Here is a 57,671-nt window from a genome sequence, read left to right on the forward strand (position 1 = left end):
GGAATCTTGGCTCTCCCACCTGGGCTCGAACCAGGGACCTGCGGATTAACAGTCCGTCGCTCTACCGACTGAGCTATGGGAGAATAGATTGGCTCTCCAACCTGGGCTCGAACCAGGGACCTGCGGATTAACAGTCCGTCGCTCTACCGACTGAGCTATTGGAGAATCTGCAAGCGATTATAGAGAGATTTAAAAAGGGGTCAAGGCACTTTTATAAAAAAGCTAAAAAAACTGAATCAAGTGTTTTAAAAATAATCAAAAATGATTGTAGTTCAAAATGTTATGTTTATGTAAACCTAGATTAAAGGTAGAGGGGTTGCGTGATTATTCGCTGCCATGGTTGCGAGTCGCTAAAACTACAAACAGGACTCATATAAATATTTAATCCAAAATGCAGACATAAAAAAACCCACTTCGCAATGAGTGGGTTTTTCAGAATCTTGGCTCTCCCACCTGGGCTCGAACCAGGGACCTGCGGATTAACAGTCCGTCGCTCTACCGACTGAGCTATGGGAGAATAGATTGGCTCTCCAACCTGGGCTCGAACCAGGGACCTGCGGATTAACAGTCCGTCGCTCTACCGACTGAGCTATTGGAGAATCTGATGCGCATTTTAGGCAGGAAAACAAAGACCGTCAATCAATTCCTGTAAAGAAATGAATCATTTGCTTTTTTAATATGCACCTCAGGCCTAAAAATAAAAAAATCACCCATAAAGGGTGATTTTTTAAGCTGGAAATAAAAAATTATTTCTCAACACCAGCAGGTTGACCTGCATATTTCGCGTTTGCGTAGTCCCAGTTCACCAGGCTTTCTAGGAAAGTAGAGATGTATTTAGGACGAGCGTTACGGTAATCGATGTAGTAAGCGTGTTCCCAAACGTCGATTGTCAACACAGCGATTTTGCCGTGCGCCATCGGAGTGTCAGCATTTGAAGTTTTAAGGATAGACAGGTTACCGTTTACTTCATCAGCAACTAACCAAGCCCAACCTGAACCGAACTGAGTTGCAGCAGCAGTTGCGAACTCTTCAGCGAATTTTTCGTAAGAACCGAAAGCTTCGTCAATTTTTGCAGCCAAAGCGCCAGTTGCTTTACCGCCACCGTTTTTAGTCAAGCAGTTCCAGTAGAATGTGTGGTTCCATACTTGCGCAGCGTTGTTAAATACACCTGCTTTAGATGAATCACCAGCAGTTGCTTTGATGATTTCTTCTAGAGTTTTGCCTTCAAGCTCAGTACCAGCGATCAGGTTGTTCAGGTTAACCACATAAGTGTTGTGGTGTTTGTCGTGGTGGTATTCTAAAGTTTCTTTGCTGATGTGTGGAGCAAGAGCGTCGTAGTCGTATGGTAATGGTGGTAAAGTAATGGTTGTCATGTTTTCAATTCCTTGCATTTTGCTGGGTTTTGACAATAAGTGGCGTTATTGTAATAGATTCTTAGGCAAAAATGGGCACTGTGTATAAATAACAATACAGAATAAAGCCTGAAAATTTAAAGATAAAGCCACTCATCTACTTGCCAATCGAAATTAAATCGGATTGTTTAATTCGAAATAACTATACTTAATATTAAATTGTTCTGAAATAGCTTTAGCCAGACGTTGTACACCATATTTTTCAGTGGCGTGGTGGCCGCAGGCATAATAATGCACATCCAGTTCCTGAGCATCATAAAAAGTACGCTCACTGACTTCGCCAGAAATATAAGCATCACAGTCTTGTGCCGCCGCTTTATGAATATAATCCTGTGCACCACCGGTACAGAAACCAACTTTTTGAATCAGGCTTTTTTCGGCAGGTAAATGTAGCGCATCATAACCGAGTCTTTCTGAAACATAGGCTTTGAATCCTTCTGGCTTCATGGCCTGTTTTAAATAACCAATATTCCCAATTGGACGGCGCTCATTCGGATCAAGCTGTTCCAGGTTTTCCAGTTCCAGCAGGTCTGCAATCGCAATATTATTTCCCAGCGTTGGGTGGCTGTCTAAAGGTAAGTGATAACCGACAAGCGAAATATCATGTTGGATCAGGCTTTTAATGCGTTTACCACGCATCCCGGTAATCGGATAGGCTTCACCTTTCCAGAAATAACCATGATGTACCAGTAACAAATCAGCACCTTGTTCAATCGCAGCTTCGATCGCAGTTTGGGAGGCAGTAACGGCACATAAAATTTTATTGACTTCAGCTCGGCCTTCGATCTGTAAGCCATTCGGTGCATAGTCCTTAAATTCGGAAGATGCCAAAGTCTGATCGCACCAGCGGATAATATCGTTTAAATTCGCCATAAAATTCCTGTCAGTTTATAAACTTGCCAATTCTTATTTATATGTCCAATTGTAACTAAAGCAGCACAAATCTCTGTGGATTTTTTTGTGTTTAGTTATGTATTTGGCATTACAATAGGATACAAATTACTTAGTCATCAACGAATTAAAATATTTTAGAGGATAGCAAAGTGCGCCGCACCTTTACATGGTTACCTTGGGTGTTACTGATTTTAGTCATTATCGGTTTTTTGGGGTGGCAGCAGCTGCAGAAACCTAAATCACCGATTGCGCCGGATGGCGTAAAAATGCCTGCTGAAAAAGTAGAACCGTTGATTGATACTTCGCGTTCTGGAGGGGTTGTCTCCTATAGTGCCGCCGTGAAAGTCGCAGCACCTGCGGTGGTGAATATCTTTACCACACAAAAAGTAAAACAGCAGGCGCATCCTTTACTGACAGATCCAGTCTTCCGTGAATTTTTCGGTGATCAGTTGCCAGACCAGTTTGGTCAAAGTCCAAATGAAAACAGTTTGGGTTCAGGTGTAATTGTACGTCCTGATGGTTATATCCTGACCAATAACCACGTGATTGCACAGGCAGACCAGATTGTGGTGGCCTTGCATGATGGACGTCGTGCCGAAGCCAAGGTCGTGGGTACAGACCCGGATACGGATTTGGCTGTAATCAAGATCGAACTTGAACAATTACCAGTTTTGCCATTCAAGCTGAGTGGTAATGAAGTCGGTGATGTTGTTCTGGCTATTGGTAACCCGTTCGGTGTCGGTCAAACCGTGACTCAGGGGATTATTTCTGCAACGGGCCGTTCTGATCTGGGCATCAATACCTATGAAGATTTTATTCAGACAGATGCTGCAATTAACCCGGGCAACTCGGGTGGTGCATTGATTGATGTGGCTGGTAACCTGATCGGGGTCAATACAGCAATTTTCTCGCAAACAGGTGGCTCGCTGGGGATTGGTTTCGCGATTCCAGCTAAAATCTGTCAGCAAGTGATGAATGCAATCCTGAAAGATGGCCGTGTCGTTCGTGGCTGGCTGGGTATCAGTCTGTTGCCGACAGAACGTAATGATGTATTGCAACCTAAAGAATCAGGTGTAGTGGTCGCTGAAGTGCTGGAAAATGGACCTGCAGCAAAAGCTGGCATCCAGCGTGGTGATAAAATCATTAAGGTGAATAATGAAGTGATTACTTCTGCCTCACATCTGATTAATTTTGTGGCTTTACAGGCACCAAACAGTACCGTTCAGATCGAAGTAGAGCGCGCTGGAAAAACCATGACACTGGATGTGGTGATTAGTGAACGTAAAACGCAAAGTAGTTCTTCACAATATATTCCTTTACCAGGCCAGTAATTTTTTTCTTAAGAAAAATCCCTCCATGTGAGGGATTTTTTTATGCACGATTGATTTACTTTAGATACAAAACAAAAATATTTTATGTGAATTAAATCATTTAACTTCATTGAATAAAAATCAAAAAGAGTAAAGAACAATGAGTTTTATGACTGCAGATCAGGCCAAAATTTTATCGGACGTGGCTAATTTAAATATTGAAATGTACAAGCCACGTTTGGCTCAACTGATTGAAGACAATGCCCGACTAGGCAATACCGCTGTGCTAACGGTATTTCCAAAACATTTACCCTTGGAAGAGATTCGCGGTCTATCGGCAGAGTTGACTGACCTGGGCTATAACGTACGCTTTGAGGTAGAGGAGTTCTATTACAGGTTCAATGTGTACTGGCTATAACTTTATCAACTGTTCAAAAATAGGCTTATTCAGGCATATATCTTGCTGTATTCATCTCATAGTTCAAATGTGAGAGTTTTATGTCTTTGTTTATTCACTCTGCAGCACAGGCACATGCGCCTTATGTAGTGCTTTCCTCCGGCTTGGGCGGACATGCCAGTTTCTGGAATCCTCAAATTAGAGTTTTACAGCAGCATTTTCATGTAGTCACTTATGATCAGGAAGGCTGTCATTCAGATTCTGAACTCTTGCCCACACCTTATTCGATTGACCATATGGCCTGCCAGATTCTGGATTTATTGATCAATGATGGCATTCGAGAGTTTCATTTTATCGGGCATGCGTTGGGCGGACATATCGGCATGCAACTGGCGACCTATCAAGCTGAAAGAAAGTTTAAGCTGCTCAGTCTGACCATGTTAAATGCCTGGGGAGAGCTTGATGCCCATACGCAGAAATGTTTCGAGGCACGGACTTCGTTATTGGTGAATAGCGGAGCAGAGGCATATGTGAGAGCACAGGCTTTATTTCTTTATCCGCCGCAGTGGATCTCAACCCATATTGATCAGTTAACCGAAGCAGAAAATAAGCAGTTATTAGACTTTCCACCGATCCAAAATGTTCTGGCGCGTCTACAAGCCGTGCAGGCTTTTAAACTAAACGAAGAGCATCAGCAAGTATTAAAAGATGTTCCAATCCATCTGATTGCCAATCAGGATGATTTTCTGGTGCCTTATCAACGGTCACAGCAATTACAACAATGCCTGCCTCATAGCCACCTCAGTTTGCTTGATACAGGTGCACATGCATCTACCGTGACCGAAACGGATCAGGTCAATCAGCTGATCCTTTCCTTCTTGATTTCCCCTTAGTTTGAAGATTTTTTTAAAGCCAGACCTCGTGTCTGGTTTTTTATTTTTTCTAATCAATTATTTTTGTAGCATCAGCATGGTTTTTACTTCGAATTGATGCGTGAACTGCAAATGCACAAATTGCTACGAGTGCACTTCAATGAAACAGTATGTGCAAAATTGACTCATAGGTAAAAATGGTTATTTTACTAAAAATTCAAAAAATAAAATATTAAGTATTTGATATATATTAATTAAATATAGTTGGCACACGCTTTGCAATGTTTATCTTGTAAATAAAATTCCTGAAGTGGAATCAGAAATTTGAATAAGTGTTAAAAATAATGAGGTGTGAAAATGAAAATAGGTGTCTTCTGTCCAATCGGAAATAATGGCTGGTTACTCTCTGAAAATGCACCGCAGTACATGCCGACTTTTGAGTTAAACAAACAAATCGTACAGCGTGCTGAGCACTATGGTTTCGATTTCGCACTTTCTATGATCAAGCTGCGTGGCTTTGGTGGCAAGACTGAATTTTGGGAACATAACCTGGAAACGTTTACCCTGATGGCAGGTCTTGCGGCTGTCACCAGCAAAATTAAAATTTTCGCAACTGCCGCAACTCTGGTGATGCCACCTGCAATTGTCGCGCGCATGGCATCAACCATTGATTCGATTTCAAATGGCCGTTTTGGTCTGAATGTCGTAACTGGCTGGCAGCCACCTGAATATACCCAAATGGGTATGTGGCCAGGTAATGACTATTTTGGCAAACGCTATGAATATCTGTCTGAATATGTACAAATTCTGCGTGAACTTTGGGCGACTGGTAAATCAGACTTTAAAGGCGAACATTTCCAGATGGAAGATTGCCGTGTTAGCCCACGTCCACAAGCCGACATGAAGATTATCTGTGCAGGTCAATCTGATGCAGGTTTAGAGTTTTCTGCACAATATGCTGACTATAACTTCGTGTTTGGTAAAGGCCTGAATACTCCAACAGCTTATGCAGAAATTAATGACCGCCTCAAAGAAAAAACAGATGTGACTGGCCGTGATGTACAGACTTATGTGCTGTTTATGGTGATTGCTGCAGAAACTGATGAAGAAGCGCAAGCCAAATGGCAGCACTATAACGATGGTGCTGATATGGAAGCGATTAACTGGCTGATGAATCAAGGCGGTAAAGATACCACTTCCGGTGCAGACACCAATATCCGTCAAATGGCTTCTAGCGTATCTCCAGTGAATATCAATATGGGTACGCTGGTGGGTTCTTATGAAAATGTGGCACGAATGTTGGATGAAATTGGTGAGATCAAAGGTACGGAAGGCGTACTACTAACTTTTGATGATTTTATTCAAGGGGTTGAAGACTTTGGTCAAAAAATCCAGCCGCTAATGAAATGCCGTGATCATATTGTCATTGAAGATGAAGCCCCAGTTTTGGAGAAAAGCGCATGAGTGAATCAGTCGTAACAGCCGGTTTTACGGAAAAACTCGGCACAGGAAAAACGCTTAAAGCGGAACCCGAAGCGATTTGTCTTGCACCAGAACAGACAGCCTTGATTGTGATTGATATGCAAAATGCCTATACCTCTCAGGGTGGCTATCTGGATCTGGCGGGCTTTGATGTCTCGAAAACCAAGCCCGTGGTTGAAAATATTAAAAAGGCCGTTGATGCCGCACATGCAGCCGGTATTCAGGTGATTTATTTCAAAAATGGCTGGGATGCAGAATATAAGGAAGCGGGTGGTAAGGACTCTCCAAATTTCCATAAATCCAATGCCTTAAAGACCATGCGTAAACGTCCTGAATTACAGGGGCAATTATTAGCAAAAGGTGGTTGGGATTTTGAGCTGATTGATGAGTTAAAACCACTGCCACAAGACCTGGTGATCGAAAAGCCACGTTATAGCGGTTTCTTTAATACCGCGCTGGACAGCATGTTGCGTGTAAGAGGAATTCGCAATCTGGTCTTTGTGGGGATTGCCACCAACGTGTGTGTGGAGTCGACACTACGTGATGGCTTCTTCTTAGAATATTTTGGTATCGCACTTGCTGATGCCTGCCATCAGGCCGGTCCAGTCGAAGCGCATGAAGCCAGTCTGTATAACATCAAGACTTTCTTTGGCTGGGTATCAGATACCAAAAATTTTGTAGAGACCTTTCAAAAAGAAAGTGAGTCACTAAAAGAAACTAAATTAGCTGTAAGCGCATAAAGAATTAAAGAACAGAATTAAGGAAAAAATAGTATGCCTAAAGAAATCATTATTCCAGCAGGAACATCGAAACCATTAGCACCGTATGTACCGGCAACCAAGGCAGACAATATCGTGTATGTATCCGGTACATTGGCCTTTGATGAAAACAATAATGTGGTGCATGTCGGTGATGCCGCAGCACAGACCCGTCATATTCTGGAAACTATCAAGCGTGTGATTGAGGAAGCAGGCGGCAGTATGGATGACGTGACCTTTAACCATGTCTTTGTCAAAGACTGGGCAGATTATGCTGCGATTAATGCAGTTTATGCAGAGTATTTCCCGGGAGATAAGCCGGCACGGTATTGCGTACAGACAGGTTTAGTCAAACCTGATGCGCTGGTCGAAATTGCTTCGATTGCCCATGTATAAGTCGATCTACCTGATTCAATCTCATTACTAGATGCCCCAGGTCTGAAACTGAATATTGACTTGGGGGCGGGAGAACAGCATGAATGCCAAACTATCTAAAATCATCACAGAAACAGTTGCAGAAAATAACGCATTAAATAAGGTTTTGGCGACTAACGCATCAGATGACATCTTTACCCAAGTTGATCAGCAGATTTTCCGTCAAGGCATGTCCAATCTCGGGGCTGCAGTCAATGTCATTACCACGCAAGGTGAGGCAGGACAGGCAGGATTTACTGCCTCAGCCGTATGTAGCGTGACGGATACACCACCAACGTTGCTGGTGTGTCTGAACCGTTCTGCTTCAGTTTATGAAACCTTTAAAAAGAATCAGGTGTTGTGTGTGAATACCCTGGCATCACATCAACAACATCTTTCCAATCTGTTTGGTGGAAAAACACCAATGGCAGAGCGTTTCAGTCAGGGGAACTGGAAAACTTTGGTGACCCAGTCACCTGTACTTGAGGATGCCTTAGTCAGTTTTGACTGCGAGGTGGTCCAATGTTTATCCGTAGGCAGTCATGACGTGCTGTTCTGTGAGGTGAAAGCGATGTGCCAGAGTCAAGGCAATGCGCTGATGTACTTCAACCGTTCTTACTGTGAGCCACACAAAATGTGCTAATTCAATTCAATCCTAATCAAGGAGGGGAAGCCGATGCAAGAAAAAGAAACGTGGTTTCCAAAATTTAAGCCTTACCAAGGCAATCTCGATACCACACCCGTGCAAACAGATGAATATCTGCCTGCTGGAAAAAGTATTATTCTCGGGTTGCAGCATGTGTTTGCCATGTTTGGCGCAACCGTGCTGGCACCCTTATTAATGGGGTTTGATCCCAATCTCACGATTTTCATTACTGGGATTGGGACCATTTTATTTTTCCTGATCACGGGCGGTCGATTGCCTAGTTATCTGGGATCAAGCTTTGCCTTTATTGGTGCGGTCGGAGCAGTGACGGGTTATTCAGGGGTTGGAGCCAATCCAAATATAGGATTAGCCCTTGGCGGTACGATTGCTTGCGGTATTGTTTATGCCTTGATTGGTCTGCTGGTGATGAAAACTGGCACCAACTGGATTGAAAAACTGATGCCGCCAGTAGTGACAGGCGTGATCGTGATGATCATCGGTTTGAATCTGGCACCCGTCGCGATTAAGAGTGTTTCAGCGAATCAGTTTGATTCGTGGATGGCATTAATCACCATTATCTGTATCAGTGTGATTGCTGTGTTTACCCGAGGAATGGTACGCCGTCTGTTATTGTTGTTGGGCTTATTATCTTCCTACCTGATTTACTTTCTTTTCACCAACGTGATGGGCTTCGGACCTGCGATTGATTTTACCAAGGTCAGTGAAGCAGCATGGTTTGGTTTGCCGAATTTCCAGAGCCCGGTCTTTGAAATGAATGCCATGCTGATGATTGCACCAGTAGCGATTATTTTAGTGGCAGAAAATCTGGGGCACTTTAAAGCTGTATCTGCGATGACTGGTAAAAACCTGTCGCCATATATGGGCCGTGGTTTCTTTGCTGATGGGGTGTGTACTTCATTGTCAGCTTCTGTCGGTGGTACAGGCATGACCACTTATGCCGAAAATATCGGTGTAATGGCAGTCACCAGAGTTTATGCAACCACTGTATTTGTCTTTGCTGGTATCTTCGCAATTTTACTCGGACTTTCGCCTAAATTTGGCGCAGTGATCAGTACCATTCCAGTGGCTTTATTGGGTGGTGCATCGATTGTCGTATTTGGTCTGATTACGGTGGCTGGTGCGAAAATTTGGGTAGATAACCGTGTTGATTTCACCAAGAACAGTACGCTGATTATTGGTGCCGTGTGTCTGATCATGGGTACAGGGAACTATAGCTTGCAGATCGGTGGTTTTGATCTGGGTGGTATTGGTACCGCAACCTTAGCCGCAATTCTATTGAATCTATTCCTGAATCGTGGTGAAGATAAAGAATTACCAGCATCTGAACCAGCTGAAACTGTAACCGAAGTTGAGGCTAAGCCAGTCGTTTAAAATGAGGAGCATTTTTTGAGTCATACAATTGCATTTTTAGGACTCGGGGCAATGGGCTGGCATATGGCCTCCCATTTGCCAAAACTCGGACATCAGGTGTGGGTCTGGAACCGTACTGAACAGAAAGCTGTAGCGCATGCCGAAACTTTTGTAACGCAGGCAGTTGGTATTGAGCAGGCGGTTCAGGCAGATTTTATCTTTTCCTGTTTACCGACCAGTCAGGATGTAGAAGCATTGATTGCAGCTCATCCACCCAAACAAGGTGCAATCTGGATTGACTGTACCAGTGGTGTACCGGAATCAGCACAGAAACTGGCGAAGCTCTTGGAGCAACAAAGCAGTTTTTATCTGGATGCACCGGTTTCTGGCCAAACCATTGGAGCGGAACGCGGTACTTTAACTGTGATGGTCGGAGGCAATGAACAAGCCTTTGAACAAGCCAAACCGATTATTGAAGCCTTTGCTGGTCTGATTGAATATGTGGGAGAAAGTGGTTCTGGTTTTGCGGTAAAAGCCGTGAATAATACCCTAATGGCGACTCACTTGTGGGCCCTGGCTGAAGGGCTGACTGTACTGAAAGGACAGGGCGTTGATTTAAGCAGTGCACTAAACTGTATTAATCATTCTAGCGGTAAAAGCAGCATGTCGGAAAATATCATGGCGCAGCGTGTACTGAACCGTGAGTTTCACAAGACCTTTGCACTGGATTTGTTGCAGAAAGATATTGGCATTGCTTTGGAGCTGGCACAACAACAGCAACTGGATTTAACGGTGATGTCTTTGGTTCAGCAGGAGTTTCAGCAGATTTCCAAGCCACAGGCCAGCCAGCTGGATTTCTCCGCTGCGGTGCAAGGCTTGGAGCAACGTACTCAAATTGAATTAAGAGGATAATCTTTTCAAACAATATTAAAGACAGTGTTAAAGAAGTTATAGCTATAGATATATCAGTTTAAAATTTAAAAAGCCGGGAATTTTAATTCCCGGCTTTATTTATTCATTAAGCAGCTCAATAGCCTAAGTAAATCTTAATTCTGCTGATTTGCCTGATATTCCTGAATCACTTCAAGCGCTGCACGGAAGGCTTCCTGAGTAGCAGGGGCACCGCAGTAAGGCAGGCTATGCAGTAGCACTTCCTGAATTTCTTCAACTGTTGCACCATTATTCAAAGCGCCACGAACATGGCCTTTCAATTCAGTTGGGCTTTTTTGCGCGGTAAGAAAAGCAATGGTAATTAAAGAACGGTATTTACGTGGTAAAATCCCTTCACGTTGCCAGGTCGAACCCCAGGCATGTTCATTAATCCAGTCCTGTAAAGGTTGGGTAAAAGGAACTGTATTGTTCTGAGCGCGCTTTACAAAGCTTGCACCCATCACTTCAGTACGGACTTTCAAGCCATTTTCATAATCTTGTTGTGACATCATTGACCCTCAATTTTATTATGAGTCTAGCTTAACGTTTTATCTCTTAAATACCATCGTGCAATAGTCGTAAAAAAGTGGCTGAATAGCCACTTGTGATATTCCAAAGTGAAATCAGGAAATAACCTCACTTTGGCAAGCAAGATCCGATTTAGATAAAAGTTCTATCTAAGGACTGGTTGAATGTGAAGGTGCACTTTGAACTGAAGTATCAGTACCTGTTGCATCTGCTTTCGAAATATGAGGATTTTCAAGTTCCAATACTTCCTGTAAATGCAGATCGAAGACATCAGTCAACATGCTGTCGTAGCGACACGCATTATAGTCCAGCAACTTATTGGCTTCTTCTTCATTAATAAAGCCTTGTTCATGCGCATCAGCCACATGATCAGCAAAACTGAGTCCTTTAAATTGACCTTTGTTTTCGGCTTTTTTAAAGCGATCCCAAAGTTGCTCAATCTCCAGTAACATGGTGAAGGTTGATTCCATACGACCATTCACATCATCTTCCGCTGTGCTATAGAAAACATGCTTTTTCAGTACTTTCCGGAAAGCGTTATCTTCCATCATGACATTTGCGACTTCCTGTTTAAGTCGGTCAGATGGCTTCGCGACAGGGCGGCCAAATGGGAAACAGATAAGTTTGACCATGCCAGCAGCAACACCCACCGGGAAATTTGCAAACAGGTCATAAAACGCTTCCTGAGCCGTATATAAAGATTTCTCAATTGCCAATTGTGCATGCAGACGTTCAGCTTCAGTTTTTTTGCTATGTTCAAAGAATTTCAGGATTGCCGTCGCAATAAACAGATGGGCATGAATATCAGCCAGACGGCCAGAAAGCATTTCCTTGCGTTTAATATCACCGGCAAGTAAACCCAGACACATATCTGCAGTCAGGGCAAAGTTGGCACTGAGCCGGTTAATAATCTTGTAATAAGGACGGGTAAAATCAACTGCACTTTGTGGCGCAGCACTTGAACCACCGCTAAAAGCATAGGCAAAAGAGCGGGCAGTCCGGTTAAAGGTATAACCCAGATGCTTAAATAACATAATATCGAATGGATTCAGAGCGGCTTTTGGGTCTTCAGCTTGCAGAAGCTGTAATTCTTCATATAGATAAGGATGGCAACGCATTGAGCCTTGACCAAAGATCATCAATGAACGGCTCAGAATATTGGCGCCTTCGACTGTAATCGATACTGGAATGGCCTGATAGTTGAGAGCCAGGAAGTTACGAGGCCCCATTTGAATAGCACGACCGCCCACGACATCCATACCATGATTGACGATTTTACGCATGGTCTCTGTGGCATAGTATTTGGCAATCGCGGTCATAACTGCCGGCTTACCACCTTGATTCAAGCCACAAGTCACTAAATAACGGAATGCTTCCAGCATATAGGCATCACTGGCAATTTCACTATTGGCTTCCTGTACGCCTTCAAATTTACCCACTGAAATCTTGAATTGCTGACGGATTCGCGAGAACGCACTGACATTCAGATAAGTCATTTCAGCACTGGAGGTAGACAAAGCCGGTAGGGAGATACCACGACCAACCGCTAGACATTCCATCAGCATACGCCAGCCTTTACCGGCATTTTTCACGCCACCAATGATCCAGTCTAAAGGAATAAATACATCCTTACCTTCAACAGTACCATTCATAAAAGGGGAGCCAGGATTATGACGTGGACCGACTTTTACCCCTTCATGATTGGCCGGTAGCAAGGCACAAGTAATCCCATAATCCGTTTTATCACCGAGTAGATGGTCAGGATCATACATTTTAAAAGCTAGACCGACGACAGTAGCAATCGGTGCTAAGGTAATCCAGCGTTTGGAGAAATTCATTCTCAGTCCCAAGACTTCCTGACCTTCAAACTGTCCATAGCAGACCACACCGGTATCTGGAATCGCACCGGCATCTGAACCGGCTTCAGGACTGGTCAGACCAAAACATGGGATTTCTTCACCTTTGGCCAGACCGGGTAAATAACGATCTTTTTGCTCATCGGTACCATAATGTAGTAACAACTCACCCGGCCCAAGTGAGTTAGGCACCATACAGCTCACAGCAGCAGTGAGAGAGCGTGAAGAAATTTTGCTCATCACCCGGCTTTGAGCAAATGAACTAAAGGCACGACCGCCGTATTCTTTGGGAATAATTAGTCCCAAGAAGCCATTATCTTTAATATATTGCCAGATATGTTCAGGCAGCATTTTCTTCTCATGAATTTCCCATTCATCCAGCATGCTACACAGCGTTTCGACTTCGTTATCCAAGAATGCCTGTTCCTCAATGGAAAGTTTTGGATAAGGATAGCTATTAAAGGTTTCCCAGTTCGGCGCACCCATAAAGAGTTCTTTTTCCCACCAGCTGGTGCCGGAATCAAGGGCCTCACGTTCTGTCGGGCTAATGCTCGGCATAGCATCCGCTAAAGCTTTATAGGCTGGCCTAGAAATGAAAGACATACGTAAAGGTTCGATCATGACGACCAGACTGATCAGAATCAAAGGAATACCCAGAATCAGTGACCAAGGACTGATAAAGGCACAAACCACTGACATGACAATCAGGGTAATTGCCCCAGTGGTACGGGAGAGTTGAAAAAAGAAAATCGCCCATAAACTGGCAATGAGAAGAAGTACGGCGAAAATAAATAGCATTGTTATATTTCTCCAGGGTCATACAATTGTGATGCTGCCGATCTCCCTAAGGTGTCTTCATAAGACTTGATCAATTTTTTTACATCGCTTAAGCAACTGGCAAATTCACAATTGTTGTTGTGAGAACGATCGTTATTAAATATTTCAACGATATATTGAAGTGTTTTATCTGTTTTTGAGATTGTTTGAAAAATGCACAGTCTTCAAGTGAGAACACGCAAAGAAATGTGAAGATAAGTAATAACTTAATCTTTAAGAGAGGGTAGTTAAAATAATTAAAAAGTGAACAAATATAAATTTAGTTAGGCATAAAAAAGCCCTCTACTTGAGAGGGCTTTGATCTAAGTCATTTTAAGCTTCAATTGCCTGTACAGCGATTTTCTTCGCTGGATCAACTTTACGGCGTACTTCTGGAACCGGTTCGCCGTAGTATTGACGATCCGCAAAGTAACTTGAACGTACCATCGGTGCTGACCAGATATTCTTAAAGCCAAGCTTACGGCCATGTTCTGCATAACGTTCGAATTCTTCTGGTGTTACAAAACGGTCGATTGGTGCATGCTGTTTAGATGGCTGTAGATACTGGCCAATGGTTACATAATCTACGTCATGCGCTTTCAGGTCATTTAACAGAGCGAGAACTTCTTCTTCAGTTTCACCGATACCGACCATCAAACCACATTTGGTTGGAATTTCTGGGCAATAATCTTTAAACATTTTCAAAAGATTTAAAGAGTGCTGATAATCAGAACCTGGACGCATGGCTTTATACAGACGTGGCACAGTTTCAATGTTGTGGTTAAACACGTCTGGTGGACATTCAGTCATGATGCGTAGAGCAATGTCCATACGACCACGGAAATCAGGTACCAGAATTTCTAGCAAAGTCTTTGGACTCAAAGCACGAGCTTCTTTAATACAGTCTACAAAATGCTGTGCACCGCCATCCAATAGGTCATCACGGTCTACTGAAGTGATGACTGCATACTTCAGACCCAGGTTGGCAATTGTTTCTGCCATATGACGCGGTTCATCTGGATCGAGCGCATTTGGACGACCATGTGCTACATCACAGAACGGACAGCGACGCGTGCAAATATCACCCATAATCATAAAGGTTGCTGTACCCCCACCAAAACATTCAGGCAGGTTCGGACAGGCAGCCTCTTCACATACGGTATGCAGTTTTTGCTGACGAAGTGTAGTTTTAATACGCTGAACTTCCTCGGGAGCGGCCATTTTCACGCGGATCCAGTCCGGTTTACGTGGCGTTTCAACCGTAGGAACAACTTTTACAGGAATACGGGCGACCTTTTCTGCGCCGCGAAGTTTGATACCCTGTTCAGGTTTACGGTTTTCAGACATATATAACTTTTCCACTGTTTTGAAGGAGGGAGATAAATCAAAGTTAACACTTTTTTAATTATAACGAAACTCGGGTGAAATAGGGCGAAAAGGATTATTCATTTAAAAAATGTTCTTATCACACAATATATGTAAGTTAAATACACCAAATTGGCAGCAATTACGTCATAATATAGCGTAGATTAAAGCAAAATTTTTTAATTTTAAGGAGCGTTGAATGCCACGTAAAAAAGAGGTCGTTAGTGGGACTTTCGTTAAGTACGATGCGGTAGTTCTAGGTTCAGGCCCTGCGGGCGAAGGCGCGGCAATGAAACTTGCCAAATCGGGTAAGCGTGTTGCAATTGTGGATATGCGTGAACAGCTGGGTGGTAACTGTACTCACGTAGGTACGATTCCAAGTAAGGCATTGCGTCAAACGGTATCCAGCATTATCCGTTATCAACGTGATCCAATGTTTCAAAAAGTAGGTGAATGGAAACAATTCACCATGAAACAGGTACTGCGCAATGCACATAAAGTGATTCAGCAGCAGGTGGATACTCACTCACGTTTTTATGACCGTAACAAGATTGATATCTATCATGGTCGTGCTTACATTCAAGACGCAAATACGATCTTTGTATTTACACCAGATGGCATAAAAGAAACTATTATGTTCCAGCAACTGGTGATTGCAACTGGTTCACGTCCATACCGTCCAGAGATTCTTGATTTCAATCATCCACGTGTATTTGATTCAGACAAAATTCTGGATCTGGATTTCTCAATCCAAAAAATCATTATTTATGGCGCAGGTGTGATTGGCTGTGAATATGCATCGATCTTTATTGGATTGGGACATAAAGTTGACCTGATCAACACCCAACCAAAACTGCTCAGCTATTTAGATGATGAAATTTCTGATGCATTGTCTTATCACTTACGTGAACAGGGTGTATTGATCCGTCATAATGAACAGATCGATTTCCTTGAAACTTCTGATGATTATGTGGTTCTGCATACACAAAGCGGCAAGAAAATTAAGGCAGATGCGATTCTGTGGTGTAACGGCCGTTCAGGGAATACTGACGGTTTAGGTCTTGAAAATATTGGCCTGAAACCAAACAGTCGTGGTCAATTAACCGTAAATGAGCAGTATCAGACTGAAGTCGAAAATATCTATGCGGCAGGTGACGTGATTGGCTGGCCATCACTGGCTTCTGCTGCCTATGACCAAGGTCGTTGCGCAGGTGCCAACATGAGCGGTGAACAAGACGTTGCACCGGTGACTGATATTCCGACTGGTATTTATACCATTCCGGAAATCTCTTCAATCGGTAAAACTGAGCAGCAGTTGACTGAAGAAAAAATCCCGTATGAAGTGGGTCAGGCTTCTTTCCGTCATCTGGCGCGTGCACAGATTACTGGTGATACGGTTGGTGAATTAAAGATCCTGTTCCATCGCGATACGCTGGAAGTTCTGGGTGTGCATTGCTTTGGTAATAATGCATCAGAGATTATCCATATTGGTCAGGCAGTCATGAACAGCCCGAACAATACGATCAAGTATTTTGTGGAAACTACATTCAACTATCCAACGATGGCAGAAGCTTATCGTGTGGCAACATTGAATGGTATGAACCGTTTATTCTAATTTGATTTATTCAGGTTAGATCAAAAACCCGCAAGTTCGATTTGCGGGTTTTTTATTTTATAGATTGAAAAAGTTCAATCTGGTCAGTAAGTCTAGTGATTAAGCTGCCATTTTGCGGCATTCTTCAGCACAGCGACGGCAAGCTTCGGCACATTGCTGGCAATGATCATCCTCATGATGGCCACATTCTTCTACACAATAATCGCAAGCTTTAGCACATAGCTCGCAAATCTCTTTGATAAATGGAGATTGCTTTTGTTGCATGCGGGCGCAGAGCTGACACAGATCAGCACAGTCCAGACAGCGCTGGATACATTCCCGCATCATTTCTAAATGTTCTTCTTTCAGGCAGGCACTGGCACAGTTAGTACAGGCCAGAGAGCAGGTCATACATGCGCGAACACAATCTGAAAACTGAATCTCGTTCATTTTCTTCTCCTTTTTGCAGCTATAGCAATGGCTTGTTTTTTTAATACGCTAAGCAGAAAAGGAAAAATACACTAGGCAGTTTGAGTGAGAAAAAGTAATCCGATTGCCGGTTTTGTTAAAAGCTGTATTTTTAAAAAATTTAATTTAAAACCTCTATCCTGATATTCCCAAAATAGGATGACTAAAAATTTAAAAATAAAACCATTGAGGCGGTCATTCCTCAATGGCGGAAAATCTACATGATGAGTCGTTATTGTCGAAGGCTTAAATGACCTTTCTCTTTATTATATTTTTATGGTGATTAAAATGGACGACTACCTGCCAGGCTGATACGTTTTAATAAACGGCGCTGATCAGTAGGGAAAGGACGGCGTGAATGTAGAGTAACCTGATTGTCCCAGAACACGATATCGCCTGCTTCCCAATGGTGCTCATAAGCGAATTCAGGTTTTAAGATATGCTCACGTAATTTTGCAATCAGTTCACTACCTGCCTGATCGTCATAATTCACTAATTCAACTTCAGTATGGGTATTTAACCAAAGTGCTTTACGGCCAGATTCAGGATGGGTGCGTACCAGTGGGTGCGGATAGGCATGACCTAAAATTGGCTGATCTTTAAAGCGATATTTTGGCATATTTCCCGCATACGCATTACCACCTTTATTGCTCTGGAAGCGTACAAATGGATTATAGGTAATGAGCTGTAACTGATCGATTTTTGCTTTGGTTTTTTCATCTAAGGCTTCATAAGCCTTGATGGTATTGATCCAGGACGTCTGGCCACCGTCTTTTGGCAGTTCAATGGCATAGAGTAAAGAGCCAAAAGATGGTAGGGGTGTCCACTGGTGATCGGCATGCGGTGCAAGTTCACCATGACCGGTGTAATCCCCTTGACCGACTGCATTGGAAACTGGTACGACATCAGGTGGAGTGCCCGTATCTGTTTTAGAAGCCAGCACTGGCGTGTCGGCATCTGGACGGAAAATCGAACCGAAATAGGTGGCAAATGCCAGATACTGTAGATCATCCAGACTTTGATTCTTAAAGATCAGGATCAAATGTTCAGCCAGAGCCTGCTTCAGACGCAGGATGGTTTCGCCAGATTGGGCTTTGCGGGCATCGAGGCCATAAACCACTGCGCCTAGGGCCTGATTTGCCTGCGGGACAATTTTGATTTCATCAGTATTCTGGAACTGATCTTGCTGATGCCAGCGTGGTGCATCGTGAATGGCTTGTGAAAGTTGGGTCAAGCTTGTCATTGGAAAGTCTCTGAATTTTCTTGTTGCAGAAAATCTAAAAAAAACCAGAGCAAAAATAAAATCAAAAGAATTGCTAAACTTATGAAAAAATTAATAAAAATATCTAAATGATTGATTTGATATCTTTTAATTAAAATGGCAAAACAAAGTCCTAAAGCTGCTGAAAAATGTCAAATATTTGACAATCAGTGTGCGCAAAAAGCCTGATTAAAGTACTCAAACAGTTCTGGAGTCTGGCTCCAGAGCAATAGAGAAATAGCGAGGAGAAGTACCATTGCTATCGCAATGGAAAGCTTGAGCAGAAAGGTGGAATCAGTCATGTACGATTTGCTCCTCATTTACCCATAAGTGCACCAGTACGCCAAAAATACTTAAGGCAATCGACAGCATCCATACCGCATTATAATTGCCACTCATGTCATGGTTTACACCGCCGAGCCAGCCGCCAAAGAATGAACCGACCTGATGGGTAAAGAATACAATCCCGCTGAGCATGGTCAGATATTTCACGCCAAACATATTGGCAACAATACCGTTGGTCAGTGGTACGGTAGAAAGCCATAATAATCCCATGATGACACCAAACGCATAGACCGTCCAGGTGCTTAAAGGCAGCATCAGAAAGGCGATAATCGCAAGCCCGCGCAGACCGTATAAGCCCATTAGCAGACGTGGTTTGGAATACTTTCCACCGAGCCAGCCAGCCGTATAGGTACCGACAACATTAAACAGGCCGACCAGCGCCAGGAAAATGGTGCCAGTTGTAGCATTAAATCCATGATCAATCAGATAACCCGGCAGGTGAATCCCGATAAAGACCACCTGAAAGCCACAGACAAAAAAGCCCATCGCCAGAAACCAGAACGGCTTATGGTTTTTGACTACCACTAAAATCTGTTTAAAACTAAGTGATACCTTATTCGGTGCACGGACTGCATTTGGATCGACATACATCGGGGCTTTTAGCATCCAGGCCAAAGGTACAATCAAAGCGATTAAAATTGAGCTAACGACAAGTGCTGCTGACCAGCCGACATTCTGTAAAAGTAATAATGTTGAAGGCAGCATAATAAACTGGCCGAAGGAGCCTGCTGCACTAGCAATCCCCATTGCCAGACTGCGTTTTTCAGGTGGTGCAGCTCGTCCAACCGCAGACAATAAAACCGGGAAAGAAGTGGCAGACAAAGCCAGACCTAAAATCAGTCCGACGCTGAGATTCAATAATAATCCAGTCGAACTGACAGCCATCAATAACAGGCCAAGCGCATATAAGGCACCGCCAATGGCAACGACAATCTTGCTGCCATATTTATCAGCGAAGGCACCAGTAATGGGCTGAACAGCACCCCAGATCAGGTTCTGCATGGCAATGGCTAAACTAAAGACATTATGACCCCAGCCAAATTCTTCACTCATTGGCACCAGATACAGGCCAAATGCATGACGAATCCCCAAAGATAAAGCCAGAATAATGGCAGCGCCAATCAGCATAAAAATCAGGGTTCTGGAAAATTGACTGTCAGCCATAAGTCATTCATGCATATAAAGTTGATAGGTATAGTATTCGATTCAACCTAGAGAGGCGATAAAATAAAAATTAATCAAACGATAAATTTTTTTTATAGCTATATAAAATGCCTAAACGCAGAACAACGGCCGTAGCCGTTGTTCTGAAGCATTCAGTTTTTTAATGAAAGAATTAATTGATTAAAAGCGCATCCCGAATCCGGCATAGGCCAGAATTGGATTGACTTCAATATCGGCTTTGGAGCGAATCAGTTCACCTAGATTTGCATCTGTTACCGTAATCGTGGTGTCATTTTTCAGATGAGCATAAGATACAGAACCTACCGCGAACCAGGTATCATTAAAGTCATAAGTGAAGCCGACAGTCGCGACAGGAGCAAAAGCATCAGACGCTTCCAGATCAACTTTTGGATTAGCACTACTTTCTATCCCATCTAGAGAAGCGCCAGCTTTGCCTTCCTTAATGTTGGCAATCATATGACCGGCTTTAATCAGGTCTTGTTCAGTACTTGAATTGATTTCCAGTTCATTGAAATAGGCATACATGAGTCCAAGCCCGACATAAGGACGGAATTTATTGACACCTGTTTTGCCAAAATGGTACTGAAATTCAAAAGCCGGGGTCCAGGCACGTGCAGATGCTGCCGGTCCATATGCTTCCAGATCCGTAATCGGGATGTCATTTTTTAAGTCAATACTCGGTAAATCAATGCCACCCGGTATTTGAGGAATTAAATCAATACTTGGCGTTGCCATTGCAGAGAATGGTGCATAAATCTTGCCTTTACCTTGCAAGTCGACTTTGGGAGGAATGCCGGCTTTTATTTCCAGTGAGACATTGTCGGTAAAGAAATAGTTGGTCATGATCCCGAGTGTAGTGACATCATCAGCTTCCAGACCTGTTCCAGCATTATTCCAGCTTTCCAGGCCATAAATCTCTGCACTGCCACTTAAATTGCCAGATAAAGTTTTTCCGCCTAAGCCATCGATGAGGTTAATGAAGCCGGTTGAAAGATTCGACTCCATAGCAGGATCAAGATTGCCTTTGACTGCAGCGATCGAGATGTCACCAACTTTAGCCGTTTCACCATCTTGAACTGCTGTATTTACCGCAAATGGTTGTGCTTTTCCTTGTGGCATGACATGCAGTGCACCGACTGAAACGGAAAATCGCTTAAAGCCATCGCCATCCTGTAGGCTGAAATATGGGGATTCTGCATGTGCAAGCAGGGGTAATGTGGCTAGACCTGCCATGCATACCATGATTGTCTTCATTGTTCAGAGGACTCCTTGTCCGTGCTAGTTATTTGTTTTTCTATTGAACAATTTAGTTAAATCTCATCAATTTACACAGTTACAGAACGAGTAGTGAAAAGTTAACAGAAAGTAAAAAATGCCAAAATTTGTATAAATTGTATTAATAAAATATATATTTATGTAAAAATTATTATGAATAGTGAAGATAAATAGGATATTAATTTTTATAAAATTTTCAGTTTTATCGAAGTAATAGAATAATAAGTGGGTAACATTTTTCTCATTAATCTAAGTTTTAAATAATGATTTAAGCTTTCTATCCTGGACGCGATTTGTACAAGAAATCAGGAAATTTTGTGCTCAAAACCTACTAGAAAAAGCTTGAATAAATTTAGCTAACCGATGGTACACAGCAGATAGAGTTTTTTTGTACAATAGCCGCATAAATTATTGAGTATTGCGCATGAGCTCCCAAAATTCTCCCAAGAAAAAGCCACTGGTTAATTTACCGTTTCCATTAAAACAGGCAGAGCAATCTGCTTCAGATGAAGTTCTGGAAGATCTGCGACCTAAACCGCAGCGTTATGCCGACCGGACTTGGATGCCACCTCGTGGTACACGCCGTTCAATGGGCAAACGTTAAAAAATAAAAAAGCCATGAAGTTCATGGCTTTTTTATGAGTAAAATTTGAGATTTTCTTAGCGAACTGTTTTACGCGCCTTATTTTCAGGTTTTGGCGGGGCAATCTCACGATCGCCTTTCCAGACATCAATAAAGTCTTTTTCATTAATATTATAAAGTTCCAGTAGCGCCAGAATTACGGCACCAAACAGCATGGAACCTTCAGAATTGTTCTGGAAATCAAAAATCTTGCCATTCAGGTTATGCAGAATATCTTCAATCTCGAATACACGATCACGACCATTGCTGTCGACCGGATAAATCTGAGTGTTAAGCAGAATCTTGGCCAGACTCTTTTCATTGTCGGTCAGTGCCAGAACATCAATCAGCTCATCTGTTGCCGGAGTAAAAATCACTGAATCCCGGAAGATGGTATGCAGGAATTGCGACGTAATTTTCGGAAGCGCTTTTTCTACAAAAGGCCGGAAAGATTGCGGAAAAATGACATTGTGAGAAATGCCTTTGAACATTGGAGCGATCTCTTCGACTTTATAACCAGCAATGCCACAACCGACCGAAGTAATAAAATATTTAATTTTAGGATGGTTCTTGGTGTAAATCTTGAAGTCATCAATATAGTGCTGGATTTGTGAGAGAGGCATCTGTTGCAAATGCTCATTCATAGTCGGAATGGCATAACTTTGACCTGCCCAGCCACGACCAACCCCCATGACCGCCCCAAAATGCTCATAAGCTGTTCTGGCTGCTCCTCCGGCATGTTGTCCAGCCAAGTTGCTTCCGAAAACAAATACCGTATTTTCTGGCAGAGATTTAACAATACTTTCATCGTGATAATGGTAAGTCATGGCTTTTTTATTCGATGTCCTGATTAGCTTCATGTTGCCTTTGAATTGAATAAGGGTCAAGGTATTATTATGCAGGACTAGCCAAACAGATAGGACAATATTCCACCCATGATCCAAAACAGCATACCGAGTAAACCTAAATAAAGTTGTTGTCTGAAAATGCTTAATTTATTCTTTTGCACAAGTGATACTCATGGGTGAGTTTTAAAAAAAGTGTTTTTGAATAAGAAAGTAAATAACGCTAACTAAATAGAAAAGGCCCAAACAAAATATGATTGTGCCCATATAGCGAAACTGATTCTTAGTCACGATTTCACGATACTCTTTATCTTTCATTATCCTGTCAATTTTTTATAATTTTTAAAGATCTCAATTTTATATTGATTGTTGCATAATTCAAAATTGATTTGGATTGATCTGTACCTTATTCATTAAATCTAAGTAAAGTAAAGCACTATAAAATAATGACAATGATACTGTTTTATTTTACCAAACAGAAACCTGGATAGGGATTGAGTAATTCAGTTTTACCCCCATAATAAATTGAGTCGATATCCGCAGTGAAATGATTAAAGCTATGAGTGATAAACAACCCTTTGAACTGGTGACCAATTATCAACCTGCTGGCGATCAGCCACAGGCCATTGAAAAGCTGGTCAAGGGTATAGAAAAAGGCTATCACGATCAGCTTTTGCTGGGGGTTACCGGTTCAGGTAAAACCTATACTATGGCCAATGTCATCGCGCGTACCCAGCGTCCGACTATTGTCATGGCCCATAACAAAACGCTGGCTGCACAGCTCTACGGTGAATTTAAAGCATTTTTCCCGAATAATGCGGTTGAATATTTCGTCAGTTATTATGACTACTATCAGCCAGAAGCCTATGTGCCATCTTCAGATACCTTTATCGAGAAAGATGCGGCGATTAATGACCACATTGACCAGATGCGTCTTTCGGCAACGCGTGCCTTATTAGAACGTCGCGATGCGATTATTGTCGCTTCGGTGTCTGCAATTTACGGTCTGGGTGATCCGAATGCTTATATGAGCATGTTGCTGCATGTGGTGGAAGGTGACCGGATTGGCCGTGATGATATTATCCGTCGTTTGGTCGAAATGCAGTATTCCCGTAATGAACTGGAATTCCTGCGCGGTACGTATCGTATTCGTGGTGAGATTATTGATATTTTCCCTGCCGAATCGGATCAGGATGCCATCCGGATTGAGCTGTTTGATGATGAAGTCGACTCCATTCGCTGGTTTGATCCTTTAACCGGGAAAATGATCCGTAAAGTGCCGCGTGTCACGATCTATCCTAAAAGTCACTATGTAACACCGAAAGATAATCTGGCTCGCGCGATTGAAACGATTCGAGATGAGTTAAAAGAACGTCTGGTCTTTTTCCGTGAAAATGACAAATTGCTGGAAGCACAGCGGATCGAGCAGCGTACCCGTTATGATCTGGAAATGATGCAGCAGCTCGGTTATACCAACGGGATCGAAAACTATTCACGTCATTTATCTGGCCGTCCGGCAGGCGAAGCACCGCCGACTCTTTTTGATTATGTACCCGATGATGCCTTGCTGATTATCGATGAATCGCACGTGACTGTTCCACAAATTGGAGCCATGTACAAAGGTGACCGTTCCCGTAAAGAAAATCTGGTGAATTACGGTTTCCGCTTGCCAAGTGCGCTGGATAACCGTCCGATGAAATTTGAGGAATGGGAACGTATTGTACCGACGACCGTGTACGTCAGTGCCACACCTGCAAGATATGAACTGGAAAAATCTGAACAGGTGGTCGAGCAGGTGGTTCGTCCAACCGGTCTGATTGATCCGGAAATTGAAATCCGTCCAGTCTTGACGCAGGTCGATGATGTATTGTCTGAAATCAATATCCGTAAGGAAATGAATGAACGTGTGCTAGTAACGACATTGACCAAGCGTATGGCAGAAGACCTGACGTCCTATTTAAAAGAATATGGAATCAAGGTTGCCTATTTGCACTCCGATATTGATACTGTTGAGCGTGTGAAAATTATTCATGAGCTGCGTACCGGTGTGCATGATGTGCTGGTCGGCATTAACCTGCTGCGTGAAGGTCTAGATATGCCAGAAGTTTCACTGGTTGCTATTCTGGATGCGGATAAAGAAGGTTTCCTGCGTTCAGAGCGTTCACTGATCCAGACCATTGGTCGTGCAGCGCGTAACTTGAAAGGTAAAGCGATTTTGTATGCGGATCGCATTACCGATTCTATGCAAAAAGCTATTGATGAGACTGAACGCCGTCGTGCCAAACAGATCCAGTTTAATGAAGAGCATGGCATTACACCACGTAGTGCAGTACGTCAGGTGATTAAGGAAATTGATACAGGCGAAGTGCTGGATGATGAAACTATTGAGCTGAAAGCTTCCGATCAGGCCCGTGCGATCAGTGCAGATGAACGCCATATCATGGCCGATCCAAAGATGTTCGCGAAGCATATCAATAAACTGGAAAAAGAAATGCTCAAGGCTTCAAAAGAACTACAGTTTGAGCAGGCTGCACGTATACGGGATGAAATTTTACGTTTAAAAGCGCAGATGTTAAGTTAGGTCTGTGTGTAAATTACAGATTTAAATTACGTAAAATCAATCACAAACCTAACATAATGCTACAAAATATGTCTGCGGATACCGCTATTGTAAGTACGAAATATTCATGTTGAAAATTTTGTCCTGATCAAATAGGTATCGTATGACAACTAAAAATAATCTCCCTCATGCGGGATTGAAACTTGCAAAAATTGCATTGGGTAGTGCAGTTCTACTTGGACTCGGGGCTGCAACCATGGCTTATGCCAAGAACGATTCTTTACCCACTGTAGAGAAAGTTGAACTGGACCGTTATTTGGGCACCTGGTATGAAGTGGCTCGTAAGCCACTTACATTCCAGAACAAGTGTGATCGTGACGTTACGGCGACGTATACATTAAATGAAAATGGTAACGTTAATGTAGATAACCGCTGTATCCAGAAAAATGGTCAGGTGACTCAATCCGTAGGTGAGGCATACATTCAGAATGCACCTTATAACACCAAGCTTAAGGTAAGTTTCTTGCCAGAGTTTATTCGCTGGTTACCAGTGGGCCGTGGCGATTATTGGGTATTAAAACTGGACGATAATTATCAAACCGTACTGGTCGGCGAGCCTAAACGTAAATATATGTGGGTATTGTCACGTGATCCTCAACTGGATCAGAATGTGGTGAATGAATACCTGCAATATGCGCAATCTGTGGGTTATGATTTGAGTGATGTAATTCATACTAAACAGACCCAACAGGCAAGAAAATAAAAGGCCACTCGGGTTATTTATAAAAACCATGCTTCGGCATGGTTTTTTTAATCCTTCTCTTTTTTAAATTATGTATTTTGCCTTGTAATTACCTTTGGCCTTTGGGCAGATGAATCTTCAAGCTTTATTTTAGACTAATCGTTATAATGCGCTGGAATGATCTTGGGTTTGAAGCATGTATAAAGGCATTGCATTATCGGTATTGGCATCAGTAGTATTTGGTGTTCTTTATATATTCACGCCATTTTTGCAGCCTTTAGACAGTGAACAAACCTTTGCCTGGCGGATGTTGGCGACCATTCCATTTTTGACTGCGTTCATGTGGTGGTCAGGTGACCTCAGCCATATCACTCAAATTTTAAAACGCATTCTCAAACAACCTGCTTTTCTGCTCTGGTTGATCATCAGTTCCCTGTTATGTACGACACAGTTGTGGCTCTTTTTATGGGGACCAATTAATGGCCGCGGTTTACAGGTATCCCTAGGATATTTCCTGTTGCCCTTAGTCATGGTGCTGGTCGGATGTGTGCTTTATAAGGAAAAACTATCGCGCTGGCAGATGGCAGCAGTCGCACTGGCCATATTAGGTGTGGGACATGAAATCTGGCGAATCGGTTCGATCGCCTGGGAAACGGTCTATGTGGCTTTGGCTTATCCACTGTATTTCTTCCTGCGCCGTCGCTTTGGTACGGATCACTTGGGTGGATTCTGGTGGGACTTGTGTCTGATTCTGCCAGTGGCTTTCTATCTGGGCTTTGTACATAGCGATTCTCTCAAGCTTATGGTCAGTTTCCCTCATCTCATCTTGGCAGTGTTGGGTTTGGGCTTCTTAAGTGCTTTAGGCTTAGGTAGTTATATTCTGGCAAGCCGTTATCTGCCTTTCGTAATTTTTGGTCTGCTGAGCTATCTGGAGCCAGTACTTTTGGCTTTTGCGTCTATGGCATTAGGGGAGCGGGTTGAAGCCGGCGAATGGCTGACCTATCTTCCGATCTGGCTGGCCGTCGTATTGTTGGTAATTGAAGGTATACTACACATTATTGAACAACGAAAAAGACGCCTGACACTAGCACAAAATTTAGAGCGTTATCAGAAACGTTTAGATTCTTGAATGATAAATTTGGCTGAATAAACAACATTTAACAAAAATCTGGTTTTTACAGGGAATAGATGATTTTTCAAATTTTAAATGCAAAATCATCTGACTAATTACAATTATTTTCAAAATTTATAGTGAATATATCGGATTTTCGGCCAGAGTTAATCAGCTTTTGATTCAAACTTGCGGCCAATTCCATTACAATTATCGGGTTTTGAAATTTATGCTTAGATTTACAATTAATTAGAGGACGTATCTGTGAGCAAAGACACTATCGTTGCCCTCCATGCAGAGCACCAAGGTCGTTGGAAAAACCGTGAAGAACTTGCGGAACGTATGATTGCCCTAGTAGGTCAGTTATATCGTGAAAAAAATATCGTAGCTACAGTTTACGGTCGCTCTTTAATTAACCGTTCTGTAATCCAGATCCTTAAAGCGCATCGTCGTACTCGCGTATTAGACGTTGAGCTTTCTGTTGTAGACACTTTCCCAATCCTTGAAGCATTGGCAAAAGTGGAAAACATCGGTACTGCTGAAATTGATCTAGGCAAACTTGCTGTTGAATTCAAAGCAAAAGGTGGTGATGTTAACGCATTCGTTGCTGACGCTGTGAAATCACTTGAAGGCAATGCAACTTCTGTAGAAGGTAAAGACGTGGTGCTTTACGGTTTCGGTCGTATCGGTCGTATCCTGGCCCGTTTGATGATCAGCCAGTCAGGTCTAGGCCGCGGCTTGAACCTGAAAGCAATCGTAGTTCGTAAATCATCTGACGGTGACCTTGAAAAACGTGCGTCTTTATTACGTCGTGACTCAATCCACGGTCCATTTGCGGGTACGATTTCTGTAGACGAAGAAAACGAAGCAATCATTGCAAACGGCCAGTTCATCAAAGTGATCTATGCATCTAATCCATCTGAAGTGGATTACACTGCATACGGTATCGAAAATGCTTTAGTGATCGACAACACTGGTAAATGGCGTGATGCTGAAGGTCTTGCTCAACACCTGAAATGCCCAGGCGCTGCTCGCGTAATTCTGACTGCACCTGGTAAAGGTGACATGAAGAACGTTGTATTTGGTGTGAACCAGGCTGACATCCTTGATGAAGACCAAATCATCTCTGCTGCAAGCTGTACTACCAATGCGATCACTCCAACACTGAAAGTGTTAAACGACAAATACACAGTGATCAATGGTCACGTTGAAACAGTTCACTCGTTCACAAACGATCAGAACCTGATCGACAACTACCATAAAGCTGACCGTCGTGGCCGTGCTGCAACATTGAACATGGTTATTACTGAGACTGGTGCTGCTAAAGCAGTTGCGAAAGCACTTCCTGCGCTGAAAGGCAAGTTGACTGGTAATTCTGTACGTGTTCCTACACCAAACGTATCTCTTGCAATCCTGAACCTGACTTTAGACAAAGAAGTTGATCGTGATGAAGTGAATGAATACATTCGCCAAATCTCAATCAATTCTAACCTTCAAGGTCAAATCGGTTATACAAACTCTACTGAAGTTGTATCTTCTGACTTTATCGGTTCTCGTACTGCAGGTGTATTCGACGCTCAAGCGACGATCACTTCAGGCAACCGTTTAACTTGCTACGTTTGGTACGATAACGAAGTGGGTTATAGCTGCCAGGTACTTCGCATTGCTGAACAAATGGGCGGCGTAAGCTATCCAAAAGTTCCTGCTGAAACAAATGCATAATTTGTAGAAGTTATCTAAAAAAGAGCCTTTTTTGAGGCTCTTTTTTATTGTGAAAGATAAAGGTGGCAAATCAGCTTTATCAAATCATATGTATTAATTGATGGAAAATTCACCTTGATACGCCCATATGAATCTGTTAGCTTACAAATGGTAAGTACATTAAAAATAGTAAGTAATAACTAAAAACTGTGATCAAGAAAGGAACTCTTCAATGACCAAGTATGCAATCAGTCCATTACTGGGACAGGTGCTATCTAATGAATGTCCATCCCGTGAAATACTGGAACATCTCACCAATAAATGGTCAGTGCTGGTATTACGCTGTTTAAGTGAAGGCGTACATCGCTTTAGTGAGCTGAAGCAGCGAATTGAAGGGGTCAGTGAAAAGATGCTGGCACAAACCTTAAAAATGCTGGAGCAAGATGGTTTTATTTTAAGAACGGTTTATCCGGTTGTGCCACCCAAAGTTGAATATCAATTGACGATTACAGGTTCGCAAGCAGCAGAAAAAATAAATTATTTGATTGGCTGGGTAGAACGGAGTTTGCCAGAGATTTTGGAAAATAAAGAGCGTGTTACTAAATAAAAATTAAATTGCTTTTGGGGCTTAGGATATGAAACCTATCAAGTTAGCCTGTATTTTAATAATGGCTTATTTTTTTCTTTTTATCTTTAGCTGTGCTGTCTTTGGATTATCAAAGTTTAGTATTGATAATGAAAATATCATAATTATAGCTATGAATTGGTCAGCAACTATGTTTGCTCCAGTTGCTTTGTTAATTACATTTAATCTTTGGAAATCGCAAAAGAATACAGAAATAATAGCTGAACAATGTAAATTGATAGTAATAAAAGTGATTGAGCTTGAGCATGTTTATCTTAGATTGAGAGATGGAGTTATTAGTTCCAACAAGACATTTGAGAATGTCAAATTACAGCTAAATAAATTTCGAGAACTAAGGGCGATAATTAAAGAAGAAAATAAGTTTTTGCAAGAATGTTTTCGAAATAGTAATTTTAAAAATGAAATACAAACATTCGATAAGGCAATATTTTCATTACAAAGTCAATTTAGTAATCTAGTTAATAATTTTGAAAATATTAAAGGAAATACTAAGGTTCCTATCTTGGATGAAGAGACTAACCCTTTTATTCGATTTAAGAGAGAGCTAATGAAATATGCGCTTTATGAAAAATAATATAAAGAAACCTCTTAGTTTGCTCATGGTCTTCTGAATATCTGTTGATCAGTTAAAGCAACTCCAATTGAAAAAAGTAAAACTATAAAAATAAAGATGACTAAGCTATAAGAAGAATTACCGTGATTCTGAAATAAGTGAAAACATTTTTATAATTCTTATTTTGTATAAGTTCCTCACAATAATTTCTTGATAAATCGTCAATCTGTATCAGCTTTTTGCTTGAATATTATAAAATAATCTTAAATTGGGTCTTCTTCATGGAAAGCCCAATAAATATAGTCGAGAAATGCTTTAAAATATGGCAGAATAGGCGGTTTTTAAAGTTTTTAGAGGATTGGCATTATGCGCTTTGTTGATGAAGCAGTCATTACCGTAGAGGCTGGCGACGGTGGCAATGGCGTAGCCAGTTTTCGCCGTGAAAAGTTCGTACCATTTGGTGGTCCAGATGGTGGTGATGGTGGTCGTGGCGGCAGCATTTATATTCAGGCTGACGACGACACGAGTACCCTTGTAGATTATCGTTATACCCGTAAATTTCGCGCTGAACGTGGTAAAAACGGTGCTGGCGCAAACTGTGCTGGTCGTGGTGGCGAATCAGTTATTTTAAAAGTTCCTGTGGGAACAACTATCGTCGATTCAGAATCTGGCGATATTATTGGCGATCTGGTTGAAGACGGCCAGAAAGTATTAGTGGCACATGGCGGTCAAGGTGGTTTGGGTAATACCCACTTTAAATCATCAACCAACCGTTCTCCGCGTAAATGTACGCATGGTACCAAAGGCGAATTCCGTGAAATCCGCCTTGAGCTGAAAGTACTGGCAGACGTGGGCTTGCTCGGCATGCCAAACGCAGGTAAATCAACCTTTATCCGTGCAGTATCTGCAGCAAAACCAAAAGTGGCAGATTATCCGTTTACGACCATGGTACCTAACCTGGGTGTAGTGGATGCGGATCGTCACCGTTCATTTGTAATGGCGGATATTCCAGGTCTGATTGAAGGTGCGGCAGAAGGTGCAGGTCTCGGGATTCGCTTCCTGAAACATTTGGCACGTACCCGTATTCTGCTTCATATTGTAGATGTTCAACCGATTGACGGTTCAGATCCAGCTTACAATGCCAAAGCGATTTTGAATGAGTTGCAAAAATTCTCCCCAACACTTTCAAAATTACCGGTGGTATTGGTTCTGAATAAGGTCGATCAGCTTGCTGTAGATACTCGTGACGAATGGTGTAATCACATTCTTGAAGAATTACAGTGGGAAGGTCCTGTCTTTAAAACTTCAGGCTTAACGGCTGAAGGCACTAAAGATGTGGTGTATTACCTGATGGATCAAATCGAGCAGCAACGCGAACGCGAAGTTGAAGATCCTGAATACGCAGCAGAGATGAAAGAATTCCGTGACCAGCTTGAAGCTGAAACACGTGAACAAACGATTGCTGCGAAAGAAGCTTATCGTGAAATGCGTCGCGCTCAACGTCTGGGCGGCGATGACTTTGATGATGAAGATGATGACGACAGCGACGTAGAAGTATATTACGTACGTTAATCTTTTAAAGATAAGTCTGAGGACAAGATGATAGAAGTGGTAGATGGGCAACGTCAGCTCAAGGGTTGTAAACGAATCGTTGTTAAAATCGGATCATCTTTACTCACAGCAAACGGGCAAGGTTTAGATTTAGATGCCATCTCGCATTGGGCGGGACAAATCGCGGATCTACACAATGCCGGACACGAGATTATTCTCGTTTCTTCCGGAGCTGTGGCTGAAGGTATGGTTCGAATGAAACTTGAGAATCGACCCACCGATCTACCCAGTCTTCAGGCTTGTGCTGCCATTGGTCAAATGGGTTTAATCCAGACCTGGTCAAGTGTGCTGGAAAAACACAGCATTCAAACCGCTCAGGTATTATTGACTCATGATGACCTGGCAGACCGTCGTCGTTATCTGAATTCTTGTGATGCTTTACAGCACCTGATTGACTGGCATGTGATTCCAGTCATTAATGAAAATGACACAGTTTCTACTGACGAAATTCGTTTCGGTGATAACGATACCTTAGCTGCGATGGTCGCAGGTCAAGTTCATGCAGATCTGCTGATTATCCTGACTGATCAGGAAGGCATGTTTGACTCGGATCCACGTTCTAATCCGGATGCCAAACTGTTTCATACCGTGCGTGCCATGGATGAAAGCCTGTTTGATATGGCAGGCGGCGGCGGAAAATTTGGTCGTGGCGGTATGCTGACTAAAGTTCGTGCTGCACGTCTGGCTGCGAAATCTGGTTGCCCAACCTTGATCGCTAGTGGTGATAGTGACAATGTTTTATCGCGCTTGATGGCAGGTGAAATGTTGGGTACGTTATTTATCACTGATGATGATCGCATGACTGCACATCAGCAATGGTTAGCAGCGCATCTGCAAACTGCAGGTCGTTTGGTAATTGATGATGGTGCGGTTAAAGCCATCAAAGAGAATCACCGTAGCCTGTTGCCGGTCGGTGTTAAAGCGGTAGAAGGACATTTTGACCGTGGTGATGTAGTGGAATGTGTCGATCGACAAGGTCACCGTATTGCTGTAGGACGTGTCAACTTCAGTTCGCGTTCAGCGGAAATCGTCAAAGGTCTGGCATCAGATAAAGTCCATCAAGTCTTAGGTGAAGCACGTTCTTTAGAGATGATTCATCGAAATCATATGGCGATTTACTAAGCTATCAAAATATAAAAAAATCCCGCTTCGAGCGGGATTTTTTTATATCTGGAAATTTACTTCACCCAGCCTATCCGAATAAAAGGCTTAAACAGGAATTGATGAATATTGAGAATAAAGTTCATGATCTTATTCTCATATTTCCACCAGAGCGGTAAGCCAGCAAGATTGACTGCCAAAGCAATCACGAATGCTCCCATCATATCAATCGGAAAATGTACACCCACATAAACCCGCGACCAAGCGACAAGCCAAGCAGTCCAGAGCAGGATTCGTCCCAAATCACGTTGTGCTGAGAAATAATAGGCAAAGGCAATCCCGCTAAAAATACTCATGTGATTGCTTGGGAAGGAACCTGTAGGCGCATGTTCAATCAGGGTTTGACCAACCTCCATGACAAAAGGGCGGGGTGTGTTTAGAACGGCAGATAATACTTCGCTAATCGAAAGGGTAATTGCGGTAAAGATCGCAGCTTTAATAATCCCTGTTTTGATTTCACGACTACCACGCAGCCAGGCAACAGCAAAAATCAGCAGAAATAAATACACCAGATCATGTGCAATCAGACTGGCATAGTTAATCATCCAGATCGAGGCTTGGTCAGGTACATTGAGAAGATGAAACAGATACAGGTTCAGTTGATCGAGTGACATGAGGAGAGAGGGTTGACACAAATGTCCGTTACTCTAAACCGATCAAAGCTCAATTCATATCTGAGTTTGTATGAATTTGTAGCATTGATTTTTCAGAGAATATTCAAGTGATAAAAAACCACCCAAAAGGGTGGTTTTTAAACATCTGAATAATTTTATTAAGACTTATTTAAACTGAATAGAGCCATTGGCACTGACGGTCATTTTGGATTCTCCTGCTGCCATTTCCTGTTCTGGAACTGCTTCGGCATAAGCAGATTTGGCCATCGCCATGCGTGGCACAGGTGGATAACCCGAATTATTGGTATTGATATTCAGATTCACCAGTTGATAGCCTGGTTTGTTCCAGGCTTGAGCCAGACTTTGCGCACGTTGCTGAAAGTTTTTCGAAGCTTCAAGCATCAGCTCGTTTTCGACTTTCTTACGTTTTGCTTCAGATACTGTGAAGTTAATCGATTCAGTCTGGAAGTTTTGCTGTAGCTCAGCAATCAGTTGCGAGGCGGCTTTAAAGTCAGTCGATTCAATTCGTACCTGCGCACGAGCACGCCATTCTCTTAGCTTACGGTTGTCGTTGTTATAGACCGGATAGGTATGCTGTGAACCGGTTTCAATTTTTACAGTAGGATATTTTTTAGCAGTATTAATGGCCTGCGTCATCAACTGATTGATTTGTGCTGCAAGCTCAGCCGGCTGTTTATTAGATTTTTCAACAAATAAATTGGTATTCATCAGGTCATTGGAAATATCGCGGCTGGCTTCTGCCGAGATATTCACCACATTATAATTCAAGGTTTCTTCAGGAGCTGCGAAAGCGGCAGAAGATAATGCGCCGAGCAAAGCAAGCGCTGAAAAAGAAGAAAGACGCATGTTGTTGTCCTGTTTTAGTGAAATTGTTGGCCTTGTGCTGATCATAAAATACTAAGGTGAAAATGTGTTGATATTCCGAAATTATTGTCGTTGGATTGTTAAAAATATATTTTATTTATTGTAGATATATCGGAACTAAATGTGATGAAAATTATATGCTTATTGAGATAATTGTTTGATAATTACACTGTTGTATTCATGACAACAAAATTGCATAAAATATTCAGGTTTCCTTGTCATTGTTATACGTTCCGTTGATAATTTAGACAGCAACATTACTTGATATATTTTTTCAATAACTGTAGAGGCAAATTGGTACTAAAAGTTGTTTATTTTCTTGAAAAAAACTGTATCATCCGCCTCTCCTAGTTACAGAATAGAAAATTGTCTAACTAGATTGTATAAAGCACCGAGTCAAACGACCGCAAGTCACCAGACTTATTTCTTTCAACCCATATCAGAGATGGTAATTCGATATGAGCGTTTCTTCTGTAAATCCTGCCACCAATTCCACAAACGAATACTACTTGACTCGCCAAAGTCAGATGGAATCGAATGTGCGTAGTTATCCACGTAAATTACCGTTAGCGATAGCGAAAGCACAAGGTTGCTGGGTTACCGATGTTGAAGGTACGGAGTACCTTGATTGTTTAGCTGGGGCAGGGACATTGGCATTAGGCCATAATCACCCTGCGGTCATTCAAAGTATCCAGGACACACTTGCAAGCGGTCTTCCATTGCATACGCTGGATCTCACCACTCCTTTAAAAGATGCTTTTACTGAGGCACTTCTTGCTTACCTGCCAGGTGGTAAAGAAGAATATTGCTTACAGTTCTGTGGGCCATCTGGTGCAGATGCGACTGAAGCAGCGATTAAACTTGCTAAAACCTTTACTGGCCGTAGTTCAGTGATCAGCTTCTCTGGTGGCTATCACGGTATGACTCACGGTTCTTTGGCAATGACAGGTAACCTATCTGCGAAGAACTCAGTGAATGGTTTAATGCCAGGCGTTCAATTCATGCCATATCCGCATGAATACCGTTGCCCATTGGGTCTAGGCGGTGAAGCGGGCGTTGATGCTTTGACTTATTATTTCGAAAACTTCATTGAAGATGTCGAAAGCGGTGTAACCAAGCCAGCAGCTGTAATTCTTGAAGCGATTCAGGGTGAAGGCGGTGTGGTAACAGCACCAGTAAAATGGCTGCAAAAAATCCGTGAAGTAACAGAAAAACACAACATCGTGTTGATTCTGGACGAAGTTCAAGCAGGCTTTGCGCGTTCAGGCAAAATGTTCGCATTCGAACATGCGGGTATCGAACCTGATGTGGTTGTCATGTCTAAAGCCGTTGGTGGTAGCTTGCCACTTGCAGTACTGGGCATCAAACGTAAATTTGATGCATGGCAACCTGCTGGCCACACCGGTACTTTCCGTGGTAACCAGCTGGCAATGGGTACAGGTCTTGCGACTCTACAAACCATTAAAGAACAAAACCTTGCGCAAAATGCACAAGAACGCGGTGATTTCCTGCAAGCTGAACTGAAAAAACTGGCTGCTGAATTCCCATGTATCGGTAATGTACGTGGTCGCGGTCTGATGATCGGTGTTGAAATCGTGGATGAGCGTAAACCAGCGGATCATATGGGTTCTTTCCCTGCTGATGGCCAATTGGCTGCAGCAATTCAAACCGCTTGTTTCAACAACAAACTGTTGCTGGAAAAAGGTGGTCGTAACGGTACAGTAATCCGTTTACTTTGCCCATTGATCATCACTCAAGCTGAGTGTGAAGAAGTTCTGGTTCGCTTCAAGAAAGCGGTTGCTGAAGCTCTAATCGCAGTTCGAGGCGCATAATTCATGGTAGATTTTGCAGAACACCGTAAAGCGTTACTCTGCAATGATGCTGCATCTATCGCTGACTATGAGTCGGCGATGGATCAGGCGACCAAAGCGGTTGCAGCATGGTTGCAAAACGACAAGATGTATACCGGCGGTAGCATCAAGGAATTGCGTAGCGCAATTGCGTTCAATCCTTCTAAAGAAGGCTTGGGCGTAGAGAAATCTTTAGAGCGTATGGTTGAGCTATTCCTCAACAAGAGCTTGAAAGTACATCACCCGCATTCGCTTGCGCATTTGCATTGCCCGACGATGGTAACCAGCCAGATCGCGGAAGTGTTAATTAACGCCACTAACCAGTCCATGGACTCTTGGGATCAAAGCCCAGCGGGTTCTTTGATGGAAGTTCAGCTGATTGACTGGTTACGCCAAAAAGTCGGCTATGGTTCAGGTCAGGCAGGTGTGTTCACTTCTGGTGGTACGCAATCCAACCTGATGGGCGTATTGCTGGCGCGTGATGCCTGCATCGCGAAAAACTGGAAAGATGAAAACGGTAATCCGTGGTCGGTTCAGCGTGATGGTATCCCAGCGGATGCAATGCGTAACGTCAAAGTCATCTGTTCTGAAAATGCACACTTCTCTGTGCAAAAGAACATGGCGATGATGGGCATGGGCTTCCAGTCCGTTGTGACTGTTCCTGTGAACGAAAATGCGCAGATGGATGTTGATGCTCTGGAAAAAACCATGGCGCATCTTCAGTCTGAAGGTAAAATCGTGGCATGTGTGGTGGCAACAGCGGGTACTACTGATGCTGGTGCAATTGATCCACTGAAACAGATTCGTGAAATCACCAATAAATATGGCGCGTGGATGCATATCGACGCAGCATGGGGTGGGGCACTGATCCTGTCGAATGACTATCGTTCTATGTTGGATGGTATCGAGCTGTCTGATTCTGTGACACTGGATTTCCATAAGCATTACTTCCAGACCATTTCATGCGGTGCATTCTTGCTGAAAGATGAAGCGAACTATCGTTTCATGCACTATGAAGCTGAATACCTGAACTCTGCGTACGACGAAGAGCACGGTGTTCCTAACCTGGTATCGAAGTCACTACAAACCACTCGTCGTTTCGACGCGTTGAAATTGTGGATGACTGTAGAAGCACTGGGTGAAGAGCTTTATGGTTCGATGATCGACCATGGCGTGAAATTGACTCGCGAAGTGGCAGACTACATCAAAGCAACTGATGGTTTAGAACTTCTGGTTGAGCCACAATTCGCATCAGTATTGTTCCGTGTAGTTCCAGCAGGCTATCCAGCTGAATTTGTGGATGCTTTGAACCAGAACGTCGCGGATGAACTGTTTGCACGTGGTGAAGCAAATATTGGTGTGACTAAAGTGGGTCAAGTTCAATCACTGAAAATGACGACTTTAAGCCCGGTTGCAACCCTTGAAAACGTGAAGAACCTGTTGGCACTCGTGCTTGCAGAAGCGGACCGTATCAAGGATTCAATTGCGGATGGGACTTATACACCGCCAATTGCTTAATCAATTGCAGGTGAAAAAAAGGAGATCGTTAAGATCTCCTTTTGCTTAATCAATTGCAGGTGAAAAAAAGGAGATCGTTAAGATCTCCTTTTTTATTGGAATTTGGCTGACACATAGATAATGATTTTTAAATAAAATTAAGCTGCAAATAAAGGACTAAAGCCTTTTTTCCTTAACAGTTTACGGTACATACTGGAGCTGCGATCTGCCGGGAAATGTGCTTCCAGAGATAAGTCTAGCGGTAAAAACTCAGGCTTCTGGTTTTCGACAATCAGGCGATCTTCTTCAAAAATCTTCAGATTAAAATCGTAGGCTTCTTCAACGGGTAAGTCTTTATCATAATTACGACAGATAGGAGCAAACAGTCGGGTCTGACGGGCGGTGATCGGTGAAGCAGCATTCATAATCACCTGTTTGGCATCATTAGGGAAATGGATGGTCAGGGTTGCGGTAAAGGGCAGACTAATTTCAAAATGCCGTAGCCATTTAAAATCTTCCTGACCGCGCTGATCTAACCCAATCGGATAACGGCCGACACTGCTGATATAGTCGGCATTAAAACCATATTCAGTTTCCATTGTGGTGTAATCCGGGACTTCGACATCATTCGGATCACCAAAGGTATCCGGATGTACCCAGGCAAAATGGGCGACATCAATAAAGCCTTCTAGCTGTCTGCCAGCAAAACATTTGATGTCGACTTGTGGGCAAACCAGTTGCTGATAATCTGCATCATTCCAATAAGGCATCACTGGAATATTCGGTTCAGCATCTTTGTCAGCTGTCAGTGAACACCAGATCAGACCATAACGTTCAACCGCGGCATAGGTCCGTAAATGAAAACGATCTGAAATTTTATGCTGTGGATGGGCAGGGATACGGTTGCATTTACCTTGTGTACCAAAATGCAAGCCATGATAAGGACAGACGATGCCTTGACCATCATTTTTTCCCAGACTTAAAGGCACACCACGATGCGGACAGGCATCTTTGGCCACAACTAGTTCATCCTGCATCTTGTAAATGACCAGTGGCATATCTAACAACATTGTCCCTAGCGGCTGTTCAGAGACATCACGGGCTAAGGCCACTGGATACCAATATTGAGCCAGGAGATGCCAGTCATGTTCTTCAAATGTCATGTGAATTGGTAAATCTGGATTGAAAACTGGAATGGTTGTGCTATTCATGACGCTATCACTGTGATTCTTTATTTCCAATATAGGCCAGTGTGATGTTCTACGAAATTTCAAAGATCAGGACATCCTGTTGCATAAATTCGAACAGGATGTAAGGAAGAATGAGCTATAGGCAAAAAATTAAAGGAAGCAATATTTAAAGTTCCAAAAAAGCATCCCGAAAGATGATTCTTCTATTTTCCATGCACAAAATGTGCATTCAGGACTTTATGCCTAATGTGATATGCAAGCTCCATTCAGACAAAATCAGCTAATGTCAGGGAACAACAAAAATATCTGATTCAGGATGAAGAGATGACTAATTTGCATGTATCCCAACCCGTTGGCTGTATTATTCAAGGAAAAATGGTACAAGGCGCTGCCGAAAGTTTTGTAGTGATCAATCCTGCTGATGAGCAGGTATTGGCACTGTGTTCCTCTCCCTCGGAAGCACAAATTGAAGACACCATCCGTAGTGCCGAGCAGGCTTTTCACCAATGGAAAAATATGGATGATGCTGCGCGACAGGCAATCCTGCATCGTATTGCAGATCGTATTGAAGAACACCGAGAAGAATTAGCGCGTTTAGTGGTGCAGGAGCAGGGCAAACCCTATGCACTGGCTGAATTTGAAGTCGATGGGGCCATTGCCTGGACCCGCTATCAGGCAGAACTCAAGATTGAAACTGAAATCTTACAGGATGATGCCAACAAGCGGATCGAACTTCATCATCGGCCTTTAGGGGTCGTGGCATCGGTTACCCCATGGAACTGGCCTTTAATGATTGCTGTCTGGCATATCATGCCGGCAATTCGCGCTGGCAACGTGGTGATCAATAAACCTTCAGAATTTACCCCATTGTCGACACTTCGACTCGGTGAGCTGATTCAGCAAGAAGTTGCACCTGGAGTGGTCTCTATACTTACAGGAGGCGGAGAAGTTGGGGCTAAGCTGACCAGTCACCCTGCAATTGCCAAAGTAGTATTTACCGGTTCGACCGTAACTGGGCAAAGAATCATGCAAAATGCAGCCGCGACTTTCAAACATCTGACACTGGAACTTGGTGGCAATGATGCAGGCATTGTTTTGCCAGATACCGATATCCAGGCAATGGCAACCCGAATCTTTAATGGAGCTTTTATCAACATGGGCCAGACCTGTGCAGCGTTGAAACGGCTGTATGTGCATGACAGCCAATATGATTCACTGGCACAGGAATTAGTAAAAGTCGCACAGCAACAATCTCTGGGAGATGGTTTAGCCGAGACGACTACTTTTGGCCCAGTGCAAAACATCAAGCAATACCAAAAAGTTCAGACCATGATTCAGGAAGCTCAGGATGAAGGTGCAATAGTCATGACATCTGGTCAGAATCTACCGGATACAGGCTATTTTATTGCACCAACAATTGTGACCAATGTAAGCCCAGATAGCCGTCTGGTGCAGGAAGAGCAGTTTGGTCCGGTGTTACCTTTGATTCGTTATCACGATATTGAAGAAGTACTGACTGAAGCCAACAATACGGATTTTGGCTTAGGTGGTTCGATCTGGTCATCCAATCTGGAGCAGGCGCAGCAGTTTGCTCAACGACTGAGTTGTGGTACGGCGTGGATCAATACGCATGGTGAGATTTTCCCGCATGTACCTTTTGGTGGATGGAAACATTCGGGCATCGGCGCACAGTTTGGACTGAGTGGGCTGCTCGAAAATACGATTCAGCAGGTTGTTCATATTAATAAAACTTAAATCAAAAAAAGCTCAAGTTTAACTTGAGCTTTTTTCTTTTACTTTAAGATATATCAACGTAATAAAGGGCGGGCAGCCTGAAAATCAAAATGTAATTGCTTGAATTTATTTAAGACAATATAAGATTTGATATGGCCGATAAAATTACAGCTTAGTAATTTTTCAGTCACAAAATTTGCCAGCATTTCCAGATTTTTAGCGCCTACTTTTAACATGAAATCTGCATCACCACTTAAAGAAAAAGCTTCCTGAATAGCTTCTTCTTCTTCAATCAATTGTTGAAAAGCGATCTTCGCTGCTGCGTCATGTGTTTTGAGATTGACCTGAACCATAGCCAAAACTGCAATTCCCAAAGCTTCAGGATGAATGCAGGCGCTATAACCCAAAATAATTCCTTTTTGCTCTAGCAGCTGACGCCGTCTAGAACATTGAGAGGCTGACAAACCGATTAAATCTCCGATTTCCTGATTTGTCAGGCGCCCATTTTTTTGCAAAGCCTGGATGATTTTCCAGTCAAATTTATCCATTGCATCCATTGCATTGAATCCTTATCCGATACACGTTTTATGTGTTTTTGAATCATTGTGACTTGCATTATGCACGAAATCAGAAAATGAAATGCAATATTCTGTAATTGAAGCATAATAAGTGATAGGGAAAATAATAATGTTTATGGAAATTGGTCAGTACCTTAATCAGCGCCTGCAAGAACTAGGAATTCAGCATATTTTTGGTGTGCCAGGTGACTTTAATCTCTCCTATTTAGAACAGATCGAAATTGATCCAAAACTGGAATTTATCGGTAACTGTAATGAGCTAAACGCAGCCTATGCAGCAGATGGTTATGCACGTCTGCATGGTGTCGGTGCTTTACTCACCACTTATGGTGTGGGTGACCTGAGCGCGATTAACGGCATTGCAGGTGCATATGCCGAGCAGGTTGCCATGGTGCATATTTCCGGTATTCCGCCTTTACATGCCGTAGAACAGGGTGCTTTGTTACACCATACCCTGATCGATGGTGATTATGACAATATCATGAACTGCATGCGCGAATTTACCGTGGCACAGACGCGTTTGACTCCAGCCAATGCAGTGAGTGAAATTGACCGGGTATTAAAGCAATGTATTTTGATGCGTCGACCGGTTCATATCCAGCTCCCTTCAGATATTACCCATCTCCAGATTAAAGTGCCAAAGCAGCCTCTAGATCTGAGCCGACCCCAAAGTGATCCAAAACTTCTGCAAGAAACTGCGACACGGATAGCCAAACGCATCAAACAGGCACGTCAGCCAGTTCTGCTCATTGACAATGAAGCTGAAATTTTCCAGCTTACCGATATGCTGCAAAATTGGGCTGAGCGCATGCAGATTCCCTATACCTGTCTGTCTACTGCCAAAAATATCATGAATGAAAGTCACCCCTTATATGCGGGCGTTTATGCAGGTGCAGCAAGCGCAGCATCGACTTGTCAGTTGGTAGAGCAGTCAGATTGCCTGATCGCTATTGGGCCACGTTTTACCGATGTTGCCACAGCATTTTTCTCACATCGTGTATCCGCACAAAATATGTTGTATCTGGCAGATTCCTGTCTTTGTCTGGATGGGCAGATGATTAGTGGACTGGATTTAGCTCAATTGATCCAAGCCATCTCAAAACAGACTTTAGATGATCAGCCACGTACTTTTAATCCTGCACCAAAACCACTTTTACAAACTCAGCAGCTCGAAGAAAATACTGCGCTTAGTCAAACCGCACTCTGGCAGCAGATTTCTGAGTTCTTACAGGAAGATGATGTGATTGTGGCAGAAGTGGGCACTGCCAATGCAGGTTTATCAGGATTGACCTTGCCGGTGACTGCCAAATATCTGGTTCAACCGATCTGGGGTTCAATCGGTTATACCTTGCCTGCTTTGCTTGGCAGTATGCTTGCTGCACCGAAGCGCCGTCATCTGTTATTTATTGGGGATGGTTCGATTCAGCTGACCATTCAGGAGCTTTCTACCTTATTAAGAGAAGGCTTAAAACCTGTAATTTTTATTTTAAATAATGGCGGCTATACCATTGAACGTTTGATCATGGGTGAAAATGCCAAGTACAACGATATTCAGAACTGGCAATACAGTCAGTTTGCCCAAGTCTTTTCTGCTGATACTCCGCATCAGGCTCATATAGTGAAAACCCCGGCAGAATTAAAGCGTACACTCGCACAAGTTCATCAGGCTGAGGAATTATGTCTGATTGAACTGCAACTCCCACGTATGGATGCACCACAACGTTTAAAACAGTTTGCTGAAGTCGTGGCACGCTATGACTATGGTGAATATGGTTATAAGCAGCTGGTTGAGCAGAATACACCTCCCTACAAAAAGGCAATCTAGCAAAATGTAGAAATTAAAAAAATTGTTCACAAGGAGTGACAATATGGATGTTGAAGATCATCAATTAAAAAAACAGCTTTCCAACCGGCATATCCAGCTAATCGCCTTAGGTGGAGCGATCGGTACAGGATTATTTTTAGGTTTATCACATACAATTCAGCTGGCAGGCCCATCAGTGCTTCTGGGCTATGCCATCGCTGGCATCATTGCATTTCTGATCATGCGCCAATTGGGTGAAATGGTGGTGCATGAACCGGTCAGTGGTTCATTCAGTTATTTTGCCAATAAATACTGGGGCAAAAAAGCAGGCTTTATTTCAGGCTGGAACTATTGGGTGCTCTATGTCTTAGTGAGTATGGCTGAGTTGAGTGCAATTGGTACTTTTATTCAGTTCTGGTGGCCGGAGATTCCGACCTGGCTCACGGCACTGGCATTCTTCCTGCTTATGAATGGGATCAATCTGGTCAATGTCAAATTTTTCGGTGAGAGCGAATTTATATTTTCCATGGTCAAGATCATTGCCATTTTAAGCATGATCGGATTCGGGATCTATCTGCTGTTTAGCGGTTCTGCAGGAAGTCAGGCCAGTGTGACAAACTTGTGGCAGCATGGCGGATTTTTCCCTGAGGGCTGGTCGGGTTTTATGATGGCACTTGCCGTGATTATGTTTGCATTTGGTGGGCTGGAGCTGATTGGTATTGCTGCTAGTGAAACCAAAAATCCAGAAAAGACCATTCCAAAAGCAGTCAATCAAATTGTCTACCGTGTACTCATTTTTTATATTGGCGCCATAGGTGTGTTGCTATGTCTCTATCCATGGAATCTGGTGGCGCAAGGCGGTAGTCCGTTCGTAATGATTTTCCAGTCATTGAATAGTCACGGCGTGGCCAATGTCCTTAATTTTGTAGTTCTAGTTGCTGCACTTTCGGTCTATAACAGCTGTATTTATTGTAATACCCGTATGTTATTGGGTCTGGCTCAGCAGGGTAATGCACCGGCATTCTTAAAGAAAATTAACCGCCGTGGTATCCCGGTGAATGCTGTTCTATTCTCGGCAGCAGTCTCCGGTATCTGTGTATTAATGAATTACCTCATGCCGGGTGAAGCTTTTGGTATTCTGATGCTACTGGTGGTTTCAGCTCTGGTGATTAACTGGCTGATGATTTCACTGACCCATCTGAAATTCAGAAAAGCCATGCAGGAACAGCAGCAGACGACCGCATTCCCAAGTCTGTTTGGCCGCTGGAGTAATTACCTGACGATTTCATTTATCATCATGATTTTAATGATCATGAGCTTTACCAAAGAAATGCAGATTGCTGTTGCATTGGTGCCGGTCTGGTTGCTGTTTTTGACGGTGATGTATGTGATGAAATATCGCAGGAAACCTGTGCTCTTGCCTGAATCTACTGAACCCACCACTTAAATAAAAAGGCCCTGAACAGGGTCTTTTTTCTATTATATTGTCTTAATCAGGTGACGGATTAATTATCATAAAACCGTCATAAAGCTGTAACCCGGCTGTCATATTCCAAAATCAAAATGTAAGTATCGAAAACAGGTACTCAACTGAATCAAAAGTGGTGTACTCGAAATTTTAATAAATGAGAGAGATCCAGAATGCGCTTAACAAATATAGCAATCTTAATTGCAGCGGGGGTAGCGGCATCCACGACAGCGAATGCAGCACGTGACACTATTCAAATCGCAGGTTCTTCTACTGTTTTACCTTATGCCAGTATTGTCGCTGAAGAATTTGGCAATACTTTCCCTCAGTTTAAAACACCAGTCGTTGGTTCAGGTGGTTCATCTGGCGGCCTAAAACAGTTCTGTAATGGTGTAGGGGACAATACCATTGATATTGCCAATGCCTCGCGTCAAATCAAAAGTGCCGAACTGGCAGAATGTAAAAAGAATGGTGTTAACAAGGTACTAGAAATCAAGATCGGGTATGACGGGATTGTCTTTGCATCTAATTCGAATAAAGCCGCTTATAAATTACGACCTCAGCATGTTTATGCTGCTTTAGCTGCGCAGTTACCTTCTAAAGGGAAAATGGTGGCTAATCCATATACCCGCTGGAACCAGATTGATCCAGCTTTGCCGAATGAACCCATCACTTTAGTGATTCCGGCTTCAAATCATGGCACACGTGAAGTCTTCCAGGAGAAGATGGTGGATGCAGGCTGTGAAACGTATGCTGCAATTAAGTCTCTAGATAAAGATGCCAAGAAAAAGGCGTGTAGCACCTTCCGTAAGGATGGACGCGTCATTGAAATATCAGGTGACTATACTGAAACCCTGGCACGTTTAAAGACCTCACCAAGTGCAGTCGGTGTCTTTGGTCTGGGCTTCTATGACCAGAACCGTGATCGTCTGCGTGTAGCTACAGTCAATAACGTGGCACCTTCTGAAAAGACCATTTTAAACGGTGCTTATCCGGTATCTCGTCCATTGTTCTTCTATGTCAAAGGCGAACACCTGAAATCAATCAAAGGTTTGCAACAGTTCACAGAGTATTTCCTGAATAAAAAGGTATCGGGTAAGGGTTCCAAGCTGGAAAAAGCCGGCTTGATTTCAATGTCAGACAAAGAACGTGCAGCAGTGCTGGCAAATTTTAAGGCTGCAAAAGCCGTAGTAGTGAAATAAAACAGGATTTAGGGAAATGCTGGTGACAGTCGACCTGTCATCGGCTTTTCATGGCAAGCAAGTTTTTTCACAGACTAAAATCCTGAAAAGAACCATGGAGAATACATGAATCTGCTACTTATAGGTGTGTTACTGGCTTTAATTGCCATCGCCTATCAAATCGGATTAAGTAAAAGCCGGAAACTAGCAGGTCAGGGCAATAATTCTGCGATGCTACATTCACGTCCTGGATATTATGGCGCGCTCGTAGCTTTGTGGTGTGGACTTCCTGCATTTTTGATTCTGATGGCATGGAACATTGTTGAACCTAGCCTGCTGGAACAGGTCGTAATTAAACACCTGCCTCATGATGTTTTGACTCATCTGGATCAAGCCAGTCTGAGTGTGGTCATAGATCGTGTACAGGCATTGGCTTCCGGTTTCGGTGTCAGTGATCAGCCGGCTGCTTATGAACTTGCAGCAGCAGAACAATTAGCTAAATTTTCTACCATCGGTACTTTTGCCAAACTGGCAGTTGTCATTTCTGTGGCTTTGGCCGGTCTGGTCTGGGCAAAAAAACGGATCAGCCAGAATTTTCGTGCACGGAATCAGGTCGAAAAGATCATGAATATCGGGCTGGCCTTGTGTTCTGGAGTAGCCATCCTGACCACACTCGGCATTGTGATGTCGATGTTTGGCGAAGCCATGCGATTCTTCAGCTTTGTCAGTCCACTGGATTTCTTCTTTGGCACCGAATGGGATCCGGGTTTTAGCACCACGGGTCATGCCGAAGGCAGTTATGGATTATTGCCATTGCTGTGGGGAACATTGATGGTCAGCGGGATTGCATTACTTGTTGCAGTCCCCTTAGGACTGATGATTGCGATTTATCTGGCCGAGTACGCATCACCACGCTTCCGAGCTTGGGCAAAGCCGACCATTGAGGTTTTGGCTGGAATTCCAACGATTGTCTACGGTGTTTTCGCCTTAATGATTCTGGGGCCATTTCTTAAAAGTCTAGGTGCTTTGGTCGGTATTGATATTAATGCCACCAGTGCGCTTACTGCTGGCTTCGTCATGGGCATCATGATTATTCCATTCGTGTCATCTTTATCAGACGACATTATTACCCAGGTACCACGTGCCTTGAGGGATGGTTCTTTAGGTCTGGGCGCGACCAAATCTGAAACGATTCGTCAGGTCGTATTACCAGCCGCTTTACCCGGCATTATTGGCGCTTTTTTGCTGGCGGCATCGCGGGCCATTGGTGAGACCATGATTGTGGTACTCGCAGCAGGAAACAGTCCGCAACTGCATGCCAATCCGCTGGAAGCAGTCTCAACAGTGACCATTACTATCGTCAATCAGCTTACGGGTGATACTGACTTTGCCAGTCCGCAGGCGCTGGTGGCTTTTGCGTTGGGTCTTACCCTGTTTGTCATTACATTAGGGCTGAACATTGTTGCACTGTACATCGTGCGTAAATATCGAGAGCAATACGACTAATGAGTACTTCAAATACAACGCCTGTAGATCAGCCTATTGATCCATCTGTGGCTGCTGAGCAACGTGAAAAGCGCAGGAAGACCATTCAAAGCTCTCTGGCACGACGTCATCGCAAAGAAAAAACCTTTCGTGTCATGGGGCTTTCTGCCGTATTGGCTGGTTTGTTCTTTGTGGTAGTTCTTTTCGGCAGTATTTTGGGCAAAGGTTTGCCGGCATTCTGGCAAAGCAGTATGAGCTTGCCGATTCATTTTGATCCAGCCATTGTCAATATTAATCCTAAACCTAAACAGGCTGCGGGAGAATCCCAGGCACAATTTGAACAGCGTATGGTGGATTGGCAAATGCAGGTCGGTCTGGTTGACTGGGATGCCTTGATTGTAAATGGCATGATTGCCAAAGACAGTAAGCTGGAAAGCCAGCGTGATGAACTGGGCTATTTATATACCAGTTCAGAAGCGTATCGTCTGCGGGATATGGTACTGAATAATCCGGCTCTGGTCGGTCAAACCAAAGACGTAAAAATTCTGGCAGATGCCAATGTTGATGTCTGGCTGGCTGGCAATATTGACCGCGATCTGCCCGATGAACAGCAACAGCTCAGTCCTGAAGTCCGTCAGCTTGCGGATGATATGAAAGCTGCCGGAATCATAGAAAGTAGCTTTAATACCAATATCTTTACCAGTCCGGACTCGCGCAGTTCACCTGCTACCTCAGGTCTCGCAGGCGCATTTATGGGCTCATTGTTCATGATGCTGATCGTGATCTTTATCTCGATTCCGATCGGGGTAGCATCGGCCATCTATCTTGAAGAATTTGCACCAAAGAACTGGATTACCGATGTCGTAGAAGTGAATATTAATAACCTTGCAGCAGTTCCTTCCATTGTCTTTGGTTTACTCGGTGCAGCGATTTTTATTGGCTGGATGCATTTACCACTGTCAGCACCGTTGGTGGGTGGTCTGGTATTAAGTTTGATGACACTACCGACTGTGATTATTACTACGCGTGCATCACTTAAAGCCGTACCGCCATCCATTCGTCAGGCAGCATTAGGCTTAGGTGCATCACGCTTGCAAACCGTATTTCACCATGTTTTACCGCTTGCACTACCAGGTATTTTGACGGGGGCGATTATTGGTGTGGCACAAGCACTGGGTGAAACGGCCCCGCTATTATTGATCGGGATGAGTGCTTTTGTCGCAAGTGTACCGGCTTCACCATTTGATCAATCCACAGCATTGCCGGTGCAAATTTTCCTGTGGCAAGGCAATGAGCTACGTAACTTCTTCGAAGGACGTACTGCAGCAGCCATTATTGTACTTCTGGCCATGATGATCAGCCTGAACAGCTTAGCCATCTGGTTACGTAAGAAATTTGAAGTCCGTTGGTAAGGAAGAGCAGAATATGAATACAGCAAATCCAACTATAAATGCCTTAGAAAAGGATCCGTCTGTGAATCCACAACATACACAATTTACCCAAGATTCTGTGACCCAAAAGCCGGCGACTGCTTTTGTTTCCCAGTTTGATACTCAGGCTGAAAACAAAGCACCGAAAAAGTCAGATCAGGTCAAAATCAGTACCTCAGATGTACATGTTTACTATGGTGAAACAGAAGCAATTAAAGGTATTGATCTGAACATCTATGAAAATGAAGTGATTGCTTTTATCGGTCCTTCAGGTTGTGGTAAGTCAACATTCCTGCGTACTTTAAACCGGATGAATGACACGATTGATCGCTGTCGTGTAACCGGTAAGGTGTTGCTGGATCATCAGGATATTTATGACACGAATCTGGATGTGGTATTGCTGCGTGCGCAGGTGGGGATGGTGTTCCAGAAGCCAAACCCTTTTCCAAAATCGATTTTTGACAATGTCGCTTATGGGCCAAAATTGCATGGTCTGGCACGGGATAAATATGATCTGGAAGAAATCGTAGAAAACAGCTTGCGTAAAGCGGGATTATGGGATGAAGTCAAAGACCGTTTAAATCAGCCGGGTACGGGGCTGTCGGGTGGTCAGCAGCAGCGTTTATGTATTGCACGGACGATTGCCGTTTCTCCTGAAGTGATTCTAATGGATGAACCTTGTTCAGCACTCGATCCGATTGCAACAGCCAAAGTTGAAGAACTGATCTCCGAGCTTTCAACCCAATACACCATTGCTATCGTGACTCACTCCATGCAGCAGGCAGCGCGAGTCTCTGATCGGACTGCTTATTTCCATTTAGGTGATCTGATCGAAGTCAACTCGACCGAGAAAGTCTTTACCCAGCCAGATCATCAGCTCACTGAGGCCTATATTACCGGGCGTTTTGGTTAATCAGTCTTATCTCAAGAAAGAAGGGCTAAAAAGCTCTTTTTTTTATATCCAAAAGTAACCAAAGAATAGAAGATATATCAATTGAATCAGTGAAATGTGGAAAAATAAACCGAATCCTATTGTGCCCTAAATTCTTATAGAATATGCCGTCTTTGACATGGCAGAGCTGTCAAAAGATAGATGTTAAGAAAAGGTTGCATCCGCTATGGAAACACTCAAAAAGATGTCAGTTTTTCTGATGCTGCTGATTGCATTAAGTTTAAGCATGGGTGGTCTGTGGCATCAATTACAAGGCGGCAGCATGTTTTATACACTGATTGGATTGCTGTATGGACTCAGTTTGAATTTCTATTTTAAAAAGCAGGAAAAAGCCTTATATGCGAATTCTGCTGTATTGCTGGGTGTTATTCTCTGGGCAGGTTATCAGCATGGCATCAATCTTTTATAGTACAAATTATTTTTGCTCTACTAGAGCCCCATGGATACTGCTCTGTTTCAGCAATTAAACAACAATATTCTATTGAAAAAAAATCATTTGACCTTATCTTAAATTGAAACCTATATAAATAATTGAGACCCGATTTTTATGTTATTTCATACCCCCAAATTACCCGCTGAAATCCGTATTAGTCACTTGAATGCGCGCATTAATGAGCAACGAAAAAAAATAGCGCAAACAACTTCATCTAAACTGGAACTTTTGCAATTGAGCCAGCAATTGTCAAAAGAAGCGCGTGCGCGTAAGAAAACTAACCAGAAAATCTATGTGCTCGATTTTAAAGGTGATATGGCTGCGTCTGCAGTAGAAAGCCTGCGTGAAGAAATTACCCTGATTCTATCTACAGCAAAAGCTGGTCGTGATCGTATCATTGTACGTTTAGAAAGTCCGGGTGGTATGGTACATGGTTATGGTCTTGCAGCTGCGCAACTGGTGCGCTTACGTGAAGCGGGTTTCCATGTGACCATCTGTGTCGATAAAGTGGCAGCCAGTGGCGGTTATATGATGGCGTGTATTGCAAATGAAGTGATTTCTGCGCCGTTTGCGATTGTGGGTTCAATTGGGGTAGTGGCACAGGTGCCGAACTTTAACCGTCTGCTGAAAGAAAACAAGATCGATTTTGAACTTTATACTGCGGGTCAATACAAACGTACGGTGACCATGTTTGGTGAAAATACCGAAGAAGGCAAAGCCAAGTTTGAAGAAGAATTGCAACAGACACATGCCTTGTTTAAACACTTCGTGGAAAAATATCGTCCACAGTTAAATGTTGAAAAAGTGGCAACGGGTGAACACTGGTATGGTCAGGATGCCCTAGACCTGAATCTGGTAGATAAACTGCAAACTTCCGATGAATATCTGCTAGGCCTATTACCACAACATGATGTGTATTTAATCCAGACCCGTAAAAAACCAACGCTGGGCGAAAAACTAGGTTTGCAAGCAGCACAAATTGCAGATTCTTTTATCCCTGCGGTGATGAATAAAGTAGTAGATACATTAACCAAAGCCAATTCAAATCTGGTACAGATGCGTGATCCTAAACTTTAATTGGTTATTCAGTTATGAATCTAAAAGCTCACTTCGGTGGGCTTTTTTTATGATTTAAAATCAAAAAATTGTGCTATAAGTAACTGACTTATAGAAGTTTCTCATTTATATGCTCACGTTTCTTTTACTATTCGGCTTATTCAGTATCATTTTTATTCCGATGCTATTTATGCTCTATTCTGAAGCGAAATTAACCACTGACGAATCGAAGAAGATTTTATTTTGGCTCAGCTTTCTTCCGGGCACTTCAATCTTTTTACTTTACGCATTTTTAAAGCCAGATGCTCCACCAGTTAGTCCTTCGAAGGACTGTGGCGTGATTCAATTTTACCAATTCAATGCTCGTCGTGGTGGTTACTTTGAGCGTGTCAGCATCCGCTTTGATGGTGCTCAATATAATCGTCATCTATTTTTTGATAAGCATCTAAAGAAAATTCCTCAAGGTCAAAAAGCCTGCTTTGAATATTTAGATAAGTTCAAATATCCGCATTTGGCAGAATCTAAGCTGGTTAAATGGATTGAACCTTCATAAATATCAGCCATGGTTACTGCTCATCAGCTAAAATGAAGCATATTTCCATTAAGAGCAGAAAGATGACCGTGGCTGAAGCATTTTTAGCAATCCAAAATTGTTATTTTAACTATGAATTTGAGGAACTGAATTTAGCGGATGACTTCCCAGAAGAGTTGCCTGTTTCTCTACGTGGAATTATGTACAGACATGAGATTCAATATCCCGATGCCACCTATTATATTTATTACAGCGAGATATTGACGGGTAATGAATTGCAAAAAATGAAAGATGATTGGCAGCGATATTGCCCACTTCCATAATTTAAAATAAGAAAATATAAAATCTAAGTCTTTAATTCCAGCAAATAAAAAAGCTCACTTTAGTGGGCTTTTTTATTTGCTGGAATTAACATCAATCCACCAGTAAACATCGCCCCAACTGTCGCTAATAATATATCTTTATGGGCATCCCACATATCACCTTGCTGGCCGTTATAACTTTCCGCCTGTTCAGGTGATAAGCCAATGGCGATCAGCCATTCAATCCATTCATAAATCAGGCTGGTTGCCATCACAAATTGAATGACTAAAAGAAAAATGGTGAATGGTTTTTGCTGGGGTAACCAGACCTGAAACAGTCGATAAAAAACAGGATAGAGCAACAGGCCAAAAACCAGATGCACAAAACGGTCAAACATGTTGCGAGACCAGCCTATGAGAGCATTTAGGTCAAAGCCAAACAGTGTCTGAATCCAGTCATTATAAGGCACATAAGAATATAGATAATGTGCTGCAACGATATGGATGAATAAAAACAGAATATACAGATTAAAACTAAGAAAACTGAGTCCGATTTTATACAGGCAGAAAATCAGCATACCGATCATAAATAGGGTACCGGTCTGATGCAGTAAATAGGATTGCATTTCCAGAGGCTGAATGCTGGCAACAATGATCGCAGCCACCAAAACCCCCAGGCTGATCAAATGTTTGCCGCTCAATCGATGATCTATCATCTTGTTATCTGTCGTTTTGTTTTAAAGTTGAAAATAATTATAAATAAAAAAAGCGAAGCCGGAGCCTCGCTTTTGGTCTTAATTATCTAAATTAGATTTTAGAAATTAAGTCTTTAATTTGTTTTGCCTGGTCAGCAGCATTACCTGTATAAGTTGCAGGGGTCATTTCAGCCAGACGTGCACGGTCTGCAGCAGGAACTGCTTCAAGCTCATTACCATTCACGAAGCTCACCATCATGTCACGAGTCATCGCTTGACCACGAGTCAGTGCTTTCAGTTTTTCGTATGGTTTTTCAACGTTGTAACGACGCATTACTGTTTGGATTGGTTCAGCCAGAACTTCTTGTGCGTGGTCAAGATCTTCAAGAATACGAGCAGCATTCAGTTCAAGTTTACCGATACCTTTTAAGCAAGCTTCAAATGCGATCAAGCTTTGTGCAAAACCAACACCCATGTTACGCAGAACAGTAGAGTCAGTTAAGTCACGCTGCCAGCGAGATACAGGCAGTTTTTCGCCCAGGTGAGCCAATACGGCATTTGCAATACCCAGGTTACCTTCAGAGTTTTCAAAGTCGATTGGGTTCACTTTATGCGGCATGGTAGAAGAACCCACTTCGCCTTCTTTCAGTTTTTGTTTGAAGAAGCCAAGAGAGATATAACCCCAAACGTCACGGTTAAAGTCGATCAGGATGGTATTGAAACGACGCAGTGCATCAAACAGTTCCGCCATATAGTCGTGCGGTTCGATCTGAGTGGTGTACGGGTTGAAAGTCAGACCTAAAGATTCAACAAATGCTTGTGAATGAGCAGGCCAGTTGATTTCTGGGTAAGCAGAGTAGTGCGCATTGTAGTTACCTACAGCACCGTTAATTTTGCCTAGAAGTTCAACTTGTTTGAACTGTTTGATTTGACGAGCCAGACGGTAAGCCACGTTCGCCATTTCTTTACCCAAAGTGGTTGGGCTGGCAGTTTGACCGTGAGTACGAGACAGCATTGGCTGTTCAGCGTGAGTCTCAGCCAAAGCCACGATTGAATCGATAATTTGTTGCATAGACGCGATTAAAACATCACGGCCATTTTTCAGCATTAAAGCATGAGACAGGTTATTGATGTCTTCAGAGGTACATGCAAAGTGAATGAATTCACCCGCATTTTTCAGCTCTTCAATCCCTGCAATTTTTTCTTTCAGGAAATACTCAACCGCTTTCACGTCATGGTTTGTAGTACGTTCGATCTCTTTAATGCGGTTGGCATCTTCTTCAGAGAAGTTTGCAACAATCGCATCAAGTGCAGCATTGGTTTCAGATGAGAAAGCTGGCACTTCAGTGATTTCAGGACGGTTGGCAAGCGCTTGTAACCAACGCACTTCAACAGTCACACGAGCATGGATCAGACCAAACTCAGAAAGAAAAGGGCGCAGCGCATCACATTTGCTAGCGTAGCGTCCATCTAATGGAGAAAGTGCAGTTAAAGCGTTCATATCGATTCCCTAAATTTTGGAATTAAACGAAAAACGGTGCGCGTACAACAACATGGTTTAGATCACCTGAAACTGTAAGCGCGCGAGATTTTGGATATCCTGTAGCAGCTTGCGCTTGCCAAAAATCATGCCCCATGAACTGCCACCAAGCTGACGCCATAAGTGCGCCATCTGCAGTCCAGTAAAGAGTGAAGCACGGATGCGGTTGGTATGACCGGAATCTTTAAATGCTTCAGCATTGCCACGCACCATGATCCGCGGATTGATCTGTCCGGCGGTATCGACATAGGTCTGAGCGAGATTGGCAATGATGCTGGGGTGCATGTAATTGTTATCGAAGAAGGAGAGCTGTCTGAGGATTTTTTGCTGGGATTGTTCGATGATTTCAACAAACTTGGGATTACTATAGACCTTCTTTTCTAACTGAAGAAGTGCCATGGCATAGGACATTGGAAGTTTGGTCGATGAAAGTTTTGGAAGTCTGGATTTTGGAGACGTATTAAAAGGTTGGGTAATGCTGCTTTCCAGGGTTTTTAAACCGAGGGAAATATCGGCCAGCTGATTAAAGAAGTCTAAGGTCTGGGCATTTAACTTGCCACTTGGACGGATATTTAAACTGGCTTTAATCAACTGCTCAAAATAGAAATTACCGCTTTCACCAATGCTTTGCTGTCCCGTCAATGCAGTCATATGCGTCAGCTGGGTGGCCTGAAAAACCCCCGCTAGCGCCAACGCACGATTTTGACGAACATTCAACGTTGTGGCTTGTTGAAACGGTAACTCCGTCATGCCGAAATCATCCTTTAATAAAATCAGGTTTAGGCGCATTGGTATGATGAATCACGCCACCACCTAAACAAACTTCACCTGAGTAGAATACAACGCTTTGACCCGGGGTCACAGCACGTTGCGACTCATCAAATTCAACACGAACACCATTTGGTGTTTCTGGATCCTTGAAAATAGTACACGCTTGGTCAGGCTGACGGTAGCGGGTTTTTGCCGTACAGCGGAAACCTGATTCAGGAATATCCTGTTCACCGGCTACCCAGTCAATCGCTTCAGACCACAATATGGTACTTTGCATCAGTGGATGTTCATGACCTTGACCCACCACCAGACGGTTGCCTTCGATATCTTTATGCAGCACAAACCAGGCACCTTCTTCCGCGCCTTTCATACCGCCAATACCGATCCCGCCGCGTTGACCGAGCGTATAGTACATTAAGCCGTGATGATCACCAACCTCTTTGCCATCTTCCAGCACGATTTTTCCAGGTTGAGCCGGTAAATATTGCTTCAAGAAGTCATTGAAGCGACGTTCCCCAATAAAACAGATACCCGTAGAATCTTTTTTCTTGGCTGTTGCCAGACCTAATTCTTCTGCAATTTTACGTACTTGTGGTTTTTCAATTTCACCGACAGGGAACAGGGTCTTATTAATTTCACGACCATGAACCGCATGCAGGAAGTAAGTCTGGTCTTTATTATTGTCATAACCACGCAGTAATTGAGCATATTGCTCACCACGTGAATTGGTCATAGTCTCGCCGCGACGACAGTAGTGACCGGTGGCAATAAAGTCGGCGCCGAGATTGATCGCATGATCCAGGAAGGCACGGAATTTAATTTCTTTATTACACAAAATATCCGGGTTTGGCGTACGGCCAGCAGCATATTCAGCCAGGAAATGCTCGAACACGCGATCCCAGTATTCCATCGCGAAGTTGGCAGTATGCAGTTTAATCCCGATCTTGTCGCAAACGGCTTGTGCATCGGCAAGATCTTCCATTGCCGTACAGTATTCTGTGCCGTCATCTTCTTCCCAGTTTTTCATGAAAAGACCTTCAACCTGATAACCCTGTTGAAGGAGGAGAGCTGCAGACACAGATGAATCTACACCACCAGACATACCGACGATGACACGTTGTTGCATAGGATTAGGCATCCAAATTTGAAATTAAGGGAGAATTTTGGTGCTCGTAAATGAGCGATAAAGGATAGCGTTTGCCAGCTTGGGCATCCTGCACGGCTTTAATCACCAATGGGCTGCGAGCACGTGCGGTTTCAACCAGTTCATCCAGCGTCATCCAGACTGCACCGACAATACCGGTATCCAGTTCAGCATTTTCATCATGGCTGATGGCTTCTGCTCTCAAACAGAAACGGAAATAGGTACGATCCGGGAACATCGGTGGGGTATAGGTATAGATGCCGATCAGATCAATGACATTAACCTGATAGCCGGTTTCTTCCATGGTTTCACGAATGGCTGCTTCGACAATGGTTTCACCTGCCTCCACATGGCCTGCTGGCTGATTGAATACGGTATGGGTGACACCTTCAGTATGTTCTTCAACGAACAGGAATTTTCCATTTTTTTCGACGACAGTTGCAACAGTGACGTGAGCAGTCCAAGCGGTCATAAAGGAGCACCATGGAATAAAAACTGTATTCTACAAAATTTAGGCGGCGGTGGCTATGTCGATACTCGGGATTTTAATTTAGATGATTAACAATAAATGTATTTGGCGAAAAAGAAAACGTAGAATATAATGAGTACATAAAATACTAAAACAGTAATATTTGCATTCTACGCTTTAATATAAGAATTTGATTTAAAATAAAATTTAATAAAAATTAGCAGTATTTCATAACAATTAAAATAAATAACAGGCTTTATAGGACAGGATTCCAATGAAATTCAGAACAGACATTAATGGCCTCAGAGCAATTGCCGTGATTGCAGTCATGCTATTTCATTTTAATGCGGCCTGGATGCCTGGCGGTTTTGTTGGAGTAGATGTCTTCTTTGTGATTTCAGGCTTTTTAATGACTGGAATCATATTTAAAGATTTAGAACATGAAAAATTTTCTATTCTGAAATTTTATGTGGCTCGTGCGAATCGGATTATTCCGGCTTTGGCCGCGCTGTGTCTGGTATTAATGATTTTTGGCTGGTTTTATCTGACACCTTTTGATTACAAGTTATTGGGTAAGCATGCTGCGAGTAGCATGACTTTTTTATCCAATATCAGTTACTGGAAGGAATCCGGTTATTTTGAGGCAGGCACTCACGAAAAGTGGTTATTACATACCTGGTCACTTTCCGTCGAATGGCAATTCTATATGATTTATCCGCTCGTTCTCATTGCCATGCGCAAGTTCATGTCCATCCAGACCATGAAATTTATGCTGCTGGCAGGAACAATTTTAGGATTCATCCTATCAATAATCGCTACCTATAAATGGCCAAACCCGGCTTATTTCCTGTTACCTACCAGAGCCTGGGAAATGATGATCGGGGGAATTGCTTATCTTTACCCTTTGACCTTGCAGGAAAATAAGAAAAGGTTGCTGGAAGGAACGGGATTGGCACTTATACTGGGGTCTTATTTCTTCATTTCAGCAGAAGATTTGTGGCCTGGCTATCTGGCAGTTTTTCCTGTTATCGGCACTTTTCTGATGATTCAGTCACATCGAAATGACAGCGTTATTACCAATAATATTGTGTTTCAAAAATTAGGGACCTGGTCTTATTCTATTTACCTCTGGCACTGGCCTTTGGTGGTTCTGATCTATATCTACTCATTGCCTGAATATTATGTGTATGCCGGAATAGTACTTTCTATAGTGTTAGGTTTTCTGAGCTATAAGTATATTGAGCAGATTAAATTACCTTCATACCATCAATGGAAAGATATTTATCGTATAAAACCACTTTATTTTTCTCTAGTGCTCATGAGCTTAGGA

At 42.9% G+C, this 57,671-nt stretch carries 52 protein-coding genes, 4 tRNA genes and 1 pseudogene (1 of these 57 running past the window's edge); 33 read left to right on the top strand and 24 right to left on the bottom strand.

Annotation, left to right across the window (positions count from 1 at the left end; genetic code table 11):
- Positions 1-7: 7 nt before the first annotated feature.
- The 6 genes from FTV34_RS07115 to FTV34_RS07140 form a co-directional block, all read right to left on the bottom strand.
- Positions 8-83 (bottom strand) — tRNA-Asn (locus FTV34_RS07115).
- Between the two features lie 6 nt (positions 84-89).
- Positions 90-165, bottom strand: a tRNA-Asn gene (locus tag FTV34_RS07120).
- Between the two features lie 276 nt (positions 166-441).
- Positions 442-517, bottom strand: a tRNA-Asn gene (locus tag FTV34_RS07125).
- A gap of 6 nt (positions 518-523) precedes the next feature.
- Positions 524-599 (bottom strand) — tRNA-Asn (locus tag FTV34_RS07130).
- A gap of 147 nt (positions 600-746) precedes the next feature.
- Positions 747-1,373 carry a superoxide dismutase gene (locus FTV34_RS07135; protein ID WP_004782758.1) on the bottom strand — a complete coding sequence of 209 codons (627 nt, stop codon included), beginning with the start codon at positions 1,371-1,373 and terminating at the stop codon, positions 747-749.
- A gap of 153 nt (positions 1,374-1,526) precedes the next feature.
- Positions 1,527-2,285, bottom strand: coding sequence for a Nif3-like dinuclear metal center hexameric protein (locus tag FTV34_RS07140; RefSeq protein WP_180069605.1), 759 nt, complete (start codon positions 2,283-2,285; stop codon positions 1,527-1,529).
- Positions 2,286-2,455: 170 nt separating this feature from the next.
- On the opposite strand from FTV34_RS07140, the gene FTV34_RS07145 reads away from it, so the two are divergent.
- From FTV34_RS07145 to FTV34_RS07185, 9 genes and pseudogenes are all read left to right on the top strand, one after another.
- Positions 2,456-3,637, top strand: a complete 1,182-nt coding sequence (locus FTV34_RS07145; RefSeq protein ID WP_004782756.1) for a S1C family serine protease — start codon at positions 2,456-2,458, stop codon at positions 3,635-3,637.
- Positions 3,638-3,776: 139 nt separating this feature from the next.
- Positions 3,777-4,034 (top strand): hypothetical protein, encoded by a 258-nt coding sequence (locus FTV34_RS07150; RefSeq protein ID WP_180069607.1) that lies wholly within the window; start codon positions 3,777-3,779, stop codon positions 4,032-4,034.
- 80 nt (positions 4,035-4,114) lie between these two features.
- Positions 4,115-4,906: a pyrimidine utilization protein D gene (rutD, locus tag FTV34_RS07155; protein ID WP_180069610.1), complete on the top strand. Its 792-nt coding sequence runs from the start codon at positions 4,115-4,117 to the stop codon at positions 4,904-4,906.
- A gap of 336 nt (positions 4,907-5,242) precedes the next feature.
- A complete protein-coding gene (gene rutA, locus FTV34_RS07160; protein WP_004646490.1) occupies positions 5,243-6,349 on the top strand; it encodes a pyrimidine utilization protein A in 1,107 nt (368 codons plus the stop codon).
- Positions 6,346-7,107: a pyrimidine utilization protein B gene (gene rutB, locus FTV34_RS07165; RefSeq protein ID WP_004646492.1), complete on the top strand. Its 762-nt coding sequence runs from the start codon at positions 6,346-6,348 to the stop codon at positions 7,105-7,107. The genes rutA and rutB overlap by 4 nt, the downstream gene beginning before the upstream one ends.
- A gap of 33 nt (positions 7,108-7,140) precedes the next feature.
- Complete coding sequence (rutC, locus tag FTV34_RS07170) at positions 7,141-7,521, top strand: pyrimidine utilization protein C (RefSeq protein ID WP_004646493.1); 381 nt, start codon at positions 7,141-7,143, stop codon at positions 7,519-7,521.
- Between the two features lie 178 nt (positions 7,522-7,699).
- Positions 7,700-8,182 (top strand): annotated as a pseudogene (rutF, locus tag FTV34_RS07175) (NADH-dependent FMN reductase RutF); the annotation flags it as partial.
- Positions 8,183-8,215: 33 nt separating this feature from the next.
- Positions 8,216-9,577, top strand: a complete 1,362-nt coding sequence (gene rutG, locus FTV34_RS07180) for a pyrimidine utilization transport protein G (protein ID WP_180069613.1) — start codon at positions 8,216-8,218, stop codon at positions 9,575-9,577.
- Positions 9,578-9,592: 15 nt separating this feature from the next.
- Positions 9,593-10,468 (top strand): NAD(P)-dependent oxidoreductase, encoded by an 876-nt coding sequence (locus tag FTV34_RS07185; protein WP_180069616.1) that lies wholly within the window; start codon positions 9,593-9,595, stop codon positions 10,466-10,468.
- Between the two features lie 134 nt (positions 10,469-10,602).
- On the opposite strand, the gene FTV34_RS07190 is transcribed toward FTV34_RS07185, so the two are convergent.
- From FTV34_RS07190 to lipA, 3 genes are all read right to left on the bottom strand, one after another.
- Positions 10,603-10,995, bottom strand: coding sequence for a carboxymuconolactone decarboxylase family protein (locus FTV34_RS07190; protein WP_180069619.1), 393 nt, complete (start codon positions 10,993-10,995; stop codon positions 10,603-10,605).
- Between the two features lie 168 nt (positions 10,996-11,163).
- Positions 11,164-13,668 (bottom strand): acyl-CoA dehydrogenase, encoded by a 2,505-nt coding sequence (locus FTV34_RS07195; RefSeq protein WP_180069622.1) that lies wholly within the window; start codon positions 13,666-13,668, stop codon positions 11,164-11,166.
- 351 nt (positions 13,669-14,019) lie between these two features.
- Positions 14,020-15,033 carry a lipoyl synthase gene (gene lipA / locus FTV34_RS07200; protein WP_180015118.1) on the bottom strand — a complete coding sequence of 338 codons (1,014 nt, stop codon included), beginning with the start codon at positions 15,031-15,033 and terminating at the stop codon, positions 14,020-14,022.
- A gap of 217 nt (positions 15,034-15,250) precedes the next feature.
- Between lipA and sthA the strand changes: the two genes are divergently transcribed.
- Positions 15,251-16,666 (top strand): Si-specific NAD(P)(+) transhydrogenase, encoded by a 1,416-nt coding sequence (sthA, locus tag FTV34_RS07205; RefSeq protein WP_004782740.1) that lies wholly within the window; start codon positions 15,251-15,253, stop codon positions 16,664-16,666.
- Between the two features lie 99 nt (positions 16,667-16,765).
- On the opposite strand, the gene FTV34_RS07210 is transcribed toward sthA, so the two are convergent.
- The 5 genes from FTV34_RS07210 to FTV34_RS07225 form a co-directional block, all read right to left on the bottom strand.
- Positions 16,766-17,095 (bottom strand): four-helix bundle copper-binding protein, encoded by a 330-nt coding sequence (locus tag FTV34_RS07210; protein ID WP_004782738.1) that lies wholly within the window; start codon positions 17,093-17,095, stop codon positions 16,766-16,768.
- Positions 17,096-17,396: 301 nt separating this feature from the next.
- Entirely contained in the window at positions 17,397-18,356 is a 960-nt protein-coding gene (locus FTV34_RS07215) for a TauD/TfdA family dioxygenase (RefSeq protein ID WP_180069625.1), read from the bottom strand.
- A 185-nt stretch (positions 18,357-18,541) separates the two neighbouring features.
- The gene (locus FTV34_RS17915; protein WP_257218399.1) at positions 18,542-18,676 is read right to left on the bottom strand and encodes a hypothetical protein; all 135 of its coding nucleotides are present in this window, start codon (positions 18,674-18,676) and stop codon (positions 18,542-18,544) included.
- Positions 18,669-19,883 (bottom strand): MFS transporter, encoded by a 1,215-nt coding sequence (locus tag FTV34_RS07220; RefSeq protein WP_180069628.1) that lies wholly within the window; start codon positions 19,881-19,883, stop codon positions 18,669-18,671. The genes FTV34_RS17915 and FTV34_RS07220 overlap by 8 nt, the downstream gene beginning before the upstream one ends.
- Positions 19,884-20,063: 180 nt before the next feature.
- Positions 20,064-21,158 carry an OmpW family protein gene (locus FTV34_RS07225; protein ID WP_034702885.1) on the bottom strand — a complete coding sequence of 365 codons (1,095 nt, stop codon included), beginning with the start codon at positions 21,156-21,158 and terminating at the stop codon, positions 20,064-20,066.
- Between the two features lie 445 nt (positions 21,159-21,603).
- On the opposite strand from FTV34_RS07225, the gene FTV34_RS07230 reads away from it, so the two are divergent.
- Complete coding sequence (locus FTV34_RS07230; RefSeq protein WP_004782731.1) at positions 21,604-21,783, top strand: hypothetical protein; 180 nt, start codon at positions 21,604-21,606, stop codon at positions 21,781-21,783.
- Between the two features lie 56 nt (positions 21,784-21,839).
- On the opposite strand, the gene FTV34_RS07235 is transcribed toward FTV34_RS07230, so the two are convergent.
- On the bottom strand, positions 21,840-22,628 hold the full coding sequence (locus tag FTV34_RS07235; RefSeq protein WP_034580895.1) for a hypothetical protein: 789 nt from the start codon (positions 22,626-22,628) through the stop codon (positions 21,840-21,842).
- 577 nt (positions 22,629-23,205) lie between these two features.
- Between FTV34_RS07235 and uvrB the strand changes: the two genes are divergently transcribed.
- The 8 genes from uvrB to proB all read left to right on the top strand — a co-directional run bounded on the left by uvrB (position 23,206) and on the right by proB (position 32,692).
- The gene (uvrB, locus tag FTV34_RS07240) at positions 23,206-25,227 is read left to right on the top strand and encodes an excinuclease ABC subunit UvrB (RefSeq protein ID WP_034170047.1); all 2,022 of its coding nucleotides are present in this window, start codon (positions 23,206-23,208) and stop codon (positions 25,225-25,227) included.
- 142 nt (positions 25,228-25,369) lie between these two features.
- A complete protein-coding gene (locus FTV34_RS07245) occupies positions 25,370-25,969 on the top strand; it encodes a lipocalin family protein (protein WP_180069631.1) in 600 nt (199 codons plus the stop codon).
- Positions 25,970-26,144: 175 nt separating this feature from the next.
- Positions 26,145-27,077 (top strand): EamA family transporter RarD, encoded by a 933-nt coding sequence (rarD, locus tag FTV34_RS07250; protein WP_034702892.1) that lies wholly within the window; start codon positions 26,145-26,147, stop codon positions 27,075-27,077.
- A gap of 246 nt (positions 27,078-27,323) precedes the next feature.
- Positions 27,324-28,781 carry a glyceraldehyde-3-phosphate dehydrogenase gene (locus FTV34_RS07255; RefSeq protein ID WP_004782721.1) on the top strand — a complete coding sequence of 486 codons (1,458 nt, stop codon included), beginning with the start codon at positions 27,324-27,326 and terminating at the stop codon, positions 28,779-28,781.
- Positions 28,782-28,992: 211 nt separating this feature from the next.
- Positions 28,993-29,367: a helix-turn-helix domain-containing protein gene (locus FTV34_RS07260; protein WP_125278388.1), complete on the top strand. Its 375-nt coding sequence runs from the start codon at positions 28,993-28,995 to the stop codon at positions 29,365-29,367.
- A 28-nt stretch (positions 29,368-29,395) separates the two neighbouring features.
- The gene (locus FTV34_RS07265) at positions 29,396-29,980 is read left to right on the top strand and encodes a hypothetical protein (RefSeq protein WP_180069634.1); all 585 of its coding nucleotides are present in this window, start codon (positions 29,396-29,398) and stop codon (positions 29,978-29,980) included.
- Positions 29,981-30,325: 345 nt separating this feature from the next.
- A complete protein-coding gene (gene cgtA / locus FTV34_RS07270; protein ID WP_004782712.1) occupies positions 30,326-31,531 on the top strand; it encodes an Obg family GTPase CgtA in 1,206 nt (401 codons plus the stop codon).
- Between the two features lie 27 nt (positions 31,532-31,558).
- Positions 31,559-32,692, top strand: coding sequence for a glutamate 5-kinase (proB, locus tag FTV34_RS07275; protein ID WP_005234922.1), 1,134 nt, complete (start codon positions 31,559-31,561; stop codon positions 32,690-32,692).
- Positions 32,693-32,748: 56 nt separating this feature from the next.
- On the opposite strand, the gene FTV34_RS07280 is transcribed toward proB, so the two are convergent.
- Together FTV34_RS07280 and FTV34_RS07285 are read right to left on the bottom strand one after the other, a co-directional pair.
- Positions 32,749-33,345 (bottom strand): phosphatase PAP2 family protein, encoded by a 597-nt coding sequence (locus tag FTV34_RS07280; protein WP_180069637.1) that lies wholly within the window; start codon positions 33,343-33,345, stop codon positions 32,749-32,751.
- Between the two features lie 165 nt (positions 33,346-33,510).
- Complete coding sequence (locus FTV34_RS07285) at positions 33,511-34,212, bottom strand: SIMPL domain-containing protein (protein ID WP_180069640.1); 702 nt, start codon at positions 34,210-34,212, stop codon at positions 33,511-33,513.
- 476 nt (positions 34,213-34,688) lie between these two features.
- Between FTV34_RS07285 and FTV34_RS07290 the strand changes: the two genes are divergently transcribed.
- Entirely contained in the window at positions 34,689-36,062 is a 1,374-nt protein-coding gene (locus FTV34_RS07290) for a diaminobutyrate--2-oxoglutarate transaminase (protein WP_034703655.1), read from the top strand.
- Between the two features lie 3 nt (positions 36,063-36,065).
- On the top strand, positions 36,066-37,598 hold the full coding sequence (locus FTV34_RS07295) for an aspartate aminotransferase family protein (protein ID WP_034703653.1): 1,533 nt from the start codon (positions 36,066-36,068) through the stop codon (positions 37,596-37,598).
- 137 nt (positions 37,599-37,735) lie between these two features.
- On the opposite strand, the gene FTV34_RS07300 is transcribed toward FTV34_RS07295, so the two are convergent.
- A complete protein-coding gene (locus tag FTV34_RS07300) occupies positions 37,736-38,788 on the bottom strand; it encodes an aromatic ring-hydroxylating dioxygenase subunit alpha (protein ID WP_180069643.1) in 1,053 nt (350 codons plus the stop codon).
- A gap of 354 nt (positions 38,789-39,142) precedes the next feature.
- On the opposite strand from FTV34_RS07300, the gene FTV34_RS07305 reads away from it, so the two are divergent.
- On the top strand, positions 39,143-40,522 hold the full coding sequence (locus tag FTV34_RS07305) for an aldehyde dehydrogenase family protein (RefSeq protein WP_257226136.1): 1,380 nt from the start codon (positions 39,143-39,145) through the stop codon (positions 40,520-40,522).
- A 53-nt stretch (positions 40,523-40,575) separates the two neighbouring features.
- Here FTV34_RS07305 and FTV34_RS07310 read toward each other — a convergent pair whose 3' ends face one another.
- Positions 40,576-41,049 carry an Lrp/AsnC family transcriptional regulator gene (locus tag FTV34_RS07310; RefSeq protein ID WP_034703664.1) on the bottom strand — a complete coding sequence of 158 codons (474 nt, stop codon included), beginning with the start codon at positions 41,047-41,049 and terminating at the stop codon, positions 40,576-40,578.
- A gap of 139 nt (positions 41,050-41,188) precedes the next feature.
- On the opposite strand from FTV34_RS07310, the gene FTV34_RS07315 reads away from it, so the two are divergent.
- The 10 genes from FTV34_RS07315 (at position 41,189) to FTV34_RS07360 (ending at position 51,743) form a co-directional block, all read left to right on the top strand.
- Positions 41,189-42,904 (top strand): alpha-keto acid decarboxylase family protein, encoded by a 1,716-nt coding sequence (locus FTV34_RS07315; protein ID WP_180069649.1) that lies wholly within the window; start codon positions 41,189-41,191, stop codon positions 42,902-42,904.
- A gap of 43 nt (positions 42,905-42,947) precedes the next feature.
- On the top strand, positions 42,948-44,330 hold the full coding sequence (locus FTV34_RS07320) for an amino acid permease (protein WP_159123120.1): 1,383 nt from the start codon (positions 42,948-42,950) through the stop codon (positions 44,328-44,330).
- A 194-nt stretch (positions 44,331-44,524) separates the two neighbouring features.
- Complete coding sequence (locus FTV34_RS07325; protein ID WP_180003469.1) at positions 44,525-45,553, top strand: substrate-binding domain-containing protein; 1,029 nt, start codon at positions 44,525-44,527, stop codon at positions 45,551-45,553.
- 105 nt (positions 45,554-45,658) lie between these two features.
- Complete coding sequence (gene pstC, locus FTV34_RS07330; protein WP_180003467.1) at positions 45,659-47,038, top strand: phosphate ABC transporter permease subunit PstC; 1,380 nt, start codon at positions 45,659-45,661, stop codon at positions 47,036-47,038.
- Positions 47,038-48,429, top strand: coding sequence for a phosphate ABC transporter permease PstA (pstA, locus tag FTV34_RS07335; protein WP_180033326.1), 1,392 nt, complete (start codon positions 47,038-47,040; stop codon positions 48,427-48,429). The genes pstC and pstA overlap by 1 nt, the downstream gene beginning before the upstream one ends.
- A gap of 13 nt (positions 48,430-48,442) precedes the next feature.
- A complete protein-coding gene (gene pstB, locus FTV34_RS07340) occupies positions 48,443-49,360 on the top strand; it encodes a phosphate ABC transporter ATP-binding protein PstB (protein WP_218946477.1) in 918 nt (305 codons plus the stop codon).
- Positions 49,361-49,565: 205 nt separating this feature from the next.
- Positions 49,566-49,808: a hypothetical protein gene (locus FTV34_RS07345; RefSeq protein WP_180069651.1), complete on the top strand. Its 243-nt coding sequence runs from the start codon at positions 49,566-49,568 to the stop codon at positions 49,806-49,808.
- Between the two features lie 138 nt (positions 49,809-49,946).
- Entirely contained in the window at positions 49,947-50,909 is a 963-nt protein-coding gene (sohB, locus tag FTV34_RS07350) for a protease SohB (RefSeq protein WP_159123126.1), read from the top strand.
- Positions 50,910-51,018: 109 nt separating this feature from the next.
- Positions 51,019-51,441, top strand: a complete 423-nt coding sequence (locus FTV34_RS07355) for a hypothetical protein (protein ID WP_180069654.1) — start codon at positions 51,019-51,021, stop codon at positions 51,439-51,441.
- A 62-nt stretch (positions 51,442-51,503) separates the two neighbouring features.
- A complete protein-coding gene (locus FTV34_RS07360; protein WP_159123128.1) occupies positions 51,504-51,743 on the top strand; it encodes a hypothetical protein in 240 nt (79 codons plus the stop codon).
- A 59-nt stretch (positions 51,744-51,802) separates the two neighbouring features.
- On the opposite strand, the gene FTV34_RS07365 is transcribed toward FTV34_RS07360, so the two are convergent.
- The 5 genes from FTV34_RS07365 to FTV34_RS07385 all read right to left on the bottom strand — a co-directional run bounded on the left by FTV34_RS07365 (position 51,803) and on the right by FTV34_RS07385 (position 56,344).
- On the bottom strand, positions 51,803-52,438 hold the full coding sequence (locus tag FTV34_RS07365) for a DUF2238 domain-containing protein (RefSeq protein WP_125278405.1): 636 nt from the start codon (positions 52,436-52,438) through the stop codon (positions 51,803-51,805).
- Between the two features lie 91 nt (positions 52,439-52,529).
- The gene (gene purB, locus FTV34_RS07370; protein WP_004782649.1) at positions 52,530-53,918 is read right to left on the bottom strand and encodes an adenylosuccinate lyase; all 1,389 of its coding nucleotides are present in this window, start codon (positions 53,916-53,918) and stop codon (positions 52,530-52,532) included.
- Positions 53,919-53,975: 57 nt separating this feature from the next.
- Positions 53,976-54,707: a high frequency lysogenization protein HflD gene (hflD, locus tag FTV34_RS07375; protein WP_004782648.1), complete on the bottom strand. Its 732-nt coding sequence runs from the start codon at positions 54,705-54,707 to the stop codon at positions 53,976-53,978.
- A 7-nt stretch (positions 54,708-54,714) separates the two neighbouring features.
- Complete coding sequence (gene mnmA, locus FTV34_RS07380; protein WP_034703632.1) at positions 54,715-55,854, bottom strand: tRNA 2-thiouridine(34) synthase MnmA; 1,140 nt, start codon at positions 55,852-55,854, stop codon at positions 54,715-54,717.
- 4 nt (positions 55,855-55,858) lie between these two features.
- Positions 55,859-56,344, bottom strand: a complete 486-nt coding sequence (locus FTV34_RS07385) for an NUDIX hydrolase (RefSeq protein WP_180069657.1) — start codon at positions 56,342-56,344, stop codon at positions 55,859-55,861.
- Between the two features lie 271 nt (positions 56,345-56,615).
- Here FTV34_RS07385 and FTV34_RS07390 point away from each other — a divergent pair, with 271 nt between their 5' ends.
- Positions 56,616-57,671: the 5' portion of an acyltransferase family protein gene (locus FTV34_RS07390; RefSeq protein ID WP_180069661.1), read on the top strand. Its footprint extends 879 nt past the window's final position; only the first 1,056 of its 1,935 coding nucleotides appear in the window; the start codon lies at positions 56,616-56,618; its stop codon lies off the right edge, out of view.

Source organism: Acinetobacter sp. YH16038 (genome assembly GCF_013417275.1).
In the GTDB taxonomy this organism is placed as follows: Bacteria; Pseudomonadota; Gammaproteobacteria; order Pseudomonadales; family Moraxellaceae; genus Acinetobacter.

Bases quoted from the DNA above. Each gene is read 5' to 3' on its own strand.
- FTV34_RS07265 (WP_180069634.1), top strand. From the start codon at position 29,396: ATGAAACCTATCAAGTTAGCCTGTATTTTAATAATGGCTTATTTTTTT.
- FTV34_RS07320 (WP_159123120.1), top strand. From the start codon at position 42,948: ATGGATGTTGAAGATCATCAATTAAAAAAACAGCTTTCCAACCGGCAT.
- rutG (WP_180069613.1), top strand. From the start codon at position 8,216: ATGCAAGAAAAAGAAACGTGGTTTCCAAAATTTAAGCCTTACCAAGGC.
- FTV34_RS07295 (WP_034703653.1), top strand. From the start codon at position 36,066: ATGGTAGATTTTGCAGAACACCGTAAAGCGTTACTCTGCAATGATGCT.
- pstA (WP_180033326.1), top strand. From the start codon at position 47,038: ATGAGTACTTCAAATACAACGCCTGTAGATCAGCCTATTGATCCATCT.
- pstB (WP_218946477.1), top strand. From the start codon at position 48,443: ATGAATACAGCAAATCCAACTATAAATGCCTTAGAAAAGGATCCGTCT.
- mnmA (WP_034703632.1), bottom strand. From the start codon at position 55,854: ATGCAACAACGTGTCATCGTCGGTATGTCTGGTGGTGTAGATTCATCT.
- FTV34_RS07325 (WP_180003469.1), top strand. From the start codon at position 44,525: ATGCGCTTAACAAATATAGCAATCTTAATTGCAGCGGGGGTAGCGGCA.
- FTV34_RS07140 (WP_180069605.1), bottom strand. From the start codon at position 2,285: ATGGCGAATTTAAACGATATTATCCGCTGGTGCGATCAGACTTTGGCA.
- rutA (WP_004646490.1), top strand. From the start codon at position 5,243: ATGAAAATAGGTGTCTTCTGTCCAATCGGAAATAATGGCTGGTTACTC.
- FTV34_RS07210 (WP_004782738.1), bottom strand. From the start codon at position 17,095: ATGAACGAGATTCAGTTTTCAGATTGTGTTCGCGCATGTATGACCTGC.
- FTV34_RS07235 (WP_034580895.1), bottom strand. From the start codon at position 22,628: ATGACTTACCATTATCACGATGAAAGTATTGTTAAATCTCTGCCAGAA.
- FTV34_RS07285 (WP_180069640.1), bottom strand. From the start codon at position 34,212: ATGCGTCTTTCTTCTTTTTCAGCGCTTGCTTTGCTCGGCGCATTATCT.
- FTV34_RS07230 (WP_004782731.1), top strand. From the start codon at position 21,604: ATGAGCTCCCAAAATTCTCCCAAGAAAAAGCCACTGGTTAATTTACCG.
- lipA (WP_180015118.1), bottom strand. From the start codon at position 15,033: ATGTCTGAAAACCGTAAACCTGAACAGGGTATCAAACTTCGCGGCGCA.
- FTV34_RS07385 (WP_180069657.1), bottom strand. From the start codon at position 56,344: ATGACCGCTTGGACTGCTCACGTCACTGTTGCAACTGTCGTCGAAAAA.
- sohB (WP_159123126.1), top strand. From the start codon at position 49,947: ATGTTATTTCATACCCCCAAATTACCCGCTGAAATCCGTATTAGTCAC.
- FTV34_RS07305 (WP_257226136.1), top strand. From the start codon at position 39,143: ATGGTACAAGGCGCTGCCGAAAGTTTTGTAGTGATCAATCCTGCTGAT.
- FTV34_RS17915 (WP_257218399.1), bottom strand. From the start codon at position 18,676: ATGACTGATTCCACCTTTCTGCTCAAGCTTTCCATTGCGATAGCAATG.
- sthA (WP_004782740.1), top strand. From the start codon at position 15,251: ATGCCACGTAAAAAAGAGGTCGTTAGTGGGACTTTCGTTAAGTACGAT.
- FTV34_RS07300 (WP_180069643.1), bottom strand. From the start codon at position 38,788: ATGAATAGCACAACCATTCCAGTTTTCAATCCAGATTTACCAATTCAC.
- FTV34_RS07360 (WP_159123128.1), top strand. From the start codon at position 51,504: ATGACCGTGGCTGAAGCATTTTTAGCAATCCAAAATTGTTATTTTAAC.
- FTV34_RS07315 (WP_180069649.1), top strand. From the start codon at position 41,189: ATGTTTATGGAAATTGGTCAGTACCTTAATCAGCGCCTGCAAGAACTA.
- FTV34_RS07355 (WP_180069654.1), top strand. From the start codon at position 51,019: ATGCTCACGTTTCTTTTACTATTCGGCTTATTCAGTATCATTTTTATT.
- FTV34_RS07260 (WP_125278388.1), top strand. From the start codon at position 28,993: ATGACCAAGTATGCAATCAGTCCATTACTGGGACAGGTGCTATCTAAT.
- FTV34_RS07215 (WP_180069625.1), bottom strand. From the start codon at position 18,356: ATGACAAGCTTGACCCAACTTTCACAAGCCATTCACGATGCACCACGC.
- FTV34_RS07310 (WP_034703664.1), bottom strand. From the start codon at position 41,049: ATGGATAAATTTGACTGGAAAATCATCCAGGCTTTGCAAAAAAATGGG.
- rutB (WP_004646492.1), top strand. From the start codon at position 6,346: ATGAGTGAATCAGTCGTAACAGCCGGTTTTACGGAAAAACTCGGCACA.
- FTV34_RS07345 (WP_180069651.1), top strand. From the start codon at position 49,566: ATGGAAACACTCAAAAAGATGTCAGTTTTTCTGATGCTGCTGATTGCA.
- pstC (WP_180003467.1), top strand. From the start codon at position 45,659: ATGAATCTGCTACTTATAGGTGTGTTACTGGCTTTAATTGCCATCGCC.
- FTV34_RS07365 (WP_125278405.1), bottom strand. From the start codon at position 52,438: ATGATAGATCATCGATTGAGCGGCAAACATTTGATCAGCCTGGGGGTT.
- rarD (WP_034702892.1), top strand. From the start codon at position 26,145: ATGTATAAAGGCATTGCATTATCGGTATTGGCATCAGTAGTATTTGGT.
- uvrB (WP_034170047.1), top strand. From the start codon at position 23,206: ATGAGTGATAAACAACCCTTTGAACTGGTGACCAATTATCAACCTGCT.
- hflD (WP_004782648.1), bottom strand. From the start codon at position 54,707: ATGACGGAGTTACCGTTTCAACAAGCCACAACGTTGAATGTTCGTCAA.
- FTV34_RS07190 (WP_180069619.1), bottom strand. From the start codon at position 10,995: ATGTCACAACAAGATTATGAAAATGGCTTGAAAGTCCGTACTGAAGTG.
- rutD (WP_180069610.1), top strand. From the start codon at position 4,115: ATGTCTTTGTTTATTCACTCTGCAGCACAGGCACATGCGCCTTATGTA.
- proB (WP_005234922.1), top strand. From the start codon at position 31,559: ATGATAGAAGTGGTAGATGGGCAACGTCAGCTCAAGGGTTGTAAACGA.
- FTV34_RS07280 (WP_180069637.1), bottom strand. From the start codon at position 33,345: ATGTCACTCGATCAACTGAACCTGTATCTGTTTCATCTTCTCAATGTA.
- FTV34_RS07290 (WP_034703655.1), top strand. From the start codon at position 34,689: ATGAGCGTTTCTTCTGTAAATCCTGCCACCAATTCCACAAACGAATAC.
- FTV34_RS07245 (WP_180069631.1), top strand. From the start codon at position 25,370: ATGACAACTAAAAATAATCTCCCTCATGCGGGATTGAAACTTGCAAAA.
- purB (WP_004782649.1), bottom strand. From the start codon at position 53,918: ATGAACGCTTTAACTGCACTTTCTCCATTAGATGGACGCTACGCTAGC.
- FTV34_RS07135 (WP_004782758.1), bottom strand. From the start codon at position 1,373: ATGACAACCATTACTTTACCACCATTACCATACGACTACGACGCTCTT.
- FTV34_RS07195 (WP_180069622.1), bottom strand. From the start codon at position 13,668: ATGCTATTTATTTTCGCCGTACTTCTTCTCATTGCCAGTTTATGGGCG.
- FTV34_RS07150 (WP_180069607.1), top strand. From the start codon at position 3,777: ATGAGTTTTATGACTGCAGATCAGGCCAAAATTTTATCGGACGTGGCT.
- rutC (WP_004646493.1), top strand. From the start codon at position 7,141: ATGCCTAAAGAAATCATTATTCCAGCAGGAACATCGAAACCATTAGCA.
- cgtA (WP_004782712.1), top strand. From the start codon at position 30,326: ATGCGCTTTGTTGATGAAGCAGTCATTACCGTAGAGGCTGGCGACGGT.
- FTV34_RS07225 (WP_034702885.1), bottom strand. From the start codon at position 21,158: ATGAAGACAATCATGGTATGCATGGCAGGTCTAGCCACATTACCCCTG.
- FTV34_RS07220 (WP_180069628.1), bottom strand. From the start codon at position 19,883: ATGGCTGACAGTCAATTTTCCAGAACCCTGATTTTTATGCTGATTGGC.